The organism is Xylanibacter brevis P6B11 (genome assembly GCF_000621825.1).
Lineage (GTDB): Bacteria > Bacteroidota > Bacteroidia > Bacteroidales > Bacteroidaceae > Prevotella > Prevotella brevis.
Window position 1 is genome coordinate 173,015 of the sequence record NZ_JHXG01000007.1, and the last position, 57,671, is coordinate 230,685.

At 48.2% G+C, this 57,671-nt stretch carries 42 protein-coding genes and 1 tRNA gene (2 of these 43 running past the window's edge); 16 read left to right on the plus strand and 27 right to left on the minus strand.

Annotated elements, in window-relative coordinates; all coding sequences use genetic code 11:
* Window positions 1-679: the 3' portion of a DNA polymerase IV gene (gene dinB, locus T496_RS0103620; RefSeq protein ID WP_027449539.1), read on the plus strand. 425 nt of this gene lie to the left of the window's left edge; 679 of the gene's 1,104 nt are visible here — the last part of the coding sequence; its start codon lies off the left edge, out of view; its stop codon occupies window positions 677-679.
* Window positions 680-728: 49 nt separating this feature from the next.
* Here the strand turns inward: dinB and T496_RS0103625 are convergent, their stop codons facing one another.
* From T496_RS0103625 to T496_RS0103640, 4 genes are all read right to left on the minus strand, one after another.
* Complete coding sequence (locus T496_RS0103625) at window positions 729-1,430, minus strand: 4Fe-4S binding protein (protein ID WP_044110557.1); 702 nt, start codon at window positions 1,428-1,430, stop codon at window positions 729-731.
* A gap of 78 nt (window positions 1,431-1,508) precedes the next feature.
* The gene (locus T496_RS0103630; RefSeq protein WP_231477993.1) at window positions 1,509-1,898 is read right to left on the minus strand and encodes a C-GCAxxG-C-C family protein; all 390 of its coding nucleotides are present in this window, start codon (window positions 1,896-1,898) and stop codon (window positions 1,509-1,511) included.
* 148 nt (window positions 1,899-2,046) lie between these two features.
* Window positions 2,047-2,574 carry a hypothetical protein gene (locus tag T496_RS0103635; RefSeq protein WP_027449542.1) on the minus strand — a complete coding sequence of 176 codons (528 nt, stop codon included), beginning with the start codon at window positions 2,572-2,574 and terminating at the stop codon, window positions 2,047-2,049.
* A 27-nt stretch (window positions 2,575-2,601) separates the two neighbouring features.
* Window positions 2,602-4,821: a GH92 family glycosyl hydrolase gene (locus tag T496_RS0103640; RefSeq protein ID WP_027449543.1), complete on the minus strand. Its 2,220-nt coding sequence runs from the start codon at window positions 4,819-4,821 to the stop codon at window positions 2,602-2,604.
* A 145-nt stretch (window positions 4,822-4,966) separates the two neighbouring features.
* On the opposite strand from T496_RS0103640, the gene T496_RS0103645 reads away from it, so the two are divergent.
* Both T496_RS0103645 and T496_RS0103650 read left to right on the plus strand, forming a co-directional pair.
* On the plus strand, window positions 4,967-5,587 hold the full coding sequence (locus tag T496_RS0103645; RefSeq protein WP_027449544.1) for a flavodoxin family protein: 621 nt from the start codon (window positions 4,967-4,969) through the stop codon (window positions 5,585-5,587).
* 30 nt (window positions 5,588-5,617) lie between these two features.
* Window positions 5,618-6,655 (plus strand): L-rhamnose/proton symporter RhaT, encoded by a 1,038-nt coding sequence (locus tag T496_RS0103650; RefSeq protein ID WP_027449545.1) that lies wholly within the window; start codon window positions 5,618-5,620, stop codon window positions 6,653-6,655.
* A 634-nt stretch (window positions 6,656-7,289) separates the two neighbouring features.
* Here the strand turns inward: T496_RS0103650 and rhaD are convergent.
* On the minus strand, window positions 7,290-8,099 hold the full coding sequence (rhaD, locus tag T496_RS0103655) for a rhamnulose-1-phosphate aldolase (protein ID WP_027449546.1): 810 nt from the start codon (window positions 8,097-8,099) through the stop codon (window positions 7,290-7,292).
* 170 nt (window positions 8,100-8,269) lie between these two features.
* On the opposite strand from rhaD, the gene T496_RS0103660 reads away from it, so the two are divergent.
* From T496_RS0103660 to recA, 3 genes are all read left to right on the plus strand, one after another.
* On the plus strand, window positions 8,270-8,854 hold the full coding sequence (locus tag T496_RS0103660) for a DUF6621 family protein (protein WP_027449547.1): 585 nt from the start codon (window positions 8,270-8,272) through the stop codon (window positions 8,852-8,854).
* Window positions 8,855-8,885: 31 nt separating this feature from the next.
* Window positions 8,886-10,124, plus strand: coding sequence for a saccharopine dehydrogenase family protein (locus tag T496_RS0103665; protein WP_027449548.1), 1,239 nt, complete (start codon window positions 8,886-8,888; stop codon window positions 10,122-10,124).
* 141 nt (window positions 10,125-10,265) lie between these two features.
* Complete coding sequence (gene recA, locus T496_RS0103670; protein WP_027449549.1) at window positions 10,266-11,297, plus strand: recombinase RecA; 1,032 nt, start codon at window positions 10,266-10,268, stop codon at window positions 11,295-11,297.
* 82 nt (window positions 11,298-11,379) lie between these two features.
* Here the strand turns inward: recA and T496_RS0103675 are convergent, their stop codons facing one another.
* Entirely contained in the window at window positions 11,380-12,708 is a 1,329-nt protein-coding gene (locus tag T496_RS0103675; RefSeq protein WP_027449550.1) for a hypothetical protein, read from the minus strand.
* Window positions 12,709-12,878: 170 nt separating this feature from the next.
* On the opposite strand from T496_RS0103675, the gene dnaK reads away from it, so the two are divergent.
* The gene (gene dnaK / locus T496_RS0103680; protein WP_027449551.1) at window positions 12,879-14,777 is read left to right on the plus strand and encodes a molecular chaperone DnaK; all 1,899 of its coding nucleotides are present in this window, start codon (window positions 12,879-12,881) and stop codon (window positions 14,775-14,777) included.
* A 245-nt stretch (window positions 14,778-15,022) separates the two neighbouring features.
* On the opposite strand, the gene T496_RS15210 is transcribed toward dnaK, so the two are convergent.
* From T496_RS15210 to T496_RS0103725, 9 genes are all read right to left on the minus strand, one after another.
* A complete protein-coding gene (locus T496_RS15210; protein ID WP_155808630.1) occupies window positions 15,023-15,418 on the minus strand; it encodes a Fic family protein in 396 nt (131 codons plus the stop codon).
* 82 nt (window positions 15,419-15,500) lie between these two features.
* Complete coding sequence (locus T496_RS0103690; RefSeq protein ID WP_027449552.1) at window positions 15,501-15,911, minus strand: (deoxy)nucleoside triphosphate pyrophosphohydrolase; 411 nt, start codon at window positions 15,909-15,911, stop codon at window positions 15,501-15,503.
* Window positions 15,912-15,925: 14 nt separating this feature from the next.
* On the minus strand, window positions 15,926-16,477 hold the full coding sequence (locus tag T496_RS0103695) for a M48 family metallopeptidase (RefSeq protein WP_197018921.1): 552 nt from the start codon (window positions 16,475-16,477) through the stop codon (window positions 15,926-15,928).
* A 22-nt stretch (window positions 16,478-16,499) separates the two neighbouring features.
* Window positions 16,500-19,280 carry a DUF3427 domain-containing protein gene (locus tag T496_RS0103700; RefSeq protein ID WP_027449554.1) on the minus strand — a complete coding sequence of 927 codons (2,781 nt, stop codon included), beginning with the start codon at window positions 19,278-19,280 and terminating at the stop codon, window positions 16,500-16,502.
* 5 nt (window positions 19,281-19,285) lie between these two features.
* On the minus strand, window positions 19,286-24,022 hold the full coding sequence (locus T496_RS13385; RefSeq protein WP_044110559.1) for a RecQ family ATP-dependent DNA helicase: 4,737 nt from the start codon (window positions 24,020-24,022) through the stop codon (window positions 19,286-19,288).
* Window positions 24,023-24,315: 293 nt separating this feature from the next.
* Window positions 24,316-25,584: a sodium/glutamate symporter gene (gltS, locus tag T496_RS0103710; protein ID WP_197018922.1), complete on the minus strand. Its 1,269-nt coding sequence runs from the start codon at window positions 25,582-25,584 to the stop codon at window positions 24,316-24,318.
* Between the two features lie 19 nt (window positions 25,585-25,603).
* Window positions 25,604-27,193 (minus strand): TonB-dependent receptor, encoded by a 1,590-nt coding sequence (locus T496_RS0103715; RefSeq protein WP_155808632.1) that lies wholly within the window; start codon window positions 27,191-27,193, stop codon window positions 25,604-25,606.
* A gap of 254 nt (window positions 27,194-27,447) precedes the next feature.
* A complete protein-coding gene (locus T496_RS0103720) occupies window positions 27,448-28,755 on the minus strand; it encodes an NCS2 family permease (RefSeq protein ID WP_081778342.1) in 1,308 nt (435 codons plus the stop codon).
* Between the two features lie 230 nt (window positions 28,756-28,985).
* Window positions 28,986-31,922 carry a glycosyl hydrolase 115 family protein gene (locus T496_RS0103725; RefSeq protein WP_044110561.1) on the minus strand — a complete coding sequence of 979 codons (2,937 nt, stop codon included), beginning with the start codon at window positions 31,920-31,922 and terminating at the stop codon, window positions 28,986-28,988.
* 136 nt (window positions 31,923-32,058) lie between these two features.
* Between T496_RS0103725 and rmuC the strand changes: the two genes are divergently transcribed.
* Both rmuC and T496_RS0103735 read left to right on the plus strand, forming a co-directional pair.
* A complete protein-coding gene (rmuC, locus tag T496_RS0103730) occupies window positions 32,059-33,465 on the plus strand; it encodes a DNA recombination protein RmuC (protein ID WP_027449559.1) in 1,407 nt (468 codons plus the stop codon).
* Between the two features lie 63 nt (window positions 33,466-33,528).
* Window positions 33,529-34,854 (plus strand): MATE family efflux transporter, encoded by a 1,326-nt coding sequence (locus T496_RS0103735; protein ID WP_044110614.1) that lies wholly within the window; start codon window positions 33,529-33,531, stop codon window positions 34,852-34,854.
* A gap of 374 nt (window positions 34,855-35,228) precedes the next feature.
* Here the strand turns inward: T496_RS0103735 and rsmA are convergent, their stop codons facing one another.
* The 4 genes from rsmA to T496_RS0103755 all read right to left on the minus strand — a co-directional run bounded on the left by rsmA (window position 35,229) and on the right by T496_RS0103755 (window position 40,140).
* On the minus strand, window positions 35,229-36,026 hold the full coding sequence (rsmA, locus tag T496_RS0103740) for a 16S rRNA (adenine(1518)-N(6)/adenine(1519)-N(6))-dimethyltransferase RsmA (protein ID WP_027449561.1): 798 nt from the start codon (window positions 36,024-36,026) through the stop codon (window positions 35,229-35,231).
* A 183-nt stretch (window positions 36,027-36,209) separates the two neighbouring features.
* Window positions 36,210-36,710, minus strand: a complete 501-nt coding sequence (locus T496_RS0103745) for a hypothetical protein (RefSeq protein WP_155808634.1) — start codon at window positions 36,708-36,710, stop codon at window positions 36,210-36,212.
* 173 nt (window positions 36,711-36,883) lie between these two features.
* A complete protein-coding gene (locus T496_RS0103750; protein WP_027449563.1) occupies window positions 36,884-39,601 on the minus strand; it encodes a leucine-rich repeat domain-containing protein in 2,718 nt (905 codons plus the stop codon).
* Between the two features lie 29 nt (window positions 39,602-39,630).
* The gene (locus tag T496_RS0103755; protein ID WP_155808635.1) at window positions 39,631-40,140 is read right to left on the minus strand and encodes a hypothetical protein; all 510 of its coding nucleotides are present in this window, start codon (window positions 40,138-40,140) and stop codon (window positions 39,631-39,633) included.
* 213 nt (window positions 40,141-40,353) lie between these two features.
* On the opposite strand from T496_RS0103755, the gene T496_RS13390 reads away from it, so the two are divergent.
* From T496_RS13390 to dacB, 5 genes are all read left to right on the plus strand, one after another.
* On the plus strand, window positions 40,354-41,493 hold the full coding sequence (locus tag T496_RS13390) for a helix-turn-helix transcriptional regulator (RefSeq protein ID WP_197018923.1): 1,140 nt from the start codon (window positions 40,354-40,356) through the stop codon (window positions 41,491-41,493).
* Between the two features lie 227 nt (window positions 41,494-41,720).
* On the plus strand, window positions 41,721-42,776 hold the full coding sequence (locus T496_RS13395) for a lysylphosphatidylglycerol synthase transmembrane domain-containing protein (RefSeq protein ID WP_081783531.1): 1,056 nt from the start codon (window positions 41,721-41,723) through the stop codon (window positions 42,774-42,776).
* A 27-nt stretch (window positions 42,777-42,803) separates the two neighbouring features.
* Window positions 42,804-43,199, plus strand: coding sequence for a four helix bundle protein (locus tag T496_RS13400; protein WP_044110564.1), 396 nt, complete (start codon window positions 42,804-42,806; stop codon window positions 43,197-43,199).
* A 180-nt stretch (window positions 43,200-43,379) separates the two neighbouring features.
* Window positions 43,380-44,840 (plus strand): aminoacyl-histidine dipeptidase, encoded by a 1,461-nt coding sequence (locus T496_RS0103775; protein WP_027449565.1) that lies wholly within the window; start codon window positions 43,380-43,382, stop codon window positions 44,838-44,840.
* 10 nt (window positions 44,841-44,850) lie between these two features.
* Entirely contained in the window at window positions 44,851-46,077 is a 1,227-nt protein-coding gene (gene dacB, locus T496_RS13405) for a D-alanyl-D-alanine carboxypeptidase/D-alanyl-D-alanine endopeptidase (protein ID WP_081783532.1), read from the plus strand.
* 85 nt (window positions 46,078-46,162) lie between these two features.
* On the opposite strand, the gene T496_RS0103785 is transcribed toward dacB, so the two are convergent.
* The 4 genes from T496_RS0103785 to rsfS all read right to left on the minus strand — a co-directional run bounded on the left by T496_RS0103785 (window position 46,163) and on the right by rsfS (window position 50,109).
* The gene (locus tag T496_RS0103785) at window positions 46,163-46,756 is read right to left on the minus strand and encodes an outer membrane beta-barrel protein (RefSeq protein ID WP_027449566.1); all 594 of its coding nucleotides are present in this window, start codon (window positions 46,754-46,756) and stop codon (window positions 46,163-46,165) included.
* A gap of 91 nt (window positions 46,757-46,847) precedes the next feature.
* Window positions 46,848-47,693 (minus strand): phosphatidate cytidylyltransferase, encoded by an 846-nt coding sequence (locus tag T496_RS0103790; protein ID WP_027449567.1) that lies wholly within the window; start codon window positions 47,691-47,693, stop codon window positions 46,848-46,850.
* A 12-nt stretch (window positions 47,694-47,705) separates the two neighbouring features.
* A complete protein-coding gene (gene ftsH, locus T496_RS0103795; RefSeq protein ID WP_027449568.1) occupies window positions 47,706-49,742 on the minus strand; it encodes an ATP-dependent zinc metalloprotease FtsH in 2,037 nt (678 codons plus the stop codon).
* Window positions 49,743-49,749: 7 nt separating this feature from the next.
* Entirely contained in the window at window positions 49,750-50,109 is a 360-nt protein-coding gene (rsfS, locus tag T496_RS0103800; RefSeq protein WP_027449569.1) for a ribosome silencing factor, read from the minus strand.
* A gap of 183 nt (window positions 50,110-50,292) precedes the next feature.
* Here rsfS and T496_RS0103805 point away from each other — a divergent pair.
* A tRNA-Gln gene (locus T496_RS0103805) sits at window positions 50,293-50,363 on the plus strand.
* A gap of 471 nt (window positions 50,364-50,834) precedes the next feature.
* Here the strand turns inward: T496_RS0103805 and T496_RS0103810 are convergent.
* Both T496_RS0103810 and T496_RS0103815 read right to left on the minus strand, forming a co-directional pair.
* On the minus strand, window positions 50,835-52,622 hold the full coding sequence (locus tag T496_RS0103810) for a DUF349 domain-containing protein (protein WP_027449570.1): 1,788 nt from the start codon (window positions 52,620-52,622) through the stop codon (window positions 50,835-50,837).
* A gap of 109 nt (window positions 52,623-52,731) precedes the next feature.
* On the minus strand, window positions 52,732-53,658 hold the full coding sequence (locus T496_RS0103815) for a magnesium transporter CorA family protein (protein WP_027449571.1): 927 nt from the start codon (window positions 53,656-53,658) through the stop codon (window positions 52,732-52,734).
* A gap of 311 nt (window positions 53,659-53,969) precedes the next feature.
* Between T496_RS0103815 and nadB the strand changes: the two genes are divergently transcribed.
* On the plus strand, window positions 53,970-55,559 hold the full coding sequence (gene nadB, locus T496_RS0103820; RefSeq protein ID WP_027449572.1) for an L-aspartate oxidase: 1,590 nt from the start codon (window positions 53,970-53,972) through the stop codon (window positions 55,557-55,559).
* A 121-nt stretch (window positions 55,560-55,680) separates the two neighbouring features.
* Here nadB and T496_RS0103825 read toward each other — a convergent pair whose 3' ends face one another.
* Together T496_RS0103825 and alaS are read right to left on the minus strand one after the other, a co-directional pair.
* Window positions 55,681-56,163 (minus strand): DKNYY domain-containing protein, encoded by a 483-nt coding sequence (locus T496_RS0103825; protein ID WP_052342060.1) that lies wholly within the window; start codon window positions 56,161-56,163, stop codon window positions 55,681-55,683.
* Between the two features lie 166 nt (window positions 56,164-56,329).
* Window positions 56,330-57,671, minus strand: partial view of an alanine--tRNA ligase gene (gene alaS / locus T496_RS0103830; RefSeq protein WP_027449574.1) — the 3' portion only. It continues 1,322 nt past the right edge of the window; 1,342 of the gene's 2,664 nt are visible here — the last part of the coding sequence; its start codon lies beyond the right edge, outside the window; it ends in the stop codon at window positions 56,330-56,332.

Here is a 57,671-nt window from a genome sequence, read left to right on the forward strand (position 1 = left end):
TGTCAGCTATTGTAAGTTTCTGGCCAAGATAGCCTCAGACTGGCGCAAGCCCGACGGGCTGACGGTGATTCACCCAGACAGAGCGCTGGATTTCATAGCCCACCTGAAGGTGGAGAAGATATGGGGCGTGGGACAGAAAACGGCTGAGAAGATGCACCGCATGGGCATCTTCACAGGCCTTGACCTGAGAAACATGGCGCTGGAGCGACTCACCCATGAGTTTGGAAAGATGGGACACGTGTTCTATGACTTCGCCCGTGGCATTGACAACAGGCCCGTGGTCTCTGAGTGGGAGCGCAAGTCCGTGAGTTGTGAGCACACGTTTGAAGCGGACATCAGCAGGAATGCAGACGTCACCATCCATCTCTACCACACCGTGCTGGAGCTGGTGAGGCGCATCGAGAAGAATGATTTCGAGGGGCGCACGCTGACACTGAAAGTAAAATTCCTAGATTTTCAGCAGATCACCCGCAGCATCACCGCCGACCACACACTGCGAACGAAAGACGAGATTCTGCCTTTGGCCAAACAGCTGATGCAGGGCGTGAACTTCCACTCCCACCCCATCCGCCTGATAGGTCTGGGAGTGTCAAAGCCCGGAACGCCCACGCCACAGCCCGATAAACAATGGACCGAGCTGGAGCTGGACTTCAAGCCGTGGCCAGAGACGGCGCTTTAAGCGACCACGCCGAAGGACAACGGTCTGGCGAATGGGTGCGACTCGTACTTTATTGATACGTGACTACCTTTGTAGGGCAAGCCAACGTGCACTTCTTGCACTTAATGCAGTCGGGGTGGAGATAGCCACTGGCCTCGCCACTGGCTTCATAGGGTGACAACTGCATGGGACACACACGGGCGCACAGCTTACAGGTGGTCTTGCAGGCACTACTGACATGGACTGCCTTGAAGCCGGCTGGCAGTGGTTGCTGCTTGGGGGCCACCCAACGCGAGATGGTGCCCATGGGACAGAAGCTGCACCATGTGCGGGGTGCATAGATGAACGAGAGGACGACACCGACGATGGTGGTCAAGAGGATGATGGTCCAGAACACGCGACCGATATCGTTCCACATATCGAGTCCGCCAGCGCTCCAACGCACCTGACTGAGCTGGATGCCAAACATGGTGAAGATGAAGAACACCATGAAGAGGCGGAAGCCCGACGTACGTACAAAGCTGGGGATGGGTTTGTGGGGGGAATATTTGGAGAGAAGACGGTCGTAGAGGTTGCCACGCGGACATATGTTGCCGCACCAGAAGCGACCACGCCAGATGGAGGTGACCACCGGACCTATCATGCAGATAAGTGCAACGAGGCCGACGGCAGGGAAGAACCACGCCACAATGAGATATGTGATGATGATCCAATAGAGCGACAGGCCGGGTGCAGCGAAGTGCCTATGAAAGTTTTTCTTCTTTTGTTCCATAATGTTTCTTCAATGTTATTCTGAATATCAATCCTTTAACCTTATGACAAAAACCATACCAAAGGATGTGTGGGGGGATTATGCATCTAACTGCTGTTCGAGGAACTCGGCGGCATCGGCCACGCAGTCGTGACACTCACGAAGCACCACCTTGGTACCTACCCCCTTCAACAGCTTGCACTGGGTAGCACCATTGCGCTGCTGGAACTTGGTCATCATGTCGCGCATCTGCTTCATAGACTTCACCTTGTCTTTGTTGACCATGCCCAGCACCATGCCTGCGCCTACCAGCGCACCGCACGTGCCCTCCATGCAGCCCATGCCCGTGCCAAAGGCACCGGCCATGTTCATGGCTGTGGCCTCGTCGATACCTGCCAGGTCGGCATAGGTGTGGAGTAAGGCCTGTGCACAGTTGTGACTACCACAACGTTTCTTTTCGCTTGCAATATGTTTTCTTGTTTCCATCATATCTATTCCTATCGTCTTCGTTGTAAGACAGCGCAAAGGTACAAACAAGTTGATAGAAAAACGAATAGTTTTTTCTATCATTACATCGAAAAAATCTATAGCAAACAGAATAACATGTCGCTAAATCACCACATTTACGACGCCATTACTACATCTTTGTCATGTGATAGCCTAGGCGTTTCAATTGAACAGCTGCTCCCATGAGATAGAGTTGATGCAGACTGGACACATAGGCATTGAACGCCTCTTTGGTGCCTGGTTCGATGTTCTGTCGCAACAGCGCATTGTAGATACGTGAGGCGCACTCGCCCACCAACTTCTCGAGCAGGGCATAGGGTGTGTCTTTCAGTAGCAGCACATCCTCGCGCACGTATTCGTCGAGGGCGTCGTAGCCACGCTTGTCGCGCATATAGGCGTAGAGGTCGTCCACCTTGGAATAGATGTCCCACTCTTTGTCCCACATCTGAGCCACGGCCATGCCGATGTACATCATCCAGCCCAGGCTGGCCGAGGGGAAGTCCTGAAACTCGCGGATGCCATCGGGGATATAGGCCTTGGCGATGTCTTCCCATTTATCCTCTACGTCGGGACACTCGGGCAGTCGCTCATCGACCTCCTGCATGCTAAGCAGGAACTGGTGGAGGTCTTGATGCAGGGTTTCTTCAAATTGTTGCATATACCTTATTTATATTATATATAGTGTTTACATATCGAACTGAAGGGTGCCACCCTCTGCGATTTGCTGATGGGTGAGCATCAGTTGTTTGAGGGGCTTACCGTTCAGCAGAACGCGCTTCACATGAACGCGAGAGGCGGTCTTGCGTGGTGCCGTGATGACGAAAACGCGTCCGCCAGCCAGGTGCAGCGTGGCGCGCTTGAAGAGCGGTGTGCCCAGCACATACTCGGCAGCGCCCGCATTGAAGGGATAGAAGCCCAGCGACGAGAAGATGTACCAGGCTGACATCTGACCACAGTCGTCATTGCCGGCATAGCCACAGGGGGTGGCGTTGTAGAACTGGCTGCGCACTTGCTCTACGAGCTCCTGGGTGCGATGGGGACGACCGGCAAAGTTGTAGAGATAGACGGTGTGATGACTGGGCTCGTTGCCATGTGCATACTGGCCAATGAAGCCACTGGCATTGCCATTCACCTCGCCACTGGTGGCTGTCAGCGAGAAGTTCTCGTCGAGTTTCTTCAGGAAGTTGCGCTCGCCACCCAAAAGTTCAATCAGTCCCTTGGGATTCTGTGGCACAAACCACATATATTGCCAGGCATTGCCCTCGATGAACGAGGGATTCTCGTAGCTCAGCGGATCGAAAGGCTCTATCCAGTTGCCCTTCTCGTCTTTGGCACGGAAGAAGCCCGTCTTGGCATCGAAAAGGTTGCGATAGAACTCGCTGCGACGCAAGAAGCGCTGGTAGTCGGCAGTGCGTCCCAACTTCTTGGCAACAGCAGCCACGCACCAGTCGTCGAAGGCCTGTTCAAGGGTGATGCTGACACTGGTGTTCTGCAGCGTCTGCGGCATGTAGCCATACTTCTCCCACACCTCGAAAGGCGAGTTGAGGTGACTACGTGTGCTGCTCTCCAGCATGGCCTGATAGGCCTCCTCGACATTGACACCGGGCAGTCCGGCCAAGATGGCATCGGAAAGCACAGGGATGGCATGGTTGCCTATCATGCAATAGTTGTCTTGTCCCCACAGGTCCCAGATGGGTAGATAGCCATAGGTCTGGTGATGGCGCACCATGTCGCGCACGAACTGGGCTGCAACGTCGGGGGCGATGAGCGTATAAAGGGGATGAGCCGCACGGAACGTGTCCCACAGACTGAAGGTGCTGTGGTAGGTCTCGCCACGGGGCATCTGTTTGATTTCGAAGTTGGTGTCCATATAGCGTCCGTCCACGTCGCTCATGGTGTTGGGCTGCATCAGCACATGATAGAGACCGGTGTAGAAGATGGTCTTTTGCTCGCTGGTGCCATCGATGTCGATACATGATAGTGCCTTCTGCCATGCATCGTGGGCAGCCTTGGCGTAGTGGTCGAAGTCCCAGCTCTGGGCCTCGGCCTTCATATTCTGGCGTGCACCCAGGTTATCGACAGGCGAGATGGCCACCTTGACAGTGAGCTGGCGCCCGTCGGCAGGGTCGAAGCTCAGCGCACCACGCAGTGAGCGACCATTGACCACGGGACTCTCGCCAACGCTGCGTGCACCATCCATCAAGAGACGGCGACTGAAAGGGCGCGAGAACTCGGCACGGAAATAGACCTTGCGCAGTTTGGCCCAACCCGTGATCACGCGAAAACCCTCGATGGTGTGGTCGTCGACCACGCGCAACTGGCTCTGTATGATCTGATAGGCACGGCGCCCTGTGTAGTAGGCCTCGCCGCGATAGGTGCCACGGTCCAGGTCGAGCACCACGGTCTGTGGCGCGCCTTGGGGGAAGGTGTAGCGATGGATGCCGGTGCGCACGGTAGCCGAGAGCTCCACGCGTACGCCACTCTCTTGCAAATCTACCATATAGTAGCCTGGACGGGCAGCTTCGGCCTGATGACTGTATCGCTGGCCAAAGACTCCTTTTCTCAGTTCGGTAGTACGCACTTCGTGCGACAGGGGCATCAGGCTAACGTCGATCAGGTCGGTGCACCCTGTGCCACTGAGGTGGGTATGGGTGAAGCCATAGATGGAATCGCGGTTATAGTCGTAGCCTGAGCAGGGGTCCCAGGTCACCATGTGCTCGGTCTCAGGACTCAGCTGCACCATGCCTTGTGGCATCGTGGCACCGGGAAACGTGGAACCACTCAAGGCGCCGGTGGCGTCGGTCTGGGTTCCGATAAAGGGGTTCACATACGAGGTGTGATCTGTTGCCAGCAGGCTCGCTGTTATACTGCTAAGCCATAGAATAAAGAAGAATCTAGTTTTCATTTTGGTTCACAAATTTTGTGCAAAGGTACAAATATAATACGCATATCGCCTCATTATTATATATTTTTATCAGGTTTATGGTATTATTCACAGAAATATTAGCTAAATTTGCATCCTGTAATCAAGATAAAAAAACAACCCAAACATGAAGGTACTATTGATAAACGGAAGCCCAAGGGAAAACGGAAACACCTTTACGGCACTGAGCGAGGTGGCCAAGACGCTGAACGAAGAAGGCGTCGAGACGAAGATCATCTCTATCGGCAAGAAGGCCGTTCAAGGATGTATTGCCTGTGGCATGTGTGGCAGAAACAACAATCGCTGCACCTTCCACGACGACCTTTACTACGAAGTGATGCGTGCCATCAAGGACGGCATCGACGGATTGGTGGTGGGCTCGCCAGTGTACTACGGAGGGCCTAACGGTTCGCTCTGCGCCCTACTCGACCGCGTGTTCTACTCGCTGGGCAAAGACCTGCAGTTTAAGCCGGCAGCCAGCGTGGTGGTGTGTCGCAGAGGTGGTGCTTCGGCTGCTTTCGACCGGCTGAACAAGTACTTCAGCATACTGAACATGCCTATCGTGAGCTCGCAATACTGGAACATGGTTTACGGACAGACACCGGGACAGGCAGCACAAGACGAGGAGGGCATGCAGACCATGCGCACACTGGGACGGAACATGGCCTGGATGATCAAGAAGCTGAACACCAGCGAGGACGGACATCCGGAACTGGAACCACAGATGAGAACAAACTTCATTAGATAATCATCAATTATTCAACTAATTAACTAAAACATGGAAATTATTATCGGACTATTAATCATTGCGATTGGCGCCTTCTGCCAGTCGAGTTGCTACGTGCCTATCAACAAGATCAAAGACTGGTCGTGGGAGTCGTACTGGATCATCCAGGGCGTCTTTGCATGGCTGGTGTTGCCATTCCTGGGTGCCCTGCTGGCCGTGCCCACCGGAGAGTCGCTCTTCGGACTGTTTGCATCGGCACCGAGCTCGAGCTTCTGGATGACCATTCTCTTTGGTGTGTTGTGGGGCGTTGGTGGACTGACCTTCGGCCTGTCCATGCGCTACCTGGGCGTGGCACTGGGACAGAGCATCGCGCTGGGAACATGTGCTGGCTTGGGCACTATCATGGGGCCGGTGCTGCTGAACATCTTCTTCCCTGAACTGAACGCACTGAAGTCGCTGACGTTTGCAGTGCTGCTGGGTGTCATCGTGACGCTGGTTGGCATAGCCATCATCGGTGTGGCTGGTTCGATGAAGTCGGCCATGCTGACTGAAGAAGAGAAGAAAAAGGCTGTCAAAGACTTCAACTTCCCCAAGGGTCTGGCCATTGCCCTGCTGGCGGGCTTTATGAGTGGCTGCTTCAACGTGGGTCTGGAGTTTGGTAAGGACATCAACTTTGGCGAACTGACCAACCCGATGTTCCGCACTCTGCCTGCCACCTTCCTGGTGACGCTGGGCGGATTCGTCACAAACGCTATCTACTGCTTCTACCAGAACCAGAAGAACAAGACCTGGGGCGACTACAAGAAAGGCAACGTGTGGAGCAACAACCTGCTGTTCTGTCTGCTGGCCGGCGCACTGTGGTACTCGCAGTTCTTCGGACTGTCGCTGGGACGCTCTTTCTTCGAGGCTGGCGGCACCATGGACGTGCTCTCTTTCTGCATCCTGATGGCGCTCAACGTGGTATTCTCTAACGTGTGGGGCATCATTCTGAAAGAGTGGAAGGGCTGTTCTAAGAAAACCATCGCCGTGCTGCTTTGCGGCATCGTGATACTAGTATTCTCTTGTTTCCTGCCACAGCTGATTGGCTAGTATAAACGGCTATAAAAAACGAAAGTGCCACTTTCGCCTCGTAAGAGCACCGCTTTAACGAGACAAAAGTGGCACTTTTGCTGTGCAATACTGCCACTTTTGCATCCGATCTAGAGTCTAGAAGCGTCAATTCCAGACTCTAGACGCCACCCATCTAGACTTTAGAAACGCTTCGTCTAGACTCTAGCGCCATCCATTCTAGAGTCTAGACGAAACCGTATATCGCAACTATGAGGATGCGAAAGGCTGGCGATTAGGGAGAAAAAGAGGAAATATAAGGCTCGAAAAGGGGGCATACTAATTCCAGAGCATTCCCTTCTTGATATAACAAAAACCATAGAAAACCCCTTTCTGAGACAGAAGCCTCTTTCGAGTCTTTAACGTTGTTGGTGAAAGACTTGCTCGTGAACAAGTTCACGGCCCGTCTTCCACCAACAGCGTTACCCCATTCTGGGGCTGACTGTCTCAAAAAGGAAAAACCGAAAAAAAAGGCCCTCAGGCCCCCATTCAAAAAAAATAGACCCCAGCGCTTCACAGCGACGGGGCCTTCTTAGTTTCACTAAATAGTAAGTAATAATGATTATATATATGCTGTCAGTAGTTTTGTTTTTTCTTATTCGTTTTTCCTTATATCTTAACGCGGCAAATTGAATGCACGTGTCATTTCCTTCATCTGCTCATCACTCATACCTTCTGGAGTGAAGCCCATGGCCTTGGCATCGATATAGATCTTGGCACTCTTAGAGAGCACGTCAATCTGATCGAAGGCGTCCATGACGTCTGTTCCCTTGGCAAACACACCATGCTTCTCCCACATCACTACATCATAGTCTTCCAACTCCTTCAGTGTGGCCTCGGCCAACTCGTTAGAACCGGGCAGAGTGTAAGGAACGATGCCTAATCCCAGTGGGCAGAACGCCTTTGTCTCGGGGATCATAGACCAAAGAATCTTGGTCAGCACATCTTTCCCCAGGAACTCTGGATTGTGGCTCATGGCCACCAGTTCGATAGGATGTGTATGCACAGTGGCTTTATAGCCAGAGTTTGTCTCAATCTGTCGAGCATGTACAATCAGATGACTGGGCAGCTCGCTGGTAGGCATCACTGGATTGTCGGCGATAATCACGTATGAAGCGCAATCGTCCAAGATGCGGATCACGGAACCATTGTCCATAGGCCAACGGGCCAAATCACGCATGCGCTTGCCAGTGCCTTTGCAGTAGAAGTAGCATCCTTTCAAAGCCGGAAGCGTGATACCGATCTGCTTGACCTCGCTAATGGCTGGCAACTGACGAATCTCGTCGTCAACATATTCTGTTACGTTCACGGTGATGTTTCCACCATTACGCTCTGCCCATCCATTTTGCCACAGGTAGCCTGCGACTTCGGCAATCTTTTCTATCTCTGCACTCAGAGCTTTTCTCCCGTCTAAGATACTCTTCATTTGTTTTGTGATTTATTTTTGGTGCAAATTTACACTTATTTTTTGAAATACCAACAATATTATTTGATTTTTTTACCTAAATATTTGATTTTACCCTTGATTTATATCAATTATATAAAAAAAAGACATTTGTTTTGCTCTACTCTTAAAAAATTTGTAACTTTGCACCTATGAACGAAAAGAACTTTTCTGAGAACGTAATCATCGTAGATGCCGACTTCGTGGACAAAGTGGCTTTCGACCTGATAGTCAATTTTGAGCGCATGATTGGACGACGTATTCCACAGGCAGACATGCCACGATGGACGGAATGTATAGCCCTGGACGGCGGGCTGCGCGAAGGCGAGAACGAGGTGCAGGTGGTGCTGATTCACGAGCCCGAGGCGAAAGGTATGAGCAACTTTGTGCCGGGCGACTTCGAGCAGCTGAACGGCCAGGCCTTCAAAAGCCACCTGGGAGAGTTTGTCTTTTCGGCTATCACCATAGAAGAGCTCACCAACAAAGAGCAACTCTTTGCTGACACGATCCAGCTGTTTGCCAACCAGAAGGAGGTGAAACGACTGATGATCATTCCGGGTGATAATATATATAATAAGGTGCGCGAAACGGCCAAGAAAATTGACGACGACAAGCGCACCACGGTGTTCTCGATGCAGCCGATGGCTGGTGGCAACTTCCGCCAGGAGATACTGGGCTACTCGCTGATGGCCGCGATGGGAATAAGGGGCGACGAGATTAAGCCCGACAATCAATAACAACAGAAGAAAACAAAAAAAACATATCAAGATGAGTAGAGTTTTAATGATTGGCGCCGGTGGCGTCGCAACAGTGGCAGCATTCAAGATTGCACAGAATGCTGACGTATTCACAGAGTTCATGATTGCCAGCCGCCGCAAGGCTAAGTGCGACAAGATCGTTGAAGACATCCACAAGGCTGGCTACAAGTTGGACATCAAGACCGCTCAGGTGGATGCTGACGACGTAGAGCAGTTGAAGGCGCTTTTCAACGACTTCAAGCCCGAACTCGTGATCAACCTAGCCCTACCCTATCAGGACCTGACAATCATGGATGCCTGTCTGGCATGTGGTTGCAACTATCTGGACACGGCCAACTATGAGCCTAAGGACGAGGCACACTTCGAGTACTCTTGGCAGTGGGCCTATCGCGACCGCTTCGAGAAGGCTGGACTGACAGCCATCCTCGGTTGTGGTTTCGACCCAGGTGTCACCTCTATCTATACGGCCTACGCTGCCAAGCATCACTTCAAGGAGATTCAGTATCTGGACATCGTTGACTGTAACGCCGGCGACCACCATAAGGCTTTCGCCACCAACTTCAACCCTGAGATCAACATCCGCGAGATCACTCAGAAGGGTCTTTACTGGGAGAATGGTCAGTGGGTAGAGACGGAGCCTCTGGAGATTCACAAAGACCTGACCTACCCCGAGATTGGTCCACGCGACAGCTACCTGCTGCACCACGAGGAGATTGAGTCGCTGGTGATCAACTACCCCACCATCAAGCGTGCTCGCTTCTGGATGACCTTTGGCCAGCAGTATCTGAAGCACCTGGAGGTGATTCAGAATATTGGCATGAGCCGCATCGACGAAGTGGAATACGAAGCTCCTCTGGCCGACGGCACAGGCACGGCCAAGGTGAAGATTGTGCCTCTGCAGTTCTTGAAGGCTGTACTGCCCAACCCACAGGACCTGGGCGAGAACTATGAAGGTCAGACTTCAATAGGTTGTCGCATTCGCGGTATTGGCAACGACGGCAAGGAGCACACCTACTATGTATATAACAACTGCTCGCACCGCGCTGCCTACGAAGAGACGGGCATGCAGGGCGTCAGCTACACCACGGGTGTACCTGCCATGATCGGTGCCATGATGTTCTGCAAGGGGCTGTGGAACAAGCCCGGCGTTCACAACGTAGAGGAGTTTGACCCAGATCCATTCATGGAGCAGCTCAACAAGCAGGGTCTGCCTTGGCACGAGATTCACGACGGCGACCTGGAGCTTTAAACCTCTCCCAACCTCCCCCAAGGGGAGGAGGGCCTACGGATAGATCATAAAAAAAATAGTAATAACCAATAGAAAGCTTGGCAAATCCCCCTGAAACCGCCAGGCACTCCCCTCCTTGGGAGGGGTCGGGGGAGGTTCTAAATGGCTAAAAAAGAATTAGACGCAGAAATGCTGAACACCCAGCAGGATAAGCTGAAGGCCCTGCAGGCCGCCATGTCGAAGATTGAAAAGGACTTTGGCAAAGGCTCTATCATGCGCATGGGTGAAGAAAAGATAGATAATGTAGAGGTGATTCCCACCGGTTCGATCGGACTGAACGCTGCACTGGGCGTAGGAGGATATCCTAAAGGACGTATCATTGAGATCTACGGTCCGGAATCTTCTGGTAAGACGACACTGGCCATCCATGCCATTGCCGAAGCTCAGAAAGCTGGTGGCATCGCTGCCTTTATCGATGCTGAGCATGCCTTCGATCGTTTCTACGCTCAGAAGCTGGGTGTGGACATTGACAACCTGTATATCTCGCAGCCCGACAATGGTGAGCAGGCACTTGAGATTGCCGATCAGCTGATTCGTTCGTCGGCTATCGACATCATCGTCATCGACTCTGTGGCTGCCTTGACACCTAAGAAGGAGATTGAGGGCGACATGGGCGACTCGGCCGTAGGTCTGCACGCTCGACTGATGAGCCAGGCTCTGCGCAAGGTGACCTCTACCATCGCTAAGACCAACACCACCTGTATCTTTATCAACCAGTTGCGCGAGAAGATTGGTGTGATGTTTGGCAACCCTGAGACCACGACTGGTGGTAACGCCCTGAAGTTCTACGCATCGGTACGTCTGGACATCCGCAAGGTGACAGGCATCAAGGATGGCGATCAGGTCATCGGTAATCAGGTGCGCGTGAAGGTGGTGAAGAACAAGGTGGCTCCCCCATTCCGCAAGGCTGAGTTCGAGATTACCTTCGGCGAGGGCATCTCTAAGATTGGCGAGATTGTGGACCTGGGCGTTGACTACGGAATCATCAAGAAGAGCGGTTCGTGGTTCAGCTATGAAGACTCTAAGTTGGCACAGGGTCGCGACGCTACCAAGCAGTTGCTGAAAGACAACCCTGAGTTGTGCGACGAGCTGGAAGCCAAGATTATGGAGGCTATCAAAGACCAGAACAACTAGTCGAGAGCATTCATCAATAGACAATAAAAAACAGATGGCAAAACGATTTGCCATCTGTTTTTTATGCCGAATACGGAAATGATCACTTAACGACGCGAAGCACGGTCTTGGTGGCTGAATCGAAGAACACCTCGCTACGTGACTGACTTGCGGTAGAATTATACGTATAGGTGAAGACACCATTTTTATCAGTACCCTTCACATCGGGCTCGCCTAAAGCCAGCTTAACTTCTTGCTCCGTGAAGCCCTTACGCACGATGCCCTTCTGGATGTCCATATAGTTCTTTTTGCGAATGCCAGGATACTTTGACGGATCACCTTCGGCAAAGAGATTCGAATAGACATCTTCGCGGGGAGCATCCATATCTTCATCCCATGTGACGTTGTTTTCACTATCCATAGTCACCAACTTATAGTATTTACTGCCAGAGCCGGTGCCAGTCAGTGTCAATCTGACATACTTTGAGTTTGGCATCTTCTGAACATCCGTAATGGTGAATACAGAGAGACGAGCCATCCTGACACGCAGTTTGTGGCTGTCTGTCATATCTGTACGCTGAAGCGTATAGACGACCTTACCACGATATTCGCCATACTCCTTGTCGTCTGCCATATTGTCGTTTACGAGTTCGAAACTGCCCTTGAACGTATGGGGAATCTCCTGAATAGCTGTGAACTCATCATCGCGCATACCGCTATTGATACGACTGATGGCTACGTTCTGAAAGAATTCTCTGCCACGTCTATCTGCCACAATAATCTTGACCGGATAGCTGCGACTTCCCACGCCAATAGCCTTTACCGTCACCTCAGTACCAACGGGCACGTCTGTAACTGCCTCTACGTCATTGCCTTCTAACTCTGAATCTACGTAATAGGTATTAGCCTTCGTGCGGAATTTCTTGTCCTTGAAGAGCTCAATGGCTTTATCTACATCGCCTAAATAGGCCAAGGTGGGCACACCCTGTCGGCTATAGCAGTAGTCGTCGAACGAATAGGAAGGTATCTCATAGTAATATACCTTTCCGTCATCTTCACACAAGAAATTGATATGCTCATGAAGACCACTGAGCTTATCATGGCCTTTGTAAACCATGATTTTATGTTTCAGCAAGTTACTGCTCACCATATTACCTGTCAGCGAGTCGGTGAAGGTCTTGATAATTAGATCCTTCTTCTCAGGAACCACCATGAAGCGCATACCTTCCTGCCAACTGCACAGATCACTGAAGACGAAGTTACGACTAATGATATCTAGTTTCTCAGCCTCGTCCTCATCTTCACTAAGGGCTTCCATCTGTTGATTTGTCGTCTTATTGGTGCCCTTGGTCTTTACGATGTACTTATTTTGTGCTGCGACATTGAGCCCCAAAAAGGCTGTCATCAGCACTAGAAAGAATGATTTCTTCATTGTTTCTTACTTTATTGTTACGCATGCAAAATTAAACAAAACTTTTCATACTTATGCCAAAATGGCGCAATAATTATAGCTTTCTTGATAAAATTTATGTTTTTGGCATAACCTTTGCTAAATCCTTAGTGACATTTCATCGAATAATAATAAATAAAAAAGAATATATTATGGGAAAGATTATTGGAATTGACTTAGGTACAACAAACTCTTGTGTATCTGTATTCGAAGGCAACGAGCCCGTTGTTATCGCAAATAGCGAGGGCAAGCGCACAACGCCTTCTGTAGTAGGTTTCGTTGAGGGTGGCGAGCGTAAGATTGGCGACCCCGCCAAGCGTCAGGCTATCACCAACCCCAAGAACACCGTTTATTCTATCAAGCGTTTCATGGGTGAGACATGGCAGCAGACCGAGAAGGAGATTTCTCGCGTACCATTTAACGTTGTTAACGAGGGTGGCTATCCACGTGTTGACATCGATGGTCGTAAGTACACTCCACAGGAAATCTCTGCTATGGTACTTCAGAAGATGAAGAAGACGGCCGAGGACTATCTGGGTCAGGAGGTGACTGAAGCCGTGATCACCGTGCCCGCATACTTCTCTGACTCTCAGCGTCAGGCCACCAAGGAGGCTGGTCAGATTGCAGGTCTCAACGTACGTCGTATCGTCAACGAGCCTACAGCTGCTGCTCTGGCTTACGGTATCGACAAGACCAACAAGGATATGAAGATTGCTGTATTCGACCTCGGTGGCGGTACATTCGATATCTCTATCCTCGACTTCGGTGGCGGTGTGTTCGAGGTTCTTTCTACCAATGGTGACACACACCTGGGTGGTGACGACTTCGACCAGGTTATCATCGACTGGCTCGTTCAGGAGTTCAAGAACGATGAGGGTGCCGACCTGAAGAGCGATCCTATGGCTATGCAGCGCCTGAAGGAGGCTGCTGAGAAGGCAAAGATCGAGCTGTCAAGCACCACATCAACAGAGATTAACCTCCCCTACATCATGCCTGTTGGTGGAGTTCCCAAGCACTTGGTAAAGACTCTTACTCGTGCTAAGTTCGAACAGCTGGCCCACAACCTGATTCAGGCTTGCTTGGTACCTTGCCAGAATGCCGTTCGCGACGCAGGTATCTCTACCTCAGATATCGACGAGGTAATCCTCGTAGGTGGTTCAAGCCGTATTCCTGCTGTGCAGACCCTCGTAAAGAACTACTTTGGCAAGGAGCCTTCAAAGGGTGTTAACCCCGATGAGGTTGTTGCCGTAGGTGCTGCTATCCAGGGTGCTATCCTCAACCAGGAGACTGGTCAGGATATCGTACTGCTCGACGTTACACCTCTGACACTGGGTATCGAGACACTCGGTGGCGTAATGACAAAGCTGATTGAGGCCAACACCACTATTCCTTGCAAGCAGAGCCAGGTATTCTCTACCGCTGCCGACAACCAGACAGAGGTAACCATCCACGTACTGCAGGGTGAGCGTCCTATGGCTGCTCAGAACAAGAGCCTAGGCCAGTTCAACCTCACCGGTATCGCTCCCGCCCGTCGCGGTGTTCCTCAGATTGAGGTTACATTCGATATCGACGCCAACGGTATCGTGAAGGTTTCTGCCAAAGATAAGGCCACAGGCAAGGAGCAGGCCATCCGCATCGAGGCTTCATCTGGTCTGTCACAGGACGAGATCAATCGTATGAAGGCTGAGGCTGAGGCTAACGCAGAAAACGATAAGAAGGAGCGTGAGCGCATCGACAAGATGAACCAGGCTGACTCTATGATTTTCCAGACTGAGACCTTCCTCAACGAGAATGGCGACAAGCTGGGTGCCGACAAAGCCAACGTAGAAGCTGCCGTTAATCAGCTGAAGGATGCTCACAAGGCTGGCGACATCGCAGCCATCGACGCTGCCATGAACAACCTGAATCAGGTAATGAACGCCGCCTCACAGAAGATGTATCAGCAGGCAGGCGCAGGTCAGCCCGGTGCCGACGCTGGTCAGCAGCAACAGCAGCAGACCAACAACACTCAGGACGACATCCAGGATGCCGACTTTGAGGAGGTTAAGTAAAGTGCAAGCCAAGAGCAATGCCATGCTTGCATGAGCATAGCCGAGGCGCAGCCTTTATTCGACGAAGTCAAGTAAGTTTGATAAGCAAATAACAAGCAATTATAGAAATCCCGTATAACTCAAGTGGTTATACGGGATTTTACTTTATATATTCCTTTAACGTTTTAACCCATTTTTATATTTCGTGAGTCCGTAAAACCGTAACACTTTCAGCCTTCAGACCTTAGCCATCAGCCTTCTATATATCAACTGTCCCCATGGCATATGCTATTGTAAAGAGCCAGTCCTTTTACCGTCAGCAGGTATTTCTGGCGAGGGTGACGGGGCGAATCAGGAAATAGCATACGGATATAGCCCTCGTTCATAGAAGGATTAAGAGAGTAGTCAAGGAAGTTTTCTCTATCTTTCAAGCCAATCCTTTCCATCATCACTTTGACGGAGAGTTGCTCTTCCCCCAAAGCCTTCACTAATCTAATAATACTTTTATTATTGGTGTGAATAAAACTTGTCGGGGTACTTGTCGGGGTACTTGTCGGTTGTTTTGAAGGAACAGCAAGGTTTGGCTGTTCTTTCCATTCTGCAGGCGGGTTAATATGCAGCTTCACGCTGCGACGGCTCTCCCTGACGAATATACTCGTCAAAGTTTAAGTATAGCTCCTTATCGTTCTTTTCGCTCATATGTCGTCTTACTTTATTTCAATATTGTTTTCGATTTCTGTTCTATTATTCAATTCCGCATATTTTATCTTCCTTCAGACATCTTATTTCTTCTATCACCTCCAAGTCTGCAGGCAGCCACTTGACGCTATCCAACTCGTCTTTCGACAACCACTTTGCTGCCTCATGCTCATTCAGGTGCAGCGCCTCTGTCACTAGCGAACAAAGATAACAATGCATGGAGAGATGAAACTGCGGATAGTCATACTCTACAGTACAAAGGAACTCATCCACGCTAATCTCCGCAGATAGTTCCTCGCGTATCTCCCTCACGAGCGCTTCTTCTGGTGTCTCTCCTAGTTCAATCTTCCCGCCAGGGAACTCCCACCAGTCCTTCCATTCGCCATATCCACGCTGAGTGGCAAATATCTTATCTCCTTTGCGAATAATCGCTGCTACGACTTCTATCTGTTTCATATTTCTCTACAAGATTATTTACAGACATATTCACCTTTCACTATCCTGCGAGTTTCCTTTCGTGCGTCCCTCCACTTTGGATAGTATTTGTCCATCAACGCATGGAAACGGACATTATGGCTAGGTTCTAACAAGTGACATAGTTCGTGAACCACGACATGCTCGACACACCTATTTGGAAGCAACAGCAGATATGTAGAAAAGCAAATGCTACGTTCTTTCACGTTGCACACACCCCAACGAGATATCATCGGCTTATAACGGATAGAGGACGGTATGACACCAATAACTTCCGAATAATGTTTCATCAGAGGCTCAATCAACGCTCTTACTTTTTCCGTTGCCTCTACCTTTTGAGGTTTCGTGGTCAACGGTAGTTGATTGAAGAAGTCTATTCGTTGTTTCTGCAGCTCAGCTGTCTTCTTTCTTGCCTCCACAATCCATTCCTGATGCTGGCTGACAAACGCTTCTATTTCTTCTTTTGACATACCGATAGGAGCAGACACGTGCACATCGCCATTCTTAACGATGCGCATTGACAACCTGCCAGCCCGTCTGTATTTCAATTGTATATTCATAGTCTTTTTCTTAATTTGTCAAACCAAAATCGTATTGTAGATAGTCTGGTAACTCTTCTTCCATGTGGATATCGAAGATAAAAGTACGTTTACGTTCTTCATTCTGAGATTGCCTTGGATTATCCAAATGGCCAATACCAACGTATGTAAATGGTAGAGTGATGCCGTTTTCACTTTCCATCTTTCGGATAAATAGATAAGCACATTTACTTGTGTTCAGCAAATTCAAATCCCTGTCGCTTATGCTTGCCTTACACTCCCATTGGAACAGATTTGACTCAAGAAATTTATCCTTGTAGTTAAGGTGCTCCAATCCTTCCGCCAAATCCTTTTTGATTGAAGCGAAGATATAAACATCTCCCTCTGTTCCATAAAATGTGCCTGGATTAATATCACCAGGATTTACACATCTTTTTAGTTGAACCTGACTCTTTGTGTAGTCGTTCCAAAGAAGAAACATTCCAGTATTATTAGCATAGTCAGCTTTATATTGGGTTAAGCCATATTCGAGAAGATCTACCAGATAATTATTAAACTCATTGTTTAGTTCACATCCCAAGCTGAGCGTATCGCCATCAGCAATAACTATATGGCTCTTTGCCAAATATTTCAATGCGTGGAAAAATTCTACCTCATTATAATTCTGGACTTCATACTTGACCTTTTCTTCTATCAAACTAATACTGCTATCGCCTTCAAGCAGGAATTTGCAAATCAAATAGTCATGGGGACGTACTAGTTGCAACAACCCTGACAAATAGTTGATGACATTTTCTTGCTCAGCGTTGAACTCCACCAAATTCTCTTCCTCAATGCCTTTCAAAAAACCATAGTAGGAGTTCGTTTTCTTCTTGCCTATCTTAATCTGCATGAACTTTAGCAGGTCTGGAGCGCTGTCACTGTTCAGATAGTCCATGTGTTTGGGATATGTGGGAGAATTGATGTACTTTTTGAAGTTGTTGTAGTCTTGCTTCATGTATTTGAGACTATAGAAATTCTCGTTCTCTACATAGTTCAAAATTTCTTCCTTCGATAGACTGTCAATATTGATTTCCACACCATATTGCTCTAATCCTAAAGGTTTGAAATCATCCCTTACCAATGCCACCAGCAGTCGTTTTTCCATGACAAACTTTTGAGCCAAGCCACCCAAAGCCAGTGCTATCTGCGCGCTGCGTTTATAGTTGTTACCAATAAAGTCCACAACTGGGATATAGTCCTTGTTGTCATACTTTCGCAATCCACGACCCAACTGCTGAATAAAGATGGTTGAAGACTCTGTGGGGCGCAAGAACAATACCATATTCACACCTGGAATATCAACACCCTCATTAAGAATATCAACAGCACAAAGCACCTCCAAAGTGCCTTCTCTGTCACTCTGTAAATCTTCGTAAGCTCTTACGCGTTCTCCTGTATCATTCTTGCCCGTCAGATATGCAGTTTTATAAAATGGTTCTAGGGCCTCGGCCATCATCTTTGCATGTGATACCGTCTTACAGAAAGCCAGTGCCTTAAGTTTTTGGTTGGGTACACGATGCTTCTCGATATGCTCCACAACAAACTCACAATGGTCCTCAGTTACAAACTGTGAAATCATCCTACGCTCGTTTTCTTTGGAGAAGTCCACTCGGTCGTCACGTATACCATAATATTTAAATGGAACAATCAGCTCATTAACCAAAGCATCACGCAATCTCAGTTCATACGGCACATTATTTCCAAATAATTCATAGACATCCTGATTGTCCATACGTTCAGGCGTAGCCGTCAAGCCTAGCAAAAACTCTGGTTCAAAGTAGTCAATGATTTTCTTGTAGGAATCAGCAGCGGCATGATGACATTCGTCAATGATGATATAGTCAAACTGTTTCTTGTCAAACAATTCCAATGACCTACACATCGAAACGTTCGTTGAGAATAGGAACGATGCGTCCAAATCCTTATGCTCGCCAGTGTATTCGCCCATGAAAACATCTCCACCGAATACAGTTTGGAATGTAGAGAGAGAACGTTTAAGTATTGAACCTTCATGGACAATATACAAAAGATGCTCTGGTGAGAAATTCAACGCATCAAAGGCTGCCAGATATGTTTTACCACTACCCGTAGCTGCAACAACGAGTGCTTTGTCTTGTCCCATCGCTCTATAACGATTCAGTTCACGCAGGGCCTTTCTTTGCATAAAGTTGGGCTTAATCTCGTGTGAAGCTAAGTCATAATCCATATCCCAACGTTCAATAGCGAAATTCAGTCGTTGGGCATATTTGTTAATCAAAGCAATATCCAACGGCAGGGTTTTCTCCCACAGAATATCAAATTCCTCTTTGGCTTTCAGAAGAGTTTCATCGTCATTGGAGACTCTAAGCATCATATCCCACTCTATATTCTTCAGCAGTGCAAACCTCGTGATGTTTGAAGAACCAATAATCAACTCCGATTCTACACCATAATCAAATAAATACCCTTTTGAATGGAAGCCATACTTTTCGTAGTTTTTTTCATCGTAGAAACAATCATAATCCAGATGACACTCAAAGTTAGGATGATTAGCCAAACCCAAAAAGAATTTCAAAGACTCAACATCCGTAAAGTTTTGATAGATTGTCGTTATCAGCTTTCCTTTCACACCGCGTTCAATGGCTGCCTTAATATCTTGCGATAATAAAACGAGACCTGCTCTTTTTATGAAACTAACTGAAAAGCAAAATGACTGACACGTTCTCAGACTATTTTTAATTTTGTCCAAAAATGTTTGCTCTGAATAGTTTGTTAAGAACAGCGATTCCATATCTTTTACAAATATTTATTATCCGAATTGAAGGTGTTATTGTTTCTCCTATCTTCTGTTATTTTAGACAAGACTACATTTGCCAAACAAACTGCATATTCTGTTTCTGAGTCTTGAGGTTTCCATGCCAAAGTATAGCTCACTTTTGCACTCGTAACTTCATAGCCCTTATCAGTCCACGCCTTTAGTTTGTCTTTTCCAGACGCAGATAGCGCAATGATGTTGATACTTTGCTCATTCAGCAAATATCCGTCTTTGTATTGCAGGTTATCACCACTTCTTAAACGAAGCACAATGTCCTTTCTTCCCTTGAAGAAATTAAGGATAACATCATGCATGTTTAATGCAATTGATATAGAAGAATACTCAGTGGGAGGATTGGTTACCAGATACAGGTTCCGTTTTGCACGAGTGAGACCTACATAATAGGATCGCATATCATCAACATTTCTTCCATTCGGAATAGCAGACATGAGGTAGACATTATCGAATTCTCGACCTTTGGCCTTGTGAATAGTGCTCACGAACACAGACTTATCATCATTTGCAATGAAATCCTCAATATTCGACTCGAAGATGTATTCAAGTAAATCACTACGATAATAGTAATGATGAGTTATCTCAAAGTCAGAAAAGAAATGCTGCATAATACTGAGACATGTGCTTGACGCATAGGTTTCCAGTGTGCGCTGTTTAGCCTCATTCCACATTTCCTTCGAGATGGTTACTTCGTTTTTTCCACCAAGTTGTTTGAGGAAGTAGCGAATTTCCGCAAGATTCCCAAAACGGAATCCTCCCATTGATTGCGCAATTGTGGCATGTAAACCTCGCTGCTCCAACTCGTAAGCCACTTGCATTGTTTCTTCATTGGTTCGAGTCAAAATAGCTGTATTTCCTTCTACTTTTATTTCTGCGTTCAAAAGCGATTTCAAGGTCATCACCTTGCCATCTTCACCTGTTGCAGACATGATGGAAGTCCGCTTCAGACGACCGGGAATCCGCTGTACAAAGCGGTTGGCGCAATCAACTACAGCTTTCGCAGACCTATAGTTATCTGTCATCTCGTACAACTTTGCACCTTCTTGCTCTACTAGCGATTGCATATATCGTGAGTCAGAACCACGGAAACCATAGATGTTTTGGTCATCATCACCCACTGCAATGACGCGCATTTCTTCATTCTGCCGCATCAGAGCCTGAACTAGTCGGAAGTCATCTTCGCCCATATCTTGAGCCTCGTCAATGACTAGAACGCTCTTGGCTATCTTAGATGCTTCCACCTCTCCATTTTCAATCATCTCTGAAGCAATACGTACCACATCCTTAGCCTCATCCAGACTTCCTTGTTTACCAACAAGGTCAAAACTATACGAGTGAAATGTCTTGATGTCAACATAATGGGCTGCATTGCCCACCAAATCTATGAGTCGTTTCTTGAACTCTGTTGCCGCAGCTCTTGAGAATGTAAGCATCAGTAGTTGCTCGTGTTTTACATCTTCCAGCAACAACAATGAAGCCAGTTTATGCACTAACACGCGCGTCTTACCGCTTCCGGGTCCAGCTGCCACCACAATATATTTCGACTCTTTGTCATCGATAATCTCACATTGGCGATTCGAGAGTTCACCAAAGAGTTTGTTGTATTTGGCTGGAGTGATATTTTGATCTATCTGTGCACGCCGCTCTTCCTTGAAATACTGATTGATGAACTTGCGGAAGTCCATTGTGAAGTAGTCGTTCACAAATCGAAGTGCAGCATTGTAGTCACGAACCATCAAGTTGGCATACTCACCTACGATATGGATCTGGCGTATACGTTGTTTGTAGAATTCATCCAATAAGCGATACTGCTCCTTACCATATCTTGTACGACGGTCGGCGATTCGACCTATCTGCATGGTGTTATAAATTACGATGAACCCACCTTCAATCTTCATCAGTTCCGTCTTGGTAAGATAAAGCAGCGCTTCCTCAATATCAGCAATTACAGGTTTCTCTTGGTCAGCAAACATTGATTCCTGACGACTGGAAATAAATTGTTGAAGCAACTCTACAATAGAGAAGTTCACAAGCGTCATTTCTTTATTGGGGTCTCGACTGACATTGAGCGTATCCAAAATAAAGTGGCATATATCCATACGTCGTTCAAATCGGGCCTTCGTAACTTCTAGCGAAGCTTGCAGACGTATACTCACACTATCGCTGAAACTATGTTCCTGTTTGTGGATATAACCCTTCAATGACAGGAAATGAAGCAACATCCTCAAGCGCTTGACATTTGAATATGTAAGACCAGCCTTTTGAGCTTCCTCATTCAGTTCTTTATAATTTATTCTTTGTGTTTCTCCACCAAATCGTTGAAGAAGGAATTGCTCTAACTTTAAGATGATGTCAAGATTGCGTTGAGAAGTACTCTTGGATATCCATGCTTGCATGTCGCGACTGTCAGCCAACAAGCCATCCTGCCGCATCAGGTTAATATTCCTAATAACGGTTGCCTTGCTCATTCCAAGGATATCTGCCAAATAGTCAACACGACTCTCAGCTTCTGCCCCTCGACCTTCAGCTGTTGCACGTGCACTGATAAGTGATTTGATAATACGGGCAGCTTCTTCACGTGATTGCTCATCAAATAGTGGAGAGATAGTCAACTTTCGACGTGCCTCATCCATATTCTTCACAGCAATACCTGTTGCAAATACGTGAGGCGAGTTACTGCCTCGTTGAATGTACCCTGCATCCTCAAGTGCTGCTGTTGCGGCCTTAACACGAGTCTCAATGTCGTCTATTTCATCTCCCCATCCAGCCTGACGTGCTATATCTAATGGCGAACAGCTTACCTTATCTCGTTTAGCCGTAAGATCCTTGATAGCTTTCCATACTTGCTGAATCTCACTAATGCTGAGTTTCGTCTGATTGAGAAGCATAAAGTGCTTATCAAGGTCACTGTCAGCATACAGTACAAAGCATTCTGCCTGCATTTGTGGATCACGTCCTGCACGGCCAGCCTCTTGCACATAGTTCTCCAGCGAGTCGCTAATATTATAGTGTACTACAAATCCCACATCTTTCTTGTCAACGCCCATACCGAATGCAGAAGTGGCAACAATCACCTGTGCTTCACCACTCATAAAAGCATTCTGGTTCTTCACCTTCTCGGCAGCCTCCATTTTTCCATTGAATGGCAAAGCTCGAATGCCATCGTTGACCAAGTGCTGTGCCAACTCGCGAGTTCTTCGGGTTCGTGATACATATACTATTGAAGGGCAATTGTGCCCAAGAATCAATGAGCGAAGTAGGTTATATTTCTCATCAGCAGTATCGGCATGAAGCACAGAATAACGCAAGTTCTTACGCTCTGCATTGGCAGCAAACACTTTCAGTTCCAAGCCCAACTTTGCTCTGAAGTAATCGCAAATATCGCTAATTACTTTTTGTTTGGCTGTCGCTGTGAAACATGAAACAGCAATGGGCTGTTCCAATTGTTTCTTCTCCTGCAACTGACGAATAAAATCGCCAATATACAGATAATCTACACGAAAGTCATGGCCCCAAGCAGAGAAGCAGTGTGCCTCATCTATCACAAAACGAACAACATGGCGTCCCATCAACAATCGCTCTATAGTTTTACTACGCAGCATTTCTGGAGCGATGTATAGCAAATTGGCAGTTCCATCAGCCACCTGTTCTATAGCTGTAGCACGTTCGATAGGATCTAACAGTCCATTGATGGTCACAGCGTCACTAATACCACGAGCAGCAAGATTATCCACCTGGTCCTTCATCAACGACTGCAAAGGCGAAATGACCACAGTTAGCCCATGCGTATTCCGTCCAGCCATCAAAGCTGGCAGTTGGAATGTGAGACTCTTACCACCACCCGTAGGAAATATCGTTAGCAAAGACTCACCTCGAATAGCAGATTCCACAGCCTGCTGTTGCATAGGAACACCATCGAAGATACGGAACTCATCATAGCCAAAGAACTCTTTTAGCCCGTAATGAGCATCTAAACGCTGATGACAATACTCACAATCACCACAAGATGTGTTGCACAGCATGTTCATCACATTCACCACCTGAGGATAGTTCCGTATCACCCAGGCAGGAGTGATAGAAAAGATATCGTCAGCACCGATTACTGCCAAGCAATACGCCAACTCAATAGGGTACTGTTTGACCAAAGTCTTAAAGTCAGCATGACTGCACACCTTCCCTTCATACTCCTTTAAAATCAATTGCTTCCAATCAGGTTGGGATGAAAAAAATGATGATATCCAACTGACATTTGGCGAATATCCAATATACTTGAAGAACCCTCCGAACTCCTGTGTTTCATTCAATAGATAATAGTAGATTTCTTTTCTGTTATCCGTCAACTGATTCCAAGCCGCCATCTCGTCATTCAGTAAATCGCGAGCCTTCATCGAATCATTCACAGGATTATTCAGTTCATCCACCTGTAACTTATCATCTTTTACCAGATGATGATACGGTCGTTTAGGGAAAAGAAGAGGCGATAGAAACAGCGTATCAACAATAGTCGGGTTACCCCTCAATGAAGTATATTTCAAGTCGAAGTTGATAATATTATGTCCACACAACGTATCGCATTTTGACACAAAGGCATCGAAGTCTGCCTTGGAATGAGAGTGCAACACGGCACCATCCTCCCTAACTGATCCGTAATCCGCCACCTTCTTCGTCTGCGGATTCACCTCCGTATCAATAAATGCAATCATATTTTCATTTTTGTTTTTATTCTTTTGTTTACTTCTTACTGTCTTCTTACAATCTATTTATCAACTAGGGACAAACTGGGGGCAAGACTTGCAACATATCTTGTCGCAATTCGTTTGTGATGATATTTTCGTATGAACCTTCTTGTAGTTTCATTGTACACTATTATAATAATACGTGCACAAAACTAACTATTTTTCCACGAAATAAAGAATAGAAATCCAATTTTCTAAATAAAACTACCCACTTTATTCCTTTTTATTCTCTGCAACGTGCATAATGCCATCTCTCTTTGTTACAAGATGTTCAGGAAGAGGGTGATTATACCGGTGTTGATTAAGTCGGCGAACATAGCACCAATGATTGGTACAATGAGGAAGGGTTTGACTGTGTAACGGTATTTATAACATACCGCGCTCATGTTTGCCATAGCATTGGGAGTAGCACCAAGACCAAAACCACACATGCCGGCACAAAGTACGGCAGCATCATAATCGTGACCTAATATGGGGAATGCCACAAAGTATGCAAACAGTATCATCAACAGTACTTGACATACCAAGATAATGATTAAAGGAAGGGCTAAGCTTTGAAGTTCCCACAACTTGAGGGATATCATAGCCATACCTAAGAACAAAGACAGACAGATGTTGCCTACACTGATGATTCGCTCCATATCCAGTAGCTTTTCAGCCTTTTCCCATTTACCATCTTCCTTATAACTAATAAGCCCTATGGTGTTGCGGACGATGGCTGCTAATATCAAAGCGCCAAAATAAGTTGGGAACGTAATGCCCGTCTTGGCAAGCAACCAACTCAACAAGGTTCCCCCACCCATAACCAGTATTATAAAGTACGAGGCCTTGGCATACTGTTGAAACTCCAGCTCATTCGTGCTGACACGCTTTGTACGTCCTGTTGGCGAAGCCTCATCGCTCTCAATACCAGCCATAGCAGGGTCAATATCTTCATTTTGTTGCTGCATCTGTTCGTCAGTCAGTTTCTTACGGACAATCCGATTGGCCAAGGGGCCTCCAACCATAGAACCAGCAATCAGGCCAAAAGTGGCAGCAGCCATACCTATTGTGCCTGCACCGTGCAGTCCCATACATTCAAGAACATTTGCAAATCCACCAGCCGTACCATGTCCGCCAGTCATGGAAATGCTGCCAGAAGCCATGCCAATCAAAGGATCAACCCCCATAAGCCGGGTTATGCCCATAGGCACTAAGTTCTGCAAAACGATCATAACAACCAATAGAGAGAGCATGATTACCAAGAGCCTACCACCCTGCTTTAATACTTTCAGATCACTTTGAAAGCCAACGCTGGTAAAGAATGCCAGCATAAAGACATTCTCCAGCGTCTCGTCGAACGTCACCTCTACATCGAAACAACAATATAGCAACAGGGTAATCAGAGAAAAGATGATACCACCACTTACAGGCGACGGCACACAGAACCTCTGCAGAAAGCCTACCCTACGTGTTAAGACCATACCGACAAGGAGAGCCAAAGCTCCAATGCCAGCAGTTTGTATCATATCCAGCTCAATACTTATCATACGCTCTTTCTTTTTATCGTTAGAATCTATACTGCAACTTGATATTGGCGGCATGTCTGTTTACCTTCACATCACTACAAACGGCATCAAACATATCATGCCAATCTACGCCCAAGTACCATTTGGAGCCAATTTGCTTGTTGACAGAGACACATCCATACACAGGTTCGCCAGTAACCCTGCGTATAGGCGATTGTTTGGTATAGAACACCGCCTGCAGCCCTATCTGCCACATATGAGGAAGATAAGCCTTCGGTGAGAATCGAGCAGAAGCATAGGATCCGCTCTTTGCCATATATAGATTTGAGCCTCCTGTCAGGGTCAACCAATTCAGTTTCCAGTAAGCCGATGCCCCAAGTTCCGTGAAATTCTCTCCGTCATCCACTGTGATATAACTTGCCTCGCCCTGCACCGTCAACTTCTGCCTGCTGTAGGCATAAGTCATTTTCATCTGATTAATGGTCCGCTCCGCCAGTTGCCCTTTTGTCACAGCCCACTCCTCGTCAGACAAAGTATTATCGCCCACAAAGAGCGCAGCAACAGAAGGATTTATATACTTGCGATAATAGCCACACAATATCTGATGCCGACTATTGGGCACATAAATGGCGCAAAGATAAGAATTATCACGGGTATCTGTATTCTTCCGACTCTCATGTCCATCCTTTAACCTATAATCATAGACCGACACGCGACTTCCCATCGAGAGTTTCCACTTAGGCAACCCGTAGGTTAGCTGCAAATAGAAATCATGGTTAAAGACATCCCAGCTTCTGTTCGTCTGCATCTGTTTCGTCATCAGGAAATCGCTTTCGACGCCCAACATCAGATGCAATTGTTCCGTCAGCAGAGGCGTGTTCAACTCGATGTTAACCAAAGGCAGTGTATTAGATGTCGTTGCATCACTTGCATACTGACAGCCCCCTACCAACAACAGTTCCGTGCCCAGTTCATTGAATGTATGAAAGAATCTTGCCCTACCCATCACCTTACGCGATACGTCTGCAGGCAGTTCAATATATTGCTGTGTGAAGTAGGTCAGCAACCTGTTCCTTCTGTCAAAGCGGTTTGTCATATGCAGTGTCAGAAACTCTTTGTGTCTGTCCTGATAGCGATAGGAAGCATTGGCATAGATGTCCGTCTGCCCATTGCCATACAACACATTGGCATTGCCTATACCTTCTGGATTTCGTCCCATGTCAGCTTGTCCTTCCAAACTTCCTTTCATGGTATCTTTCACCGCCATGTTGATGTCTAGCACCCGTCCCATACCAGAGCTACCTTTAGCGACACCCGTGTTATCGCAAACCTGTATACAAGCAACATCCTTAGCCTTCATACTGCTCAATATCAATCTTGGGTCGCCATTCATCGCACCGTTATCTATACGCAGGTTATAATTAGACACGATATCCTCATATCCCTCAATCATCAGGTCAGGCACCATTTGCAGCACATCCAATAGAGTCTCCTCGCCCACCAGTTCCATTCGCTGTGTGTAGATTACCGTTCTGTCTGGTTTCCTCTCAACGACAGCCAAATTACCCTCAGCCCATGATGTACCACACACGAGCCAACAGAATATCAGTAACTGGCAAAGTCTATTCATATTTATTAGGTTAGTCAACAATACTTATTTTGCAAAGATATAAAATAATAAACAATTATTCCAAATCTTTAGTACGTTTTTTGTGCAAAGCACCACTTTAACATGCCTAAAGTGCCACTATTCCGTAACTAAAGTGCCACTATTCCGTAACTAAAGTGCCACTATTCCGTAAGAAAAAGAACCCCGAAAGCCTTTGTACGACTTTCGGGGTTCGAGTCAATATATATGTTGTCTTTGAACTTATTCTCTGCAGATTACAGGAATGCGTAACGACATACAAAGAGGATGGCCATCAGGATAGTGGCCCAGTTGATGTTGTTACGTTCGTCCTTATCCTTGATAGTACCCGACAGCAGATGGATAAGCACATAAGAGATGACGCCCATCAAGATACCGTCAGAGATACTGTATGTCAGAGGCATCAGGACAATACATACGAAACAGGGAATGCCAGTTACATAGTCGGAGAAGTCAACCTTACGCACATCGTGCATCATCATGACACCCACCAATACCAAGGCTGCTGCCGTGGCCTGACCAGGAATAGCCAAGAAAAGTGGTGCAAAGAGCAGGGCGATAGCGAAACACAGAGCTGTAGTGAAACTTGTCAGACCACTACGACCACCGACATTGACGCCCGATGCACTTTCTACATAAGTAGTCACAGTAGAACTACCAAGCATAGCACCTACCGTAGTACCGATAGCATCGGCCATGAAGGCCTGATTAAGATTTTTCACATTGCCATCGTCGTCCACCATGCCGGCACGGTTAGATACACCAATCAGGGTACCAATGGTATCGAACATATCGATGAACAGGAATGTCAGCACCACAACAACCATATCAACCGAGAGGATGTTGTGCCACTCAAACTGCCAGAAGATGGGCTCGATAGAGGGAGGAGCAGAGAGGATACCACCATAATTGGTGATGCCCAAAGGAATGCCTACGGCAGTTGTAACAAGAATACCTATGAGCAGCGAGCCTGTGATGCCCTTGACAAGCAGAGAGGCTGTTAGCACAATGCCGAAGATACCCAGCAAGACTGCGGGATCGTGCAAATTTCCCAAGGTGATAAAAGTTGCTTCCGACGAGGTTACGATACCAGCACTTTTTAGACCCACAAAGGCAATAAACAATCCGATACCAGGACTAATAGCACGACGCAAAACCAACGGAATGGCATTGACAATGTACTGTCGCAAACCAGTAATGGTGAGTAGAATAAAGATAATACCCTCGATGAGTACAGCTGTAAGTGCGAACTGCCAACTATAACCCATAGTAAGCACTACGGTGTAGGCAAAAAAGGCATTAAGGCCCATGCCTGGTGCCAAGGCGAAAGGCAACTTAGCGTAGAGCGCCATGACCAGTGTGGCTACAACTGCCGAGATACAAGTGGTGGTAAACACAGCACCAGCATCCATGCCAGTGGCAGATAGAATACTAGGATTGACAGCCAGTATATAGGCCATCGTGAGGAATGTGGTAATGCCACCAATTACCTCTTTGCGAAATGTCATTGTGGCGGGATTAAACCCAAAAAGTTTTTGTATCATAATATTTATTTAAATGGTTGCAAGGTTGAGCATTTTCTTACCATAGTGAAAGATTTTGCAAAATTAACACCTTTAGCTGACATTTCCAAATAATCAATATTTTTTTATATTTTATTATTTTACAGCACACCGTCAACAGAGACGAGCCATGACAAAGGAAGGGCCCAAGAAAAAAGAAAAGCAGCCGTAACCACACGGATTACAGCTGCTTATGATATGGAGCGACGACACTACTTAACAGCCGATGGTCCCATATAGGAACGCTTCAGGCCACCAAGGTCGATGACAATTTTCTGGAGCATGGTGCCAGGATCCTGACAGACGATGCGCAAGGTGTGACGTCCAGGGGTCTTGACATAGAGCGTACACTTGTTGATGCGGGCATTGCGCTGCACGCTCTCGTACCACTGCTGAGCGTACTCCCACGAGTTGGTGGCGGGATGCATCTGCACGCCATCATCGATGCGCACGCCATACTGTGTCTCGATGTTAGTGCGCTCATGTCCGGCAAAACCGCGGTCCACACTGGTGGTAAACGTCGGCATCACGTAGGTATAGACATCCACCATGCCCTGTTCCCAGGTGTAGAAATCGTACTCCAGGAAGGGTGCATTGGTAGAACGGCTGTTCTGACGTGGCTGTGTAGGATCGCCCATCATGATGATAGTGTCTTCACAACCCAGGTTAGGCACTTCAATCATCTTCACCTGCTGGTTCTCCTTCTTGCGTGCATAGCCCGCAGCAGGTATCACGATGACGCCATTATCCTCTACATAAAGACTCTTGAGATCATCGACAGAAGGCGAAGCAGGATTAAACGCACTCACGATGACGGTCTGCTCGCTACCTTCATCATCGCGGAACGTAACAAGGCCCGTTTCCTCTGCGCTCTGAGGCACCTTAGTCCAATCTACAGAAACCATGATGCGCTGCTGCAGGTCGGTAGTACCAGCAGTCATGCTGAGACAGATCCACTCCTTGCTGGCTGTGGCAGTCCAGTGCAACTGTCCCTTTCCCTGGTTATACACCTCAATATAATAAGAACGGTTGGGCTGATATTTTGAGAAGACAGGTAACGACTGCATGGTGCGTGGACCGCGAGTGCCATATTCGCCCTCTGCCAGAACGCCCAACGTGGGTCGGTCGGCCAGTTCGGCATCGCGCAGTTCGGGCATATTGTAGTAAGAAGCCGTGACACCCTGAACCATACTCATGATGTGATTCCACTTGCCATTTTCCAATGCGTTGTAGTTCTGGGTGATGACCTGCAGAGAGTCGTAGCAGTTTTTCACCTCTGCCTTCACGCTGGCTGTAGCCGCACGATGCTGAAGGGCGTACCAACGGTTCTTCTGTGCGCCAATAGCCATGCGGTTCATCAGTTCACAACCTTTCACTGGGTAATAGACAGCCTCGTAGAAACAACTGCGCTTCTCGGCTGGCATCTTGGCCAACAGCTCTTCGGCGATGTCTGCAATACGCATATAGTCAGCAAGGCGCTGCTCAGCCTCACGATAGTTGGTGAGCGAGAACTCGGTGTCGGTGGTCTGCTCTACGGCACGATCGTCGGTAGCCCACTCTTGTCCCCACCCCATGCCTTCTGGACGGCGCTGGAAGGCCAGTCGATAGAACGTGCGGAAGATGTCGTGATAGGCCTCCTTATAGTCATCGCCCAGCAGTTGGCAGGTCCACTCAGTGCGATAGTCGGCACAGCGCTGATAGTCGAAAGCATCGATGTCGTAGGCCATAGCCAGGAAGAGGTCGGTGGCAAATTCGCACGACTTGATATCGCCGGCATTCAACAGCCAGATGCGGTCGGCCGTGAGGTCGTAGGCCTTCTTCAGTTCCTCGTACATGTGGCAAGGCGACTGCGTGTTCATCCACAGATGGTCGTGGGGGCGCCCCAGATAAGACGCATGGTAGTACACACCACTGCGGCCCGAGCGTTTCTGTTCGTCGGGACTCGACAGGCGTTTCATATAACCATAGTTATCATCGGGCCAGATGATTGTCACATCATCGGGCAACTGCAGTCCTTTGTCGTAAACATCCAGCACCTCTTTATAGGGGGTAAAAGCCTGTGGAATAGTCTCTTCGGCCTGTCCTGTAGCCTCAGCCACCATTCGGCGCTGGGCCGCCAAGGCTGCCTGCATGGTGTTCTTGCGCTCTATCATGTCATCGCCACCGCTCATGGCCACATCATGCAAGCCACGCAGCGCCAGCGTATAGACATTCTCGAATGGTGCCAGCACCTGTGCACGGGCATTCAGCACACTATCCACACCACGACGATTGTTGTTATAATCCCATGCACCATACTTGCCACGGTCCCACTCACTGGCCGTGTTGAGCAACAGCGGTTCGCAGTGGCTGGAACCCATGACGATGGCAAACGTATCGGCCACCAGCCTGTTTTCAGGCAGGCGATGAAAAGCCAGAGAGGCCTCGTGCATGGCAGGACAAAGGTAGTTGGCATTCAGGCGCAGCAGCAGTTCGCAAACGGCAGCATAGGTGCGGGGTCCGATATTGCCAAGATTCTTTTCATAGTTATGACGCGCCCATTTTAACAAGCCCCAGTCCTCATCATTGATAAACACGCCACGATAGCGCACACTAGGAGTACGCGAAGTGAAAGGCTTCACCTGCAACAGACATGTGCTGCGCTTTGTTGTTGGCGCATCTAGCCACCAACGCCAAGGACTGACACCAATAGCCCTACTGATAGACAGTACGCCATAGGCCGTACCACGACGATCGCTGCCCACCACCACTAAGGCTTTCTTCACACCTTTTACCGGCGATTTGAGCATAGCCACATGATAGCGCTCCCAGGCACCGGTAAGCCCTGTGGTATCTATTCGTCCGGCCTTGACCAACTGATCAATCGTACGACTATGCCCCAGAGTACCAGCTATGATGGCATAGTCGGCCCCAGCCGTTCCCTGCTGTACCTTCAGCGATGTGCCTGTCACGCAAGCCACATCCTCGGCCAGCATCCTGGCACTGCGTTCCACGACCAAGGCATCATTGTTATCATAACAAATCACGGCCTTTTCTTTTCCTTTGACTAAGGGGAAACACTCTCCCTTCTTCCCAGCCAATCTCACTTGGGCTGGAGCTTGGAGAAGGAAACCTCCAAGCGCTACTACTAACAAGCTTTTCTTAAACACTATTACTTAAATACTTTTAGTTTGGTTTTCAGCCTGCAAAGGTAATATTAAGAAATCGAAAAAGCAAAAATAGTTAGTGATAATTTGAATATTATTCGTATCTTTGCACCAAGTTAAGAAATAAGGGATTAAGGTTATGGAAATATACCTAATTATAGCTGTGGTCTTTTGCGGACTGATGGGCGTAGCGGGTTACATCATGGGTAATCGCGGCAAAGAGGCCTATCAGCAAACCATCACCACACTGACTGCTGAACGCGACGTACAGAAAGCTAATGCCGAGAACGCCAACCGACAACTGGAGGCGCTGAAGGCGGAGCAGGAGAAAGCGCTAGGCGGACTGAAGGTGGAGCACGAAAAGGCCATCAGCGCGATGAAGGAAGAACACGAGAAGAGCCTGAAAAGACAACAGGAGGCCTTCGAACAACAGATAGCTGCCCTGAAGCAGATGAACCAGGAACAGGTGAAATCGCAACTGGACCTGATCAAGGAACAGATGCAGACCACCTCGGAACGTGTGCTGAAGTCGCGACAGGAGGAACTGGGAGCGCAGAACCAGGAGCAGGTGTCAAAGATCATTGACCCTCTGCAGAAGAGTCTGAAGGACATGCAAGAGGCCCTGAGCCGCAGCAAGGAGCAGCAGGCCGAGGCGCTGACCCGACTGGACGAAAGCATCAAGCTGAACCTGCAGAAGAGCATGGCTATCGGCGAGACTGCCGACCGCCTGACACGTGCTTTGACTGGCGAGGTGAAGGTGCAAGGCAACTTTGGCGAGCTAAAGCTGAAGCAACTGCTGGAAGACCTGGAACTGAAAGAGGGTGAACAGTTTGATACGCAAGAGACACTGAAAGACAAGGATGGACGCAGCGCCAAGGGTGATGATGGTCGCGGACTGATACCCGACTTCATCCTGCACTTCCCCAACAACCGTCATGTGGTGGTTGACTCGAAGATGTCGCTCACCGACTACGAACGCTACATGAATGCCGAAGACGGCTCACCCGAAAAGAGCCAGTACCTAAAGGCGCACATTGACAGCGTGAGGGCACAGGTGAAACGACTGGCCAAGAAAGAATACACCAAATATCTGCCCAGTGGCTACAACCGCCTGAACTTCGCCATCATGTATGTGCCCATCGAGGGCGCTCTGAACCTGGCGCTGCTGAACGATGCCACATTGTGGCGCGAGGCCTACGACCAAGGCGTCATGATACTGGGCCCGCAAACTATGTATATGAACCTTCGTGTGCTGGAGATGATGTGGACACAGGTGCGCCAACTGAAGAACCAGCAGACCATGATGGATGCTGCCAATACGGTGATAGACCGCGTTCAGGACTTTGGCATTCGCTTTATGGATGTGGAGTCGAGCATGAACGACACCATCAAGAAGATTAGCAAGCTGAAGATAACCACTGCCGAAAGTGGACCCAGCATCATCACAGCTGCCAGAAACCTGTTGAAGGCTGGAGCTATGGAAAACAAGAAGAAAAAGTCACTGACAGAAATGGACGACTCGCTGTTTATTGAAAACAACGAATAAACGAAAAAAAATACGATTTTGAAAAGCAAGGACCTCTTAGCTTATATTCGCGAAGGCCGCACCATGACACAACAGGAGAAGTTGCGCCTCATTGTGCAGTTGTCTATCCCCTCTATCCTGGCGCAGATTTCCGCCACCGTCATGTTCATCATCGACGCTGCCATGGTGGGACATCTGGGTGCTCGTGCTACAGCAGCCATCGGTCTGGTAGAGACCACCACCTGGTTGCTAGGTGGTATCTCGTCGGCTGTGTCGATGGGCTTTTCCGTTCAGGTGGCCCACTTCATTGGTGCCAACGACTTTGAGAGTGCCCGTAGGGTGTTGCGCCAATCGTTGGTATGCGCTTTTTCCTGGAGCGTATGTCTCTCCCTGATATGCGTTGCCATCCACAGCTACCTGCCCTATTGGCTGGGCGGAAGCGAAGAGATAGCGCACGATGCCTCCATGTACTTCATGCTCATTGGCGTGTTTGGCATCTTCTTCCAGATGGAAGGCCTGGCTGGTTCGATGTTGAAATGTTCGGGCAACATGAAGATTCCTTCCATTCTAAACATCACCATGTGCGTGATGGACGTGGTCTTCAACTACCTATTTATATATATACTGCAATTGGGCGTCATGGGTGCAGCACTTGGCACCGGCATGGCCATGCTGATAACTGCCGTGCTGATGCTCTATTTCCTATTGGTGCGTAGCGACATGCTTCGGCTGAAAGGAAATCCCGGCACCTTCAAACCCAATGGCGACACCATTAGAACTGCTATTAAGATTGGTGCCCCCATGGGACTGCAACACCTGTTGATGGGTGGCGCACAGATTGTGAGCACTATCATCGTTGCCCCCTTAGGCACTATCGCCATTGCTGCCAACTCACTGGCCATCACCGTAGAGAGTCTTTGCTACATGCCAGGGTATGGCATTGCCGAGGCCGCCACCACACTGGTCGGTCAAGGCATTGGCGCCGGACAGCGCGTGCTGACCCGCTCATTTGCCAATCTGTCTGTCATGATGGGCATCGGTGTGATGACCGTGATGGGCGTCATGATGTGGATTTTCTCTCCCGAACTGATGGGCATCCTCTCACCTGTCGAGGAAATCATCAACGAAGGAACACGTGCCCTGCGCATCGAGGCGTGGGCAGAACCAATGTTTGCAGCAGCCATCGTGTGCAATGGTGTGTTTATAGGCGCTGGCGATACCTTAAAGCCTGCCATCATGAGTCTCTGCTCTATGTGGGGCGTCCGCCTGACACTGGCATGGTGGTTGGCACGCGACTATGGTTTGCGAGGCTTCTGGACAGCCATGGCCATCGAACTGACCTTCCGTGGCAGCATCTTCCTGGCCCGCATGCGATATGGCAAATGGAACACCAAGAAGCTGACTCGCTAGAAATCATAAAAGAGAAGTGCAGCCTTCGGGTCACTACCCTGAGGCTGCACTTCACAGATATTAATAACTAAAAACCTTTTCTAACTTGTTACCCTTTCTTACAATCTTTCTATTTACCTTTACTAATACCTTCTTGAAAACCTTACTAACAATCTATTTACTAACCTTAATCAAACTAAACTACTGAATTTCTTTTTTCTTTGCTTTCTCTACGCCTTTCACAAGGCCCCTGATTAATCTTTTTTACCTTAACTAATTACCTTATTGAAGATCTCTTTGTTTTCTTTTGACGATGCAAAGGTAGGCATTATTCCAATATGTTGTATCAAAAATAATGCGATAAAAAGAAAAAAAGGGCTTCTTATTGACACAAATCAAGCATTTGTGTTCGCACACAATGCTTTTTCCACCAAATTAGTCAATTCCACAAACTGTGAAATGGTTAACTGTTCGGGGCGCAAAGTTGCAAACTCAGATGCGTTAATGATAGACATATCTGGCAACATCTGCTTCAGCGAAACGCGCAGCATCTTACGACGCTGGTTGAACGATGTCTTTACCACACGCTTAAACAAGTTCTCGTCGCATCCCAATCGTTGCACCTTATTGCGTGTCATACGGATTACGGCACTTTGCACTTTGGGAGGCGGATTGAACACACCGGGTTCTACGGTGAAGAGGTATTCTACATCGTACCAAGCCTGAATCAGTACCGAAAGAATGCCATACTGCTTATTGCCAGGCTCTGAAGCAATGCGCAATGCCACCTCTCGCTGTATCATACCAGTACAACAGGGGATGAGATCGCGGTTGTCTATCATCTTAAAGAATATCTGCGATGAGATATCGTAGGGATAGTTGCCCGTCAGCACAAACTGGTTGCCGCCAAACACCTCTCGCAAGTCCATACGAAGGAAGTCCTCGCCAAGGATGTTCTCGCGCAACTTGGGGAAATGCTCGTTCAAATATTCCACCGATTCGCGGTCTATCTCCACCACTTTAAAGGGACGTGGCTTCTCTACCAGGTACTGCGTCATGACGCCCATACCCGGGCCAACTTCCAAAACGGGAATATCAGGACAAGCATCTACCGTGTCGGCGATGCGCTTAGCTATCGAGAGGTCAGTTAGGAAATGCTGACCAAGATTCTTTTTGGGTCTTACTTGCTTCATTTGTATGCAAAGATAGTGCAAATTGAGCGAAAAACCAAATGTTTTTGAGTTTTTCCGAAATGCAGCCTATCTTCGAGCGCAGCTCAGAGATAGTGCAAATTGAGTGAAAATCCAAATGAAAACAAAAAAACTCTCATGCACCGTGTTGGTACATGAGAGTGTATTGTTACTCTTGATAAGAGACTATTTGCTAAATTTTTCTTCCAACAGCTGTACAAGAACTCTCCTAGCATCCTGAGGAGTATCACAACGTACCATCTCCATCACGTCGCTATTGCCCTCTTCCAGATAACGTCTGATTTTGAGCGAATTTCCATTGAGGCTCAGAATATCTGCCTTCATCTGTTGTTCCTCGCCCTCGTATCCATCAAGTGTCATAACTATAGTACCTTTAGACAATACCCAAGTCATATCATAGCCTTCTTCCTCTATTTGCCAGTTATTCTTCGACTTAGCCTTGTATTGATCAAACATACAATAGCCATTAGGCTCAAAGTTGATAGAGAATACGTTAATCTTCGTGTCGTTGTTCTCATCAATACCGTACCAACAGCCAATGATTTGATCGGCAGTGATAGATGCATTGCCGCCACCTTCTTCGTCATCATCGTCACAAGCAACGAAAGCCATTGAACCAAATACCATGCAGAGCATGAGACCCATTAAATAGAAATACTTCTTCATAATGATTAAATTGATTAAGTTAATAAAAATAAATTTAAGTTTTGTAGTGCAAATATAAGCAGAAGAAAGGAAATGGCAAAATAAAAAAGGAACTTTTTTCAACTTTTCCTCAAAAAAGCGGGTTTTCACGCTTTTTTGCATGAAAACCCACCCAAAACATTTAATCCATCTTATCATTTCACTATAACCTTTTCCATTCTACCGTCAGCACGACGAACAATGTTCAAGCCCTGTTGAACACCGCCGAGACGACGACCATCAGCAGAGAAGGCCTCCTGAACTGCGGCAGCTGACTGCTGCTGAACACTGATGCCATTCACCTGGATAGGTGCTACCTGCATACTATAGATGAATATGCTGTTCTCTGCTTTCTGTTCTGGAACCATGCGTTTCACATAGCGACGGGCATTGGGACCCTGTGAGAATTCCTCCTCGTCGTAGCCATTGATAGCCTCACCTACAGAGTAAATATATAAATAGGTGGAAGCATCGATGTCGTAATTGACAGTAATCTCACCCTTGTTGGCCTGTTTGAAGAGCTCTGCGGCATTAGCGCCAACCTTCACAGCCAACTGACGGTCACCTGTAGTCTTGGTGGTAACAGTTACCTTGCCATTACCAGCAGCCAACTCTACTACTAGACCATTGAAGTTATTGGCAAGAGCAGCAGACAGGTCGGATGCTTGAGCAATGTTCTCCATAGCCAAATCGGTGATGACAGACTGCAGCACGATGGCTTGTTCATCAGCATCGAAGTGGTCACCGCTCAAAGTATCGAGTGTCACATAGATGTTATCAATAACCGCATTAGTAAGGTCGGTCTCCTCTGTTACCTCAGCAAAGGTTGTCGTAGTAGCCTCAACCACGGGTTCTACCTTTTCTACAGTAATAGGCTCTTCCTCGATGATGTTCTTAAAGAGGCTCCAAACGGCATCTGCCTGATACTTAGCCTTTGTTCCTGCAGGCACATAAAGTTTGGTATTCTCGAACATATCCTCATTGAACGCATAGACATCATTCTCCTCATCTTTCCAATTCTTCACCTGCTCCTTCTTGGCAATGCCGGCAGGTTCCGTAATCTCAGAAATGATACTTCCCACCTGAACCGGCATTCCGGTGAACGGATTTTGGAAAGCGTCAACCTCAATAGATTTCAGATCCTTGGGCAAAGTGATACTCTTCAGCTGAACACCTTGGATGGCAGAGCTAGCAATCACTTTTGTTGAAGCAGGAATGGTAGAGATGTCACAACCGTAAACCAGAGTATCGCCTACTGTAGTCATAATGACATTACAATTGTCGCGAGAATCATAGCGCGGGTTATTCTTGGAAACAGCAATACGCTTCAGAGTGCTTGAAGAAGGATTACCCCACTCTAAGTCCATGCGACCTACGCCATTAAGACACTGAGAGTCAAACTCCTTGATACCTCCAGGCAGAGTGAAACTCTCCAATGGATTGAAAGCGAGAGCGTTAACACGCATTTCCTCCAAACCATCAGGCAGTTCAACGCGTGAGAGTTGCAGGTTGCGAGCAATAGCTGCCGCATCAAGCAGTTTCACGTTTGAAGGCAATATCAACTCCTTCACGTTAGGGCAACCAAACCAGCAGTAACCTCCGATAGAGTCGAGCTGGCATCCCTCGGCAAATTCGAACTCATCAATTTGAGAATAGCGGAAAGCCGTCCAGTCAATATAGCGTACAGTGCTTGGAATCACCATCTTACCCTTCAGCGAAGAATTATCGGCGAAACAGTTAGAACCGATATACTTCAATCCTTCCGGCAGATCGATATGCTCCAACGAGCCTGTCGACATGAAGGCCTGCTGCATAAGACTATCAATGGTATTGGGCAGGTAGATATTGGTGAGTTCCATATCGCTGTCAAAAGCCCATCCGTCAACACCTGTGACAGTATAGGTTCCCCAATCCGTATGCGTTACAGTCTGTGGCACGCGAATCGTCTCACGGTCGTAGTTGCCATGATAAATCCATCCACCATTCAGCACGGGTACGCCTGTGAGGAAGACACTTCCTGGACGATGAACCTTATAGTAGAGCCAGATACCATCATCGTTCTTCACACGGAAATCTACCCAATCCAAATAGTCAAGATTTTCATAGACCGTCTTACCAAACATATCATAATCGGAAACCTCCATCATCGTTGGGAAGTCTTTCCACACGTCGGCAGCCTGGAAGCGATTAGTAAAGGTCTCAGGAATCTCGAGAATCACATTGGTCTTGTCGAAGCCAAGCGAAGAAGCGTCCATACATACTGGCGGACGACGGCGAGCAACCTTTACATTCATCATAGCATCGCAACCATTGAACATATTAACTTCGAGTGTATCAACATTGCCCAGACGAATATGTTCCTGTTTCTTCATACCAGCAAAAGCGCCAGCCTTGTCCTGATAGATGCGGCCAGACAGTTCCATCGTGGCCAGATTCGTTGCGCCTGCGAAGCTGCTAAGTCCCTGTGCGTTATCTGTAAGATGTACATAGCCACCAATAACTAGGCGGGTAAGGGCGGTACACCCCTCAAAGACATCCTTTCCAATGGTTGTGACACCACTTGGAATTGAGACCGACGTCAGATTTGTACAATTATAGAAAGCCTTATCGCCAATAGCGCTCAAGAAGAAATAGGTATCGTACTCATCTTCCTCGTTTACTTTGAAATAGAAGTAATCGGGCAAGGCTATACTTCCGGAATATTCTGGTGAAACCAAGTTTCCGGAACCGTCAGTTGGGCATATCAGTGTAGCTTGCTTGGTATCAGGATCAAGTTCGTAGTAGAATCCCTGATATTCTTTCTGAAAAGCCCAAGCTGTGCTACTGGCCATCAAGGCCAGTAGCGACAGAATGGATCTATTGAACGTTTTCATAGGTGTCAATAAATTAAGATTCGATATTATTATTTCTTATAGAAGGGACCTTCCTCATTCCAACCCTGTCGGCCGCCGCCTGCGTCATAATAACGTTTGATGAACATGCCAACATTACCCTCTTCAGGATACATAATCTCACACTCATCAATCTCTGGATCTTCCATTGTATCTTCAAAAGTCTCACCATGTTCTTTCATGATGCGAGTAGTCCAGGTGATAGTCAGCTTCAGACCGTCCAGGACAAAAGTGCCCTTTTCTATGTCCTCGAATACCTGATCGTCCCAGCTATCGCGATTATAATGGGTGCAGGTTCCATTAGCATTGAAAATATATCCAGCTGCATGGTGTCCCTCTTCATGCTGGGGCATATCAGGCTCACCCCAAATCCACTCACCAATCAGACGGTTGCCGGCATACTTTCCTTCTGTAATCACACCTGTACCATTGTCATCATCATCATCGCCACAAGCCACAAAAGCCATCGATCCAATAATCATGCAAAACATGATACTCATTAGGTAGAAATACTTCTTCACAATCTTACTATTTTAGAATTAAACATAAATAAAGATTTTCTACTGCAAAGTCAAAAACATTTAATCAATATCACTATAACGTATTCGCAGAACGTTTTCCCATATTCAAAGAGATACAATTCATAATCTCAAAAATACATTGCATTTCACATTTTTCCCGATAAAGACATTGTTTCTTCATTCATTTTATCTAACTTTGCATGTATGAAAGCTATGATATTCACAATTATGCCAATGTTCGTTTGCCTCTTCTGGAGTTTCATGCTGGCATTCGAACTTCACCGTGACGGCAAGAACCGTACGCGTCTGCACTTGCTTGCCTTCATGCTGACAGCAACGGTGCTCTACATGGGTCATTGTGTATTCTTCAACCACAAAACGTCAATCATACCTCTGACAAACACATTGTATTGTGCCAGCAATCTGGCTGTTTACCCCTTGTACTATTTATATATCTGTTCGCTAACCACCAGAAGGAATCATCACAGATTTCGCTATATCATGATAATCCCGGCTATCTTGGCTTTCTTTGGCGTGGGATTACTATATATATTAATGTCGCCCGAGGAAACCGCACAGTTTATAGACATCTATCTATACCAGGGCATGCACGAAGGACTCACAGGCTTAGCCATCCAACAAGGCGTCCTACACGACATTTGCAAAGGCATGTTCGGCTTATTACTCATCCCTGTTTTATTGTTGGGGCGCAACCACCTGAAGCAATACGAGAAACAAGTAGCGGAAGCCTATGCCGATGTGGAAGACAAATCGCTGGGCATCATTCATGCCATGCTGATAGCTTTCGTCGTGACATCTGTCTTCTCATTTGTGTTCAACATCATTGGCAGACACCACTTCAACGAGTCTATCTGGCTGCTTGCCATCCCTTCTACCCTTTTCTCCGTCCTGCTTTTTGTGATAGGCTACGTGGGGATACATCAGAATTTCAGTGTGGAGGATATTGAGAAAGACGAAGAGGAAGCCGACGAGACCGTATCGGAGCTACCTGCCATCAAAGAGTTACGCGGTCGTATTGAACAACTGATGGAGCAGGAGCTGCTGTATCGCCAGCCCAACCTGAAGATTGCCGATGTCGTATCGCGTTTAGGCACCAACCGCAACTATATCTATATTGCCATCAATCGTGAGATGGGCATGTCATTCAATGAGTATATCAACCGCATGCGCATTGATTATGCAACGATGCTCATCAGTCAACATCCCACCAAGTTGCTGACCGAGATTTCAGAGGAATCTGGCTTCACCAGCACTACATCGTTCTACAGAAACTTCAAACTATACAAAGGCGTTGGTCCGCGCGAATATCAAAAAATGCAGAACCATCAATAGAAAATCATCGTTTTTCTTTTTGCATTTCGCTCATTTATTCGTTTAACTTTGGATAAACCGAAGTTACTTACATTCGGAAATGAAAAAGAAAATGCGGTTTTCTTTTTGCATTTCGCTCATTTATTCGTAACTCTGACTGTGTCTTAGTTACTAGCATTCGGAAATGAAAAAGAAAATGCGGTTTTCTTTTTGCATTTCGCTCATTTATTCGTAACTTTGCGAAATCTATGAAGTACGTTCAAGCCATCGCAAAAATCATACTACCACTCCTTCTGGGTGGCGCCATTCTTTATTGGATGTACCGCGGCTTTGATTTTCAAGGTATTAAGCAAGTGGTGCTCCACGAAATGAACTGGACCTGGATGCTGCTTTCCTTTCCTTTTGGCATACTGGCACAGGCCTTTCGTGGCTGGCGCTGGCGTCAGACGCTTGAGCCAATGGGCGAGAAAACAAGAAATTCGGTTGTTGTCAACACGATATTCACAAGCTACGCCGTCTCGCTGCTCATCCCGCGTGTGGGCGAGTTCACCCGCTGTGGACTGTTGAAGCGCTGGGAGGGAGTGTCGTTTGCGAAAGCACTTGGCACCGTGGTTACCGAGCGTGCCGTTGACACGCTGATGGTGCTACTCTACTCCGGTCTCATTCTGCTTTTCGAGATGAGCGTCTTTGGCTCTTTCTTCAAAAAGACAGGCACGTCGCTCGACCATATACTGACCAGTTTCTCACTGACAGGATGGCTCGTGACAGGCATCTGCGGCATAGCCGTCATGCTGTTGCTTCACATGCTGCTGCGCCGCCTATCTATATATAATAAGGTAAAGATGACATTGCACAGTATATGGGAAGGCGTGCTGTCACTGAAGGACATTAAGAACCTTCCACTCTATTTGCTCTTCTCCGTTGGCATCTGGGTGATGTACTTCCTGCATTTCTACCTGACATTCTTCTGTTTCGACTTCACCAAGGCATTGGGCATTGGCTGCGCACTGGTATGTTTCGTGGTGGGCAACTTTGCCGTCATCGTTCCCACACCCAACGGAGCCGGTCCTTGGCATTTTGCCGTTAAGACCATGTTGATTCTCTATGGCGTGGCCGACGAGCGTGCCCTGTATTTCGTGCTTATCGTACACACCGTACAGACCCTGTTAGTCATCCTCTTGGGCGTATGGGCTTCAATTAGACTCTCGTTTGTATCGAGAAACGGGAATGGGTCTCTAGAAAGGGACGAGGTACGAGGTGCAAGGGACGAGGTACGAGGTGCGAGGTACGAGGTACGAGAATAGTTTTACTTACAATGATTTAAGCGTAATATGAATGATTTTTATTATCGCAATGTCGATGCATACAAACTGGCCAAGGAACTAACCAAACTGACATATAGTTTATTATTTCAGTTTCCTGAATACGAAAGATATGCCCTTTGCGATCAAATAAGAAGAGCTGCCATTTCTATTCCTTCAAACATAGCAGAAGGACTTGGACGTTTTGCAATAAGAGAGAGAATACATTTCTTGGACATTGCCTACGGATCCCTCACTGAATTAGTCTGTCAAATGGAGATAGCACACGATAATAATTATATATCCGATTCAGATTTCAACAAGATTGACACACTTGCATCAAGAGTATCAATGACAATCTGGGGATTAAAGAAATCGCTAACAGAGAAATTAAAAGTACAAGACAACATTAATAACCAAGAGTAAGAGTTACAACGGGAAAAGGTATTCTCGTACCTCGCACCTCGTACCTCGCACCTCGAATAAAAGTACAAGACAACATTAATAACCAAGAGTAAGAGTTACAACGGGAAAAGGTATTCTCGTACCTCGCACCTCGTACCTCGCACCTCGTACCTCGCACCTCGAATAAAAAATCAAAACACTATGAATGAAATTCAGAACCTAAACCCCACGTGCATCTGGAAGAACTTCTATGCACTAACACAAGTACCACGTCCTAGCGGACATTTGGAAAAGATTCAGCAGTTCCTGCTTGACTTCGGCAAACAGGCTGGTGTAGAAACGTTCAAGGATCCCGCCGGCAATATCGTATTCCGCAAACCAGCTACCGCTGGCTACGAGAATAAGAAGGGCATCATCCTGCAGGCACACATGGACATGGTGCCACAGAAGACTCCCGAATCTACACATAACTTCGAGACCGACCCCATCCAGCCATGGATTGACGGTGAATGGGTGAAAGCCAAGGGCACCACACTGGGTGCAGACAATGGTCTTGGCGTGGCTGCCATCATGGCCATCATGGAAGACAAGACCCTGAAGCATGGTCCTATCGACGCCCTGGTGACTGCCGATGAGGAAACTGGCATGTATGGAGCTAACGACCTGCCCGAGGGCGAGCTGCAGGGCGACATTCTGCTGAACCTCGACTCAGAGCATTGGGGCAAGTTTGTCATCGGATCGGCTGGTGGTATCGACATCACAGCCACGCTCGACTATAAAGAGGTGGACACCGATGCCGAGGATGCAGCCGTACGTCTGACGGTGAAGAACCTGCGTGGCGGACACTCTGGTCTGGAGATCCATGAAGGCAGAGGCAACGCCAACAAGTTGATGGTGCAGATGGTTCGCGAGGCTATCGAAGAGCTGGACGCACGTCTGGCTTGCTGGCAGGGTGGCAACATGCGCAATGCCATTCCATTCAAGGCTGAGACCATCCTCACACTGCCTAAAGAGAATGTTGAAGCCATCAAGGAACTGGCCAACGATTGGAAAGAGACCTTCAACGACGAATACAAGCTCATCGAGCCACAGGGCATCGAGGTGCTGGTGGAAGAGGTTGAGACACCAAAGACAGAGATTCCCGTAGAGATTCAAGACAACCTCATCGATGCCATCTATGCTTGTCATGACGGCGTGGTTCGTTTTATCCCTGCCTACCCCAACGTGGTTGAGACATCGAGCAACCTGGCTATCATCAACATTGGTGGCGGACATGCCGACATCAAGATTCTGGCACGTAGCAGTCGTGAGGATATGAAAGACTATGTGGTGAAGACACTGGAGAGCTGCTTCTCGATGGCAGGCATGAAGGTAGAGACAGCCGGTTCGTATGGCGGTTGGGATCCCAATCCTGACTCAGAGATTCTGCACCTGTTGCTGAAGGAGTACAAGGAACTGTTTGGCGCCGATGGCATCATTCAGGTGGACCACGCTGGTCTGGAGTGCTCTGTCATCCTGGGCAAATACCCCTGGCTGGATGTTGTCAGCCTCGGCCCCACAATGAAGTCGCCCCACACCACCACCGAGCGTGCGCTGATTGAGACCGTTGAACCATTCTGGAAACTCCTGAAGAAGACTCTTGAGGACGTACCCGAGAAATAAATAACGCCCCATGAAGAAGCTGTTATTTTCACTCCTACTGTCTGTGCCTGCACTCCTGTCGGCACAGACAGTTTCTTTATCCAAAGAGCGCATGGACACGCTCCTTATGGACAAGATGTTCAACACGTCGAGTGTTGGACTGATGGTTTGGGACCTAACGGCCGATACACTGGTATACCGCTTCAACGAGCGACAACTGATGCGCCCTGCCTCCACCATGAAACTGCTCACGGCCATTGCGGCCTGCGATCAGCTGGGGCCTACGTATCAGTTCACCACGCGTTTTCTTTATACAGGAAAGATAGAGAACCGCCGACTAAAAGGCGACATCTACTGCGTGGGCGGCATGGACCCCATGTTTTCCGATACTGACATTGAGGCTGCCGTGAAAGCCTTAAAAGAGCTGGGTATAGATACCTTCGAAGGTAACATCTTTGCCGACCTCTCGGCCAAAGACGAGCTTAAATGGGGCGAAGGATGGTGCTGGGACGACGACAACCCATCGCTCTCGCCTCTGTTGGTGGAGCGCAACGAGGCTTTCACCGACCACCTTGTCGAGGCGCTGCTCGACGATAGTGTGGCGTTTGTCAACGTGGGGGTGGGCCACTGGTCGTGTCCCGAGGATGCGATCCCCTTCTGCACACGCACTCACAGCATCAATGCCGTGATGAAGAAAATGATGAAAGACAGCGACAACCTGTACGCCGAGTCCATGTTCTACCAGTTGGCAATGGCCGATGGCAATCGTCCTGCCAATGCCGATGAGGCCAAAGACTGTCAGCGCAGGGTGATGCGAAAAGCCGGTCTGAACCCCGACAACTACCGTTTGGCCGACGGCAGCGGCCTGTCGCTCTATAACTACCTGTCGGCAGAGGCGGAAGTGAAGTTGCTGCGCTATGTGTGGAACAACAAGCCGGTGTACAACCAACTGTTGCCATCGCTGCCCATCGCTGGCGTGGATGGCACGCTGAAGAACCGCATGAAGGAGACAACCGCCGAGGGTAATGTGATGGCAAAGACGGGTACCGTCACGGGCATCTCAGCATTGGCGGGCTACTGCACGGCACCCAATGGCAACCGTCTCTGTTTTGCCATCATCAACCAGGGCGTCATGCGTGCCACCACCGGTCGCGACTTCCAAGATCGTGTGTGCGAGCTGCTGACCAGCGGTGAACTGCCTAAGGCAAAGGTTCAGCCAAAGCCTGCAGCCAAGAAAAAGACCAAACGCAGAAGGTAGATGATTGCTTTCAAAATACGAAAGAGGGGCATCGCTTTACGAAGTGAATGCCCCTCTTTTTGAAATATCTAAAGTATCAACTTTCTTAGAAATTCACACCAATGTTGATAAAGAAGTTACCAGTGTGAGCACCGTCATCTGTAGGATTATCCTTGGCGATATCCATCACACCAAACTGATAACCAAGCTCGGCATAGAGCTTATTGTACTCAGCACCACAACCCAGCTTGAAACCCATATCAGAGTGCTTCACCCAGTTGTATGAACTACGCTTGCCCTCCAAGGTCTTATACTTACCACCAATACCATAAGAGAAGTAAGGACCGATATAAGGCAGGATAGCAATATCGTCGGTAGCCTGAATGCCATACTTAATCAGTACAGGAATCTCGAGGTAGTTCAAGTTGAAGTCCTTGGCACCACGTGCAGAGTAGTACAAGCCACTCTCAACGAAGATAGGTGTGGTATCGCTGACGCGCAGACCGATAACACCACCCAGGGTCATGCCTGCCTTTGAATCCAGATCCAGAAGATCACCAGTGATGGTTGACACATTCAGACCCATACGGAGACCGTAATATACTGTGCTCTCGTTCAAAGAGAAACCGCCACTACCCATCTGAGCAAACGAAGGTGCTGCGAAAAGCACTGCTACAATAGCTGCAAAAAACTTTTTCATAATACTTTTTATTAGTTAATGTTTAATGTTATTAACTGCAAAGTAACACATTTTTTTTAATATATGCAAGCGTTTTCCTTAAAAAGTGTTTTTATTTTAACAGCGTCAATGTGAAAAGATAGACTACAGCCGCAGGAATGGCAAGAAGTGAGGAGTCGAAACGATCCAACATTCCGCCATGTCCGGGCAGCACGTTGCCACTATCCTTTATGCCCAGCGTGCGCTTGAAAAGGCTCTCTACCAGGTCGCCCCACGTACCAAAGACCGCCACCGTGATGCCCAGTCCGGCCCAGTGCAGCGCATTCATCTTCGACTCACCGGGGAAATACATCTCCAGCAGATACCATATCAGCACGGCTACGCCTACCACCAAGATGCCGCCACCGATGCTTCCCTCCCAGCTCTTGCCGGGAGAAACGCGAGGGAACAACTTATGGCGCCCCAGCAGCGAACCGCAGAGATAAGCGCCCGAGTCGTTCATCCACAGGAAAACGAACACACTGAGTGGCAATACAAAAGAATAGGCACCTGCCTGTGGGAATGCCAACACGTTGAGCATGGAGAAAGGCAGAGCGATATACATCTGTGGCAACATGGTGTAAGCCCAGTTGTTGATGGGGTCTTTTGCTTTCAGATAGAGTTCGGCCACCATCAGGTAGATGATGGTGATGAGATAAGGGATGAAGACCGTATCGCTATCCACCCTGCCACTGCAGTGACCTGCCATGGCCAGAAACAGATAGACACCAGCCACGGTAGAGATGAAACGGTTCACCTGCACATCCTCGCGCTCGTTCACCAATCCACAGAACTCCCAGATGGTCATGCCTGTCACCAGAGCAAACAGGAACACCATGGCCAGCGGGTTCAAAAAGCTAATCACAATGGCAGCAACAAAAATGACGCCAGTGATCGTTCTCACAATAAAGTTCTTCATAGTCTTCTATTTTTAAGCATTCTCAGAATCTTTCACGTCTTCTGAGTTCTCAGCATTCTGCTTTGCCTCGAGCTGCTTGGTGCGCTCGGCAGCCATCTTCTCGGCCTCCTCGCGCATCTGTGCCTCCAGAAGTTCGTCGGCACGCGAGGTCCAAGGACGCTTGCCAAAGATATTCTCCACATCCTCGGCAAAGATCACCTCACGCTCAACCAGCAGCTGTGCCAGACGTGCATGTCCATCGGCATGTTCGGTCAGTATCTTCTTGGCACGCTCATATTGCTCGTTGACCATCTTCAGCACCTCGTCGTCTATGATCTTGGCTGTGGTCTCGCTGTAAGGACGCTGGAACTGATATTCTGCATTGTTATAGTAGCAGAGGTTGGGCAACTTCTCGCTCATACCGGCATAGGCCACCATGCCATAGGCCTGCTTGGTGGTGCGCTCCAGGTCGTTCATGGCGCCTGTAGAGATATGGCCCACGAAGAGTTCTTCGGCAGCACGTCCGCCCAGCAGCGAGCACATCTCGTCGAGCATGGCCTCTTTGGTCTGCAGCACGCGCTCCTCGGGCAGATACCAAGCAGCACCCAGCGCCTGTCCACGAGGCACGATGCTCACCTTCACCAAGGGGTTGGCAAATTCCGTGAACCAAGAGATCGTGGCATGACCAGCCTCATGAATGGCTATAGAGCGCTTCTCGGCTTGGGTCATCACCTTGGTCTTCTTCTCCAGTCCGCCGATGATGCGGTCCACGGCATCCAGGAAGTCCTGTTTGCCCACGTTCAGGCTGTTATGGCGAGCAGCGATCAGGGCTGCCTCATTACATACGTTGGCGATGTCGGCACCAGAGAAGCCGGGAGTCTGACGGGCCAGGAAGTCAACATCTACGGTGTTGTCGAGCTTCAGCGGTTTCAGGTGAACCATAAAGATCTCCTTACGCTCGCTGAGGTCTGGCAGGTCCACATGTATCTGACGGTCGAAACGTCCAGCACGCAACAAGGCCGAGTCGAGCATGTCCACACGGTTGGTAGCAGCCAGGATGATGACACCACTGTTGGTGCCAAAGCCGTCCATCTCGGTGAGCAGAGCATTCAGTGTGTTCTCACGTTCGTCATTGCCCCCCATGGCTGGGTTCTTACTGCGGGCACGTCCCACAGCATCGATCTCGTCGATGAAGATGATGCAAGGCGACTTAGCCTTAGCCTGCTGGAACAGGTCGCGCACACGACTGGCACCCACGCCCACAAACATCTCTACGAAGTCGCTACCCGACATCGAGAAGAAAGGTACGCCAGCTTCGCCAGCCACAGCTTTGGCCAGCAAGGTCTTACCTGTTCCTGGAGGGCCTACGAGCAGTGCGCCCTTGGGAATCTTACCTCCCAGGTCGGTATATTTCTGTGGGTTCTTCAGAAACTCTACAATCTCCTGTATCTCCTGCTTGGCGCCGGCCTGACCAGCCACATCCTTGAACGTGATGCCCAGTTCGCCACCCTTCTCATACATCTTGGCCTTCGACTTGCCAACCGAGAAGATGCCGCCACCCATCGAACCGCCACCGCCGCGATTCATGAAGCGCAGGAAAATCAGCCATGCACCGATAAACAGGATGATGGGGAGCATCATGCTGATCAAGTTGCCCAGGAAACCGCCATCGCTATCACGCTCGTAGCTGAGACGACCGGTGAATGCGTGGTGAGCACGGGCACTGTCCACAAACTGCTCCAGGCGGTCGATGCTACCAAACTCAACATTCAGATAGGGGTCGGTGCCCACCTGGTCGGCCGTCTTGTTAAGAACCGAGCGGATGCTGTCGGGCTTCACATACATCTTCAGCGTGTTGTGGCTCTTGTTGACCACAATACGTGATGCATTGCCCTGGTTCACCAGTGTCTTGAACTCAGAATATGACACTTCGCTAATGGCGCTCTGTTGCTGAGCCAAGCCCTGTTCGCCAGTGAAATAAAAGAAAAACAATGCCGCAATAGCCACCAGATAAATCCAGTTCATATTGAACTTTGGCATTTTCGGCTGATTATTAGTATTCTGTTCCATATGATGTTTAGTCCAAATCAGGTATAGCTGTCAGAGGTGCGTCTGCCCAAAGGTGCTCCAGGTCATAATAAGCACGCACATCGGGCAAGAACACATGCACCAGCACGTCTGTATAGTCCATGGCCACCCACTGAGCATTCTCAAGACCCACCACGTGAGCAGGCTTTTCGCCCAGCTCCTTGCGAGCCATATCGCCTATTGACTCGGCAATCGCCTCTACCTGCGCAGGCGAGTTACCCTGACAAATAATAAAGTTCTTACATATCGTGCCGTCAATGCCGCTCAAATCAGCAATCACGATACCACTTCCTTTTTTCTCTTGTATTCCTTCAACAATAGTCTGAACCAGTTTTGATGTTTGTTCCATTTATAATATTAATAATGTGAAATTACTATGCAAAGGTAGCGCTTTTATCCGTAAAACGCATATAAAAACATTTTTTTTGATGATTTTTATAAAAAAGTGCCCAAAAGTTTTGGTAGTTCACAAAAAAGTCGTACCTTTGCACCCGCAAAACAGAACAAGAGAGTTCTACAGCAAACAACATTTTGGGGTATGGTGTAATGGTAACACTGCAGATTCTGGTCCTGCCTTTCCTGGTTCGAGTCCGGGTACCCCAACTTAAAAATCCGCTAGGTCACTGAAAAGTACTTAGCGGATTTTTCTTTTATCCAATTACGCCCTCGTCGTCCTTTTCATAAATCCTGAATACGAGAAAGCCCACATAAAACAAGTCTTTTTCCCACGCTATAGTGGCGCATTACCAACAGAAAAGCGTTACTTTGGTAATTCACGACTTAAGTCGAAAGATCTCACGACTTAAGTCAACAGATCTCACGACTTAAGTCAACAGATCTCACGACTGGAGTCAAAAGATCTCACGACTTAAGTCGTAAGACACAAAAGTGCCACTATTAGCATATAATAGCGACACTATTAGCATATAACAGCAGCACTATTAGCATATAATAGCGGCACTATTGACTTATAAAAAGAACTGAAACAACAAACAAAAAGGGCCCTCTGACTGCCAAGTTGTTTGCTTGACAAGCCAAAGGGCCCTATCTGTAATCCGGGAAAACTACCCGACTTTATTCTTTATTCTCGGCATCGATAGCCTTGATCTTATCTTTTACCAGCTGCATATCGTCCTTGAGCTTCTGCACCTTGCGGTTCATCTCGTCAATGAGCGAGTTGCCCTTCTTTGAGCTGACGCTGAGGAAGCCCAGGTTGTTCTCGTAGGTAGCGATATCCTGCTTCAGGCTTTCGTACTGACGCATCAGGCGAGCACGCTCGCTGTCGAGTGCAGCCTCGCCACGCTCGGCCACCTGCTTGAGGTTGTCCTTGAACTTATTGAGGCGCTTCTTGGCCACAGACACGTTGAGCTCCTTATACAGCTTGTCGAGCACAGCGTGATATTCCTCGTAGAGCTTGTCCTTCTCTTTATAGGGAACATGACCGATGGCATTGTATTCTTCAACAAGCTTCTGAACCTTTGACTGCAGGTCTTCGCCAGCCTCTTCGGCAGCAGCCTTCAGGCGTGCAATGACATCCTGCTTCTTCTCCAGGTTCTGATGCTCCTCGCTGCGCTGACCAGCGCCAGCAGCATTGCGAGCCTCGAAGAACTTGTTGCAGGCTGCCAGGAACTCTTCCCACAGCTGGTCGCCCAACTTCTTAGGCACCATACCGATGGTCTTCCACTCCTTCTGCAGGGCAATCAGCTTATCGCTGGTAGAGCGCCACTCGGTGCTATCCTGCAGAGCCTTAGCCTTCTCGATGAGTGCACGCTTCTTGTCGGCATTTTCCTTGAAAGCATCCTTGAGGGCTTTGAAGTGCTCGGCCTTAGCTGCGAAGAACGCATCGCAGGCGGCACGGAAGCGCTCGAAGATCTTCACGTTCATCTTCTGAGGAGCAAAACCGATGCTCTTCCACTCCTGCTGGATGGCGATGATCTCCTGAGTCAGGCGTTCCCAATCTGCACTACCCTTCTTCTCTTCGGCAACGATGGCCTCCACCTTCTCGCAAAGCACGGTCTTCTTCTGCAGGTTCTCCTCCTCGCGGGCACGGATATCCTCGAAATGCTGCTGATGGCGCTTGTTGATAACAGTAGAAGCAGCCTTGAAGCGCTGCCAGATTTCCTCGCGCAGCTCCTTGGCCACGGGACCAGTCTCACGGAACTCCTGATGGAGCTTCTGCAACTGATGGAAAGCGCTAATCACGTCTTCCTCATCGGCCAGCTTCTCTGCTGCCTCGCAGAGGTGCGTCTTCAGCTCCAGGTTTTTCTTGAAATCGTACTCGCGGGCTTCGCTGTTCAGCTTCAGCAGGTCGTAGAACTGCTCTACGTAGAGCTGATAGCTGCGCCACAACTCGTTGGCCTTATCGGCAGGCACGCTCTTGATTTCCTTCCACTCTGCCTGCAGAGCTTTGAAGTCCTGGTATGATTTATTGGCTTCCTCGGGCGAGGTCACCATATTCTTTATCTTTTCAATGATTTCGAGTTTCTTCTTCAGATTCTCCTCCTTTTCAGCTTCCTGCTGACGGAACTGTTCGGCACGACGCTCTTTGATGACGCCCATCTCGGCCTTGAACACCTCCTCGAGTTCATCGGGGGTCACTTGATAGGTGGCAGGATCGCCTCCAGCATCAACATATGCTTTCTGCTGGGCATCACGCTCGGCAATGTGAAGTTTGTAGAACACGGTCTTCAGGTATTCCACCTCATCCTTTTGAGGAACCTCTTCGCCATGGGCAATTTCTTTTACCCTGTCGAGTACTTCCTTCTTAGAGGTATAGACCTTACGCTCTTCAACTGCGGCTTCTTGAGCCATTACTTCTTCCTGTGTCCCCTGTTCGAGGATGTTTTCTTGAGAGTCCATCATTTAACTTTTTAGTTACTGATTCGATTAGTACACACAAAATTAGGCCTCAAAATTACGGAAAATAATTTTAACAGCCTAATTTTCTGTGATTTTTTTTCATTTTTGGGGTTTAAATAAGCCTTTTATACCTAAAAAACCACCAGGCAAGGGCCGAAACGCCCCCTGAAATAGCCATAGCAAAGAGGAAACCAAAGTGGCTAGACTCCATGCCATTGATGAGGTTCATACCGAAAAGAGAGGCTATCAGCGTGGGGAACATCATGATAATGGTCACTGAAGTCAGCGTACGCATCACGGTGTTCATATTGTTATTAATAATCGACTGATAGGTATCCATCGTCGATTCGAGGATGTTCGAATAGATATTGGTGGTTTCGCGGGCCTGCGTCATCTCGATGTTAACGTCCTCAATCAGGTCGGCATCGAGTTCGTCGATCTGCAGTTTGAACTTCAGTTTAGACAGCAGGGTCTCGTTGCCACGAATAGATGTCTGAAAATAAGTGAGCGAATCCTGCAGACGGCTCAGGCCGATCAGGCTTTCATTGTTCACCTCCTTGTCAAGATTGCGCTTGGCTTTATCTATCAGCAGATTGATTTGCTTCAGGCGCTTCAGATACCACACGGCGCTGGAAAGGAACAAACGGAAAATCATGTCCACATGATCGGTGAATCCATCATTGCGCTTCTGCTGATACGAGACGAAGTCAATCATCATGTTGGTCTCGTAGTAGCACACGGTAATCGTGACGTCGCGCTTGTGGATAATACCCAGAGGCACCGTGGTATAGGGTGTGCGCGAACGCACCTCCTTGACGTAGGGAATACGCAAGATGATGAGCATCCATCCGTCATCGTATTCATAACGGGCACGCTCGTCGGTATCGCTGATGTCTGAAATAAAATAATCGGGAATGCCAAAGCGCTCTTCGAGTTCGCGCTGATCTTCGTCGGTTGGACACGTCACCTGTATCCAGCAATTAGGCTGCCACTCCTGCAGTTGGCTCAGCCCCTCTGTTGTGTTCCAATAGGTCTTCATGATGCTAATCCGTTTGATAATACCACAAGTACGTAAGTGCTCAAACACTCGTGAACATGGATAGTTTTACGAAAATAATTTAGCGGCAAAGGGATTAGCAGCCTTGTCGCTATCCCCCGCCATTACGAATTGTAATTGTCCGCCGGGTAATCGTCCATAATTTTGTTGATAATTGGTTTAACGGCTGCAAAGTTACGAGAAAAAAAGTAAAAAACATAGAAATTGAGGAAATTATTTGCCTTTTTTTTTATGAAACAATTGATTCTCGATTATTATGCGTACCTTTGCAGTGTTTTAAAACAAAGAAGAGCATGGTCTATAAATACGACTTTCTTATTATTGGTTCAGGAGTAGCGGGCATGAGTTATGCCCTAAAGGTGGCACGCGCCAACAAAGGCAAAGTGTGCATGATTTGCAAAACAACACTTGACGAAGCCAACACATCGTTTGCACAAGGCGGTGTGGCATCGGTTACCAACCTATTGGTGGACAACTTTGACAAGCACATAGAGGACACCATGATTGCAGGCGACTATATTTCGGATCGCACTGCCGTGGAACAGGTAGTTAGAAACGCACCCGAACAGATCAAAGAACTGGTGAACTGGGGCGTAAACTTCGATAAGAAGGAAGATGGCAACTTCGACCTGCACCGCGAAGGCGGACACTCGGAATTCCGCATTCTGCACCATGCCGACGATACCGGAGCTGAGATTCAGCGCGGACTGATGGAAGCCGTGCGCAACAATCCTAACATAGACATCAAGGAAAACCACTTTGCCGTTGAGATTATCACGCAGCACCACCTGGGTGCCAAGGTGACACGACGCACACCATATATTAACTGTTATGGTGCATACGTGCTGAATCCCGAGACCGAGAAGGTGGACACCTATCTGGCAAAGGTCACCGTGATGTGTACTGGCGGATGTGGTGCCGTCTATCAGACGACCACCAACCCTGTGATTGCTACAGGCGACGGCGAGGCGATGGTCTATCGTGCCAAAGGTACGGTGGCCGACATGGAGTTTGTGCAGTTTCACCCCACCGCCCTCTACTCGCCCGGAGAGACCCACCCTGCCTTCCTCATCACCGAGGCTATGCGCGGCTATGGCGGCATATTGCGTCTGCCTAATGGCGAGAGTTTCATGGAGAAATACGACGAACGCCTGTCGTTGGCACCACGCGACATTGTGGCTCGTGCCATCGATAAAGAGATGAAGATTCACGGACTGGACCACGTCTGTCTGGACGTGACACATAAGGATCCTGCCGAGACGCGCCGTCACTTCCCCAATATCTATCAAAAGTGTCTGTCGATGGGCATCGACATCACGACCGACTACATCCCCGTGCGCCCCGCAGCCCACTACATGTGCGGTGGTATCAAGGTGGATCTGAACGGTTGCTCAAGCATTGAGCGCCTCTATGCCATCGGCGAGTGTTCTTGCACTGGTCTGCACGGTGGCAACCGTCTGGCGTCTAACTCACTTATCGAGGCTGTGGTCTATGCCGATGCGGCTGCCAAACACTCACTGGAGCATGTGGACCTTTACGACTTCAACGAGAAAGTGCCCGAATGGAACGACGAGGGTACGCTGACCAACGAAGAGAAGGTGCTCATCACTCAATCTGTAAAAGAGGTTGGAGAAATCATGTCTAACTACGTAGGCATCGTGCGTTCAGACCTTCGTCTGCATCGTGCCTGGGTGCGCCTTGACACGCTTTATGAAGAGACCGAGAACCTGTTCAAGCGCGTAAAAGCCACAAAGGACATCTGTGAGTTGCGCAACATGATCAACGTGGGCTACCTGATCACCCGTTTTGCCCTGGAGCGCAAAGAGAGTCGAGGACTGCACTACACCATCGACTATCCGGCTCATGCCTACGACAAGGAATAAGAAAAGTTTCGAGCAGAATCAGAAATGATTCTAAAGAAAAGGAAAACAAGTCTGAGAAATCAGAAATAGAACATAAAAGAAAGAGCGACAACCATCATGGTGTGTCGCTCTTTCACGTTATTTATTCAATCTTTTTACCCTTGTAAAATACATCATAGGAGTCTTCACCATAGCCATCACCCGTATATTTAAAGGTTAACGCCATGGCTCCATCGACCTTCTGGCCATAGTAGAACACAGTGAAGGAGTCCTTTGCATAGCCTCCACCCAACTCTTCAAATGATTGTGCATGCGCATCCAACTTCTTGTTGCCATAATAGACGTTGAACTTTGTCTTATAGTAACCGCGATGCGATGGCGGAAGTTCTTCGTTACGCCCTTGATTACGCCAGCTGCTGGGCTCTTTCAATCGGAACGAAGAAGGGTCTACATTCTCCAACACACGGCCATCCATATAGACATTGTACTTATCCTTGGCATAGCCACAGCCCAAATCACGGAAGGTACGAGCATCGGCATACTTCAACAACGCATGACCAAAATAGACGTGTCCGCGGTCTATCTCATAGCGCTGAGCACTGGCAAACAAGCAAAAGCCTGTCATTACTAACAGCAAAAGCGATTTGCGAAAAACAGATGTTTGAGTCATAATCTTATAGTCTTAAATGGTTGATGGTGCAAAGATAAGGAATATCAACAAAAAAAGAATAGGAATTTCCGCATTACTTTGGAGGAAATCCCTATTCTTTAGAATATTTAACTAGGCTGTTTTAGAGGTTTGCCAGTTCAACAACCTTATCAACAGCAGCACTGAGTCCGTCAACGCTCTTACCGCCAGCCTGTGCAAAGTGAGGCTGACCACCGCCACCACCCTGGATGAGCTTAGCAGCTTCGCGAACCATCTGACCTGCATTCAACTTGTGGTCGGCCACCATGTCGTCGCTCATCATGATAGAAAGCTGTGGCTTATTGTCAGCATGCGTTCCAAGTACACAAAGCAGAGAACCCTCGACTGCGGCACGAACCTTGAAGGCCAAGTCCTTGGCAGCAGCAGGAGCCATGGGCAGAACGGCAGAAACTACCTTCACGCCATTGATCTCACGAGCTTTCTCAACCAGTTGCTTGGCTGCACGCTCTACTGCCTGAGCCTGGAAGCCCTCAATTTCTTTCTTCATAGCGTCGTGCTCCTCGATATACTTACGGATGACGCCTTGCAGGTCCTTAGCATTGTTGAAGAATGACTTCACGGCACGGAGCATATCCTCGGTCTGATACAGCAGTTCCTCGCACTCCTTACCAGTCTTGGCCTCGATACGACGGATACCAGCAGCAACGCTGCTCTCAGAAATAATCTTGAAGAAACCGATACGACCGGTGCTGCTGGCGTGAACACCACCACAGAACTCGCATGAAGGTCCGAAACGAACGACGCGAACCTTGTCGCCATACTTCTCGCCAAAGAGGGCGATAGCACCAAGTTTCTTAGCCTCATCAAAAGGCATATCGCGATGCTCGTCGAGCTGTATGTCCTGACGAATCATATCGTTGACCATGCGCTCTACCTCACGAATCTGCTCATCGGTCACCTTCTCGAAGTGAGAGAAGTCGAAACGCAGCGTGTCGGGGCTTACATAAGAACCCTTCTGCTCTACGTGGTCGCCCAGAACCTGCTTCAAAGCATAGTCAAGCAGGTGAGTGGCAGTGTGATTAGCGGCAGAAGCATCACGCTTGTCGGTATCGACACAAGCCATAAACTGTGCTGCAGTGTCCTTTGGCAACTGCTTCACGATATGTACGCTCTGACCATTCTCGCGCTTGGTATCGATGATCTCGATGGTCTCATTCTCGGAAACTAGAACACCCTGGTCGCCTACCTGTCCACCCATCTCACCATAGAAAGGTGTGTTGTCGAGAACCAGCTCATAGAACTCGTTCTTTTTCTGTGTCACCTTACGATAGCGCAGGATGCGGCACTCATATTCGGTAAAGTCGTAACCAACGAACTGTTGTTCGCCTGCAGCCAGCTCAACCCAGTCTGAGTTCTCAACAGCGGCGGCATTACGAGCGCGGTCCTTCTGCTTCTGCATCTCGGCATTGAACTGCTCTTCGTTG

Bases quoted from the DNA above. Each gene is read 5' to 3' on its own strand.
- T496_RS0103650 (WP_027449545.1), top strand. From the start codon at position 5,618: ATGGAAATTATTATCGGACTATTAATCATTGCGATTGGCGCCTTCTGC.
- T496_RS13385 (WP_044110559.1), bottom strand. From the start codon at position 24,022: ATGATTGCATTTATTGATACGGAGGTGAATCCGCAGACGAAGAAGGTG.
- T496_RS0103735 (WP_044110614.1), top strand. From the start codon at position 33,529: ATGACACAACAGGAGAAGTTGCGCCTCATTGTGCAGTTGTCTATCCCC.
- T496_RS13400 (WP_044110564.1), top strand. From the start codon at position 42,804: ATGAATGATTTTTATTATCGCAATGTCGATGCATACAAACTGGCCAAG.
- T496_RS0103690 (WP_027449552.1), bottom strand. From the start codon at position 15,911: ATGAAACAGATAGAAGTCGTAGCAGCGATTATTCGCAAAGGAGATAAG.
- recA (WP_027449549.1), top strand. From the start codon at position 10,266: ATGGCTAAAAAAGAATTAGACGCAGAAATGCTGAACACCCAGCAGGAT.
- T496_RS0103675 (WP_027449550.1), bottom strand. From the start codon at position 12,708: ATGAAGAAATCATTCTTTCTAGTGCTGATGACAGCCTTTTTGGGGCTC.
- rmuC (WP_027449559.1), top strand. From the start codon at position 32,059: ATGGAAATATACCTAATTATAGCTGTGGTCTTTTGCGGACTGATGGGC.
- T496_RS0103630 (WP_231477993.1), bottom strand. From the start codon at position 1,898: ATGATGGAAACAAGAAAACATATTGCAAGCGAAAAGAAACGTTGTGGT.
- rsfS (WP_027449569.1), bottom strand. From the start codon at position 50,109: ATGGAACAAACATCAAAACTGGTTCAGACTATTGTTGAAGGAATACAA.
- ftsH (WP_027449568.1), bottom strand. From the start codon at position 49,742: ATGGAACAGAATACTAATAATCAGCCGAAAATGCCAAAGTTCAATATG.
- T496_RS0103785 (WP_027449566.1), bottom strand. From the start codon at position 46,756: ATGAAAAAGTTTTTTGCAGCTATTGTAGCAGTGCTTTTCGCAGCACCT.
- nadB (WP_027449572.1), top strand. From the start codon at position 53,970: ATGGTCTATAAATACGACTTTCTTATTATTGGTTCAGGAGTAGCGGGC.
- dnaK (WP_027449551.1), top strand. From the start codon at position 12,879: ATGGGAAAGATTATTGGAATTGACTTAGGTACAACAAACTCTTGTGTA.
- T496_RS0103665 (WP_027449548.1), top strand. From the start codon at position 8,886: ATGAGTAGAGTTTTAATGATTGGCGCCGGTGGCGTCGCAACAGTGGCA.
- T496_RS0103745 (WP_155808634.1), bottom strand. From the start codon at position 36,710: ATGAAGAAGTATTTCTATTTAATGGGTCTCATGCTCTGCATGGTATTT.
- T496_RS0103640 (WP_027449543.1), bottom strand. From the start codon at position 4,821: ATGAAAACTAGATTCTTCTTTATTCTATGGCTTAGCAGTATAACAGCG.
- T496_RS0103750 (WP_027449563.1), bottom strand. From the start codon at position 39,601: ATGAAAACGTTCAATAGATCCATTCTGTCGCTACTGGCCTTGATGGCC.
- gltS (WP_197018922.1), bottom strand. From the start codon at position 25,584: ATGATAAGTATTGAGCTGGATATGATACAAACTGCTGGCATTGGAGCT.
- T496_RS0103815 (WP_027449571.1), bottom strand. From the start codon at position 53,658: ATGAAGACCTATTGGAACACAACAGAGGGGCTGAGCCAACTGCAGGAG.
- T496_RS13390 (WP_197018923.1), top strand. From the start codon at position 40,354: ATGATATTCACAATTATGCCAATGTTCGTTTGCCTCTTCTGGAGTTTC.
- T496_RS0103635 (WP_027449542.1), bottom strand. From the start codon at position 2,574: ATGCAACAATTTGAAGAAACCCTGCATCAAGACCTCCACCAGTTCCTG.
- T496_RS0103810 (WP_027449570.1), bottom strand. From the start codon at position 52,622: ATGATGGACTCTCAAGAAAACATCCTCGAACAGGGGACACAGGAAGAA.
- T496_RS13395 (WP_081783531.1), top strand. From the start codon at position 41,721: ATGAAGTACGTTCAAGCCATCGCAAAAATCATACTACCACTCCTTCTG.
- rhaD (WP_027449546.1), bottom strand. From the start codon at position 8,099: ATGAAGAGTATCTTAGACGGGAGAAAAGCTCTGAGTGCAGAGATAGAA.
- T496_RS0103720 (WP_081778342.1), bottom strand. From the start codon at position 28,755: ATGATACAAAAACTTTTTGGGTTTAATCCCGCCACAATGACATTTCGC.
- dacB (WP_081783532.1), top strand. From the start codon at position 44,851: ATGAAGAAGCTGTTATTTTCACTCCTACTGTCTGTGCCTGCACTCCTG.
- T496_RS0103700 (WP_027449554.1), bottom strand. From the start codon at position 19,280: ATGGAATCGCTGTTCTTAACAAACTATTCAGAGCAAACATTTTTGGAC.
- rsmA (WP_027449561.1), bottom strand. From the start codon at position 36,026: ATGAAGCAAGTAAGACCCAAAAAGAATCTTGGTCAGCATTTCCTAACT.
- T496_RS0103625 (WP_044110557.1), bottom strand. From the start codon at position 1,430: ATGGAACAAAAGAAGAAAAACTTTCATAGGCACTTCGCTGCACCCGGC.
- T496_RS0103645 (WP_027449544.1), top strand. From the start codon at position 4,967: ATGAAGGTACTATTGATAAACGGAAGCCCAAGGGAAAACGGAAACACC.
- T496_RS0103715 (WP_155808632.1), bottom strand. From the start codon at position 27,193: ATGAATAGACTTTGCCAGTTACTGATATTCTGTTGGCTCGTGTGTGGT.
- T496_RS0103660 (WP_027449547.1), top strand. From the start codon at position 8,270: ATGAACGAAAAGAACTTTTCTGAGAACGTAATCATCGTAGATGCCGAC.
- T496_RS0103790 (WP_027449567.1), bottom strand. From the start codon at position 47,693: ATGAAGAACTTTATTGTGAGAACGATCACTGGCGTCATTTTTGTTGCT.
- T496_RS0103825 (WP_052342060.1), bottom strand. From the start codon at position 56,163: ATGACAGGCTTTTGCTTGTTTGCCAGTGCTCAGCGCTATGAGATAGAC.
- T496_RS0103775 (WP_027449565.1), top strand. From the start codon at position 43,380: ATGAATGAAATTCAGAACCTAAACCCCACGTGCATCTGGAAGAACTTC.